This window comes from Mycobacterium sp. SMC-13 (assembly GCF_045311035.1).
Lineage (GTDB): Bacteria > Actinomycetota > Actinomycetes > Mycobacteriales > Mycobacteriaceae > Mycobacterium.
Genome location: NZ_JBJIAI010000002.1, coordinates 275856 through 332253, shown reverse-complemented (window position 1 = coordinate 332253; position 56398 = coordinate 275856). Strand labels below are relative to the sequence as shown.

55 protein-coding genes (2 of these 55 only partly in view) are annotated in these 56398 nt (G+C 66.5%); 31 read left to right on the top strand and 24 right to left on the bottom strand.

What is annotated here, in order from left to right; all coding sequences use genetic code 11:
* The 4 genes in view from ACJH6I_RS04815 to ACJH6I_RS04800 are tightly spaced (each overlapping or abutting the next) and all read left to right on the top strand, a layout consistent with a single transcriptional unit that may run on beyond the window.
* Window positions 1-38, top strand: partial view of an ABC transporter ATP-binding protein gene (locus tag ACJH6I_RS04815; protein WP_318984171.1) — the 3' portion only. 751 nt of this gene lie to the left of the window's left edge; 38 of the gene's 789 nt are visible here — the last part of the coding sequence; its start codon lies beyond the left edge, outside the window; it ends in the stop codon at window positions 36-38.
* On the top strand, window positions 35-1006 hold the full coding sequence (locus tag ACJH6I_RS04810; RefSeq protein WP_318984172.1) for an ABC transporter substrate-binding protein: 972 nt from the start codon (window positions 35-37) through the stop codon (window positions 1004-1006). Before ACJH6I_RS04815 ends, ACJH6I_RS04810 begins: the two co-directional genes overlap by 4 nt.
* Complete coding sequence (locus ACJH6I_RS04805) at window positions 1003-1959, top strand: asparaginase domain-containing protein (protein ID WP_318984173.1); 957 nt, start codon at window positions 1003-1005, stop codon at window positions 1957-1959. The genes ACJH6I_RS04810 and ACJH6I_RS04805 overlap by 4 nt, the downstream gene beginning before the upstream one ends.
* A complete protein-coding gene (locus tag ACJH6I_RS04800; RefSeq protein ID WP_318984174.1) occupies window positions 1956-3185 on the top strand; it encodes a M20 family metallopeptidase in 1230 nt (409 codons plus the stop codon). Before ACJH6I_RS04805 ends, ACJH6I_RS04800 begins: the two co-directional genes overlap by 4 nt.
* On the opposite strand, the gene ACJH6I_RS04795 is transcribed toward ACJH6I_RS04800, so the two are convergent.
* Window positions 3182-4078, bottom strand: coding sequence for a LysR family transcriptional regulator (locus tag ACJH6I_RS04795; RefSeq protein ID WP_318984175.1), 897 nt, complete (start codon window positions 4076-4078; stop codon window positions 3182-3184). The genes ACJH6I_RS04800 and ACJH6I_RS04795 overlap by 4 nt on opposite strands.
* A gap of 77 nt (window positions 4079-4155) precedes the next feature.
* On the opposite strand from ACJH6I_RS04795, the gene ACJH6I_RS04790 reads away from it, so the two are divergent.
* From ACJH6I_RS04790 to ACJH6I_RS04770, 5 genes are all read left to right on the top strand, one after another.
* The gene (locus ACJH6I_RS04790; protein WP_318984176.1) at window positions 4156-6492 is read left to right on the top strand and encodes a hypothetical protein; all 2337 of its coding nucleotides are present in this window, start codon (window positions 4156-4158) and stop codon (window positions 6490-6492) included.
* Between the two features lie 150 nt (window positions 6493-6642).
* Entirely contained in the window at window positions 6643-7560 is a 918-nt protein-coding gene (locus ACJH6I_RS04785) for an ABC transporter substrate-binding protein (protein ID WP_244872823.1), read from the top strand.
* A 68-nt stretch (window positions 7561-7628) separates the two neighbouring features.
* Window positions 7629-8360, top strand: coding sequence for an ABC transporter ATP-binding protein (locus ACJH6I_RS04780; protein ID WP_212814712.1), 732 nt, complete (start codon window positions 7629-7631; stop codon window positions 8358-8360).
* On the top strand, window positions 8350-9192 hold the full coding sequence (locus tag ACJH6I_RS04775) for an ABC transporter permease (RefSeq protein ID WP_244872825.1): 843 nt from the start codon (window positions 8350-8352) through the stop codon (window positions 9190-9192). The genes ACJH6I_RS04780 and ACJH6I_RS04775 overlap by 11 nt, the downstream gene beginning before the upstream one ends.
* Window positions 9189-10289 (top strand): hypothetical protein, encoded by a 1101-nt coding sequence (locus tag ACJH6I_RS04770; RefSeq protein ID WP_318984177.1) that lies wholly within the window; start codon window positions 9189-9191, stop codon window positions 10287-10289. The genes ACJH6I_RS04775 and ACJH6I_RS04770 overlap by 4 nt, the downstream gene beginning before the upstream one ends.
* Before the next feature lie 10 nt (window positions 10290-10299).
* On the opposite strand, the gene ACJH6I_RS04765 is transcribed toward ACJH6I_RS04770, so the two are convergent.
* Window positions 10300-11253: a helix-turn-helix transcriptional regulator gene (locus tag ACJH6I_RS04765; protein ID WP_318984178.1), complete on the bottom strand. Its 954-nt coding sequence runs from the start codon at window positions 11251-11253 to the stop codon at window positions 10300-10302.
* Window positions 11254-11588: 335 nt separating this feature from the next.
* On the opposite strand from ACJH6I_RS04765, the gene ACJH6I_RS04760 reads away from it, so the two are divergent.
* Window positions 11589-12170 (top strand): PAS and ANTAR domain-containing protein, encoded by a 582-nt coding sequence (locus ACJH6I_RS04760; RefSeq protein ID WP_318984301.1) that lies wholly within the window; start codon window positions 11589-11591, stop codon window positions 12168-12170.
* A 30-nt stretch (window positions 12171-12200) separates the two neighbouring features.
* Here the strand turns inward: ACJH6I_RS04760 and gap are convergent, their stop codons facing one another.
* The gene (gene gap, locus ACJH6I_RS04755) at window positions 12201-13220 is read right to left on the bottom strand and encodes a type I glyceraldehyde-3-phosphate dehydrogenase (protein WP_318984179.1); all 1020 of its coding nucleotides are present in this window, start codon (window positions 13218-13220) and stop codon (window positions 12201-12203) included.
* 142 nt (window positions 13221-13362) lie between these two features.
* Between gap and ACJH6I_RS04750 the strand changes: the two genes are divergently transcribed.
* Entirely contained in the window at window positions 13363-14562 is a 1200-nt protein-coding gene (locus ACJH6I_RS04750; protein WP_318984302.1) for an ROK family transcriptional regulator, read from the top strand.
* Here the strand turns inward: ACJH6I_RS04750 and ACJH6I_RS04745 are convergent.
* Window positions 14551-15576: a DNA topoisomerase IB gene (locus ACJH6I_RS04745; protein WP_318984180.1), complete on the bottom strand. Its 1026-nt coding sequence runs from the start codon at window positions 15574-15576 to the stop codon at window positions 14551-14553. The genes ACJH6I_RS04750 and ACJH6I_RS04745 overlap by 12 nt on opposite strands.
* Window positions 15577-15914: 338 nt before the next feature.
* On the opposite strand from ACJH6I_RS04745, the gene ACJH6I_RS04740 reads away from it, so the two are divergent.
* Window positions 15915-16145, top strand: a complete 231-nt coding sequence (locus ACJH6I_RS04740; protein ID WP_318984181.1) for a hypothetical protein — start codon at window positions 15915-15917, stop codon at window positions 16143-16145.
* A gap of 73 nt (window positions 16146-16218) precedes the next feature.
* Here the strand turns inward: ACJH6I_RS04740 and ACJH6I_RS04735 are convergent, their stop codons facing one another.
* The 3 genes from ACJH6I_RS04735 to ACJH6I_RS04725 form a co-directional block, all read right to left on the bottom strand.
* Window positions 16219-17100, bottom strand: coding sequence for a universal stress protein (locus tag ACJH6I_RS04735; RefSeq protein WP_318984182.1), 882 nt, complete (start codon window positions 17098-17100; stop codon window positions 16219-16221).
* On the bottom strand, window positions 17097-18923 hold the full coding sequence (locus ACJH6I_RS04730) for an amino acid permease (RefSeq protein WP_318984183.1): 1827 nt from the start codon (window positions 18921-18923) through the stop codon (window positions 17097-17099). Before ACJH6I_RS04730 ends, ACJH6I_RS04735 begins: the two co-directional genes overlap by 4 nt.
* 202 nt (window positions 18924-19125) lie before the next feature.
* On the bottom strand, window positions 19126-20358 hold the full coding sequence (locus ACJH6I_RS04725; RefSeq protein ID WP_318984184.1) for a helix-turn-helix domain-containing protein: 1233 nt from the start codon (window positions 20356-20358) through the stop codon (window positions 19126-19128).
* Window positions 20359-20474: 116 nt separating this feature from the next.
* On the opposite strand from ACJH6I_RS04725, the gene ACJH6I_RS04720 reads away from it, so the two are divergent.
* The gene (locus tag ACJH6I_RS04720; RefSeq protein WP_318984185.1) at window positions 20475-21224 is read left to right on the top strand and encodes a hypothetical protein; all 750 of its coding nucleotides are present in this window, start codon (window positions 20475-20477) and stop codon (window positions 21222-21224) included.
* 3 nt (window positions 21225-21227) lie between these two features.
* Here ACJH6I_RS04720 and ACJH6I_RS04715 read toward each other — a convergent pair whose 3' ends face one another.
* The 3 genes from ACJH6I_RS04715 to ACJH6I_RS04705 form a co-directional block, all read right to left on the bottom strand.
* Complete coding sequence (locus ACJH6I_RS04715; RefSeq protein WP_318984186.1) at window positions 21228-22067, bottom strand: cutinase family protein; 840 nt, start codon at window positions 22065-22067, stop codon at window positions 21228-21230.
* Window positions 22068-22249: 182 nt separating this feature from the next.
* A complete protein-coding gene (locus ACJH6I_RS04710; RefSeq protein ID WP_406783813.1) occupies window positions 22250-22984 on the bottom strand; it encodes a sulfite exporter TauE/SafE family protein in 735 nt (244 codons plus the stop codon).
* A 62-nt stretch (window positions 22985-23046) separates the two neighbouring features.
* On the bottom strand, window positions 23047-23706 hold the full coding sequence (locus ACJH6I_RS04705; protein ID WP_318984187.1) for an isochorismatase family cysteine hydrolase: 660 nt from the start codon (window positions 23704-23706) through the stop codon (window positions 23047-23049).
* Window positions 23707-23841: 135 nt separating this feature from the next.
* Between ACJH6I_RS04705 and ACJH6I_RS04700 the strand changes: the two genes are divergently transcribed.
* The 3 genes from ACJH6I_RS04700 (at window position 23842) to ACJH6I_RS04690 (ending at window position 29077) form a co-directional block, all read left to right on the top strand.
* Window positions 23842-25296, top strand: a complete 1455-nt coding sequence (locus ACJH6I_RS04700; protein WP_318984188.1) for an aldehyde dehydrogenase family protein — start codon at window positions 23842-23844, stop codon at window positions 25294-25296.
* Window positions 25297-25480: 184 nt separating this feature from the next.
* The gene (locus tag ACJH6I_RS04695; protein WP_318984189.1) at window positions 25481-27310 is read left to right on the top strand and encodes an acyl-CoA dehydrogenase; all 1830 of its coding nucleotides are present in this window, start codon (window positions 25481-25483) and stop codon (window positions 27308-27310) included.
* Between the two features lie 153 nt (window positions 27311-27463).
* Window positions 27464-29077 (top strand): CocE/NonD family hydrolase, encoded by a 1614-nt coding sequence (locus ACJH6I_RS04690; protein ID WP_406783812.1) that lies wholly within the window; start codon window positions 27464-27466, stop codon window positions 29075-29077.
* On the opposite strand, the gene ACJH6I_RS04685 is transcribed toward ACJH6I_RS04690, so the two are convergent.
* Both ACJH6I_RS04685 and ACJH6I_RS04680 read right to left on the bottom strand, forming a co-directional pair.
* On the bottom strand, window positions 29064-30035 hold the full coding sequence (locus ACJH6I_RS04685; protein WP_318984191.1) for an NADPH:quinone oxidoreductase family protein: 972 nt from the start codon (window positions 30033-30035) through the stop codon (window positions 29064-29066). The two genes, ACJH6I_RS04690 and ACJH6I_RS04685, sit on opposite strands and share 14 nt — an antisense overlap.
* A 57-nt stretch (window positions 30036-30092) precedes the next feature.
* A complete protein-coding gene (locus ACJH6I_RS04680) occupies window positions 30093-30947 on the bottom strand; it encodes an EamA family transporter (RefSeq protein WP_318984192.1) in 855 nt (284 codons plus the stop codon).
* A 69-nt stretch (window positions 30948-31016) separates the two neighbouring features.
* On the opposite strand from ACJH6I_RS04680, the gene ACJH6I_RS04675 reads away from it, so the two are divergent.
* Genes ACJH6I_RS04675 through ACJH6I_RS04665 form a run of 3 tightly spaced genes read left to right on the top strand, consistent with a single transcriptional unit; the run spans window position 31017 to window position 34649 of the window.
* Window positions 31017-32108, top strand: coding sequence for an NAD(P)-dependent alcohol dehydrogenase (locus ACJH6I_RS04675; RefSeq protein ID WP_318984193.1), 1092 nt, complete (start codon window positions 31017-31019; stop codon window positions 32106-32108).
* Window positions 32109-32167: 59 nt separating this feature from the next.
* Window positions 32168-33124: an alpha/beta hydrolase gene (locus tag ACJH6I_RS04670; RefSeq protein WP_318984194.1), complete on the top strand. Its 957-nt coding sequence runs from the start codon at window positions 32168-32170 to the stop codon at window positions 33122-33124.
* Window positions 33125-33179: 55 nt separating this feature from the next.
* Window positions 33180-34649 carry an NAD(P)/FAD-dependent oxidoreductase gene (locus ACJH6I_RS04665; protein ID WP_346416851.1) on the top strand — a complete coding sequence of 490 codons (1470 nt, stop codon included), beginning with the start codon at window positions 33180-33182 and terminating at the stop codon, window positions 34647-34649.
* 10 nt (window positions 34650-34659) lie between these two features.
* On the opposite strand, the gene ACJH6I_RS04660 is transcribed toward ACJH6I_RS04665, so the two are convergent.
* From ACJH6I_RS04660 to ACJH6I_RS04640, 5 genes are all read right to left on the bottom strand, one after another.
* Window positions 34660-34998: an MmcQ/YjbR family DNA-binding protein gene (locus tag ACJH6I_RS04660; protein ID WP_346416850.1), complete on the bottom strand. Its 339-nt coding sequence runs from the start codon at window positions 34996-34998 to the stop codon at window positions 34660-34662.
* 86 nt (window positions 34999-35084) lie between these two features.
* The gene (locus ACJH6I_RS04655) at window positions 35085-35996 is read right to left on the bottom strand and encodes a LysR family transcriptional regulator (RefSeq protein WP_346416849.1); all 912 of its coding nucleotides are present in this window, start codon (window positions 35994-35996) and stop codon (window positions 35085-35087) included.
* Window positions 35997-36008: 12 nt separating this feature from the next.
* Window positions 36009-38393, bottom strand: a complete 2385-nt coding sequence (locus tag ACJH6I_RS04650) for a CoA transferase (protein ID WP_346416848.1) — start codon at window positions 38391-38393, stop codon at window positions 36009-36011.
* 5 nt (window positions 38394-38398) lie between these two features.
* On the bottom strand, window positions 38399-39583 hold the full coding sequence (locus tag ACJH6I_RS04645; protein WP_346416847.1) for an acyl-CoA dehydrogenase family protein: 1185 nt from the start codon (window positions 39581-39583) through the stop codon (window positions 38399-38401).
* A gap of 1 nt (window position 39584) precedes the next feature.
* A complete protein-coding gene (locus ACJH6I_RS04640; protein ID WP_346416846.1) occupies window positions 39585-40688 on the bottom strand; it encodes an acyl-CoA dehydrogenase family protein in 1104 nt (367 codons plus the stop codon).
* A gap of 244 nt (window positions 40689-40932) precedes the next feature.
* Between ACJH6I_RS04640 and ACJH6I_RS04635 the strand changes: the two genes are divergently transcribed.
* The 4 genes from ACJH6I_RS04635 to ACJH6I_RS04620 all read left to right on the top strand — a co-directional run bounded on the left by ACJH6I_RS04635 (window position 40933) and on the right by ACJH6I_RS04620 (window position 43692).
* Entirely contained in the window at window positions 40933-42405 is a 1473-nt protein-coding gene (locus tag ACJH6I_RS04635; RefSeq protein ID WP_346416845.1) for an acetyl-CoA acetyltransferase, read from the top strand.
* 140 nt (window positions 42406-42545) lie between these two features.
* Entirely contained in the window at window positions 42546-42728 is a 183-nt protein-coding gene (locus tag ACJH6I_RS04630; RefSeq protein WP_212806465.1) for a hypothetical protein, read from the top strand.
* A gap of 77 nt (window positions 42729-42805) precedes the next feature.
* A complete protein-coding gene (locus ACJH6I_RS04625) occupies window positions 42806-43174 on the top strand; it encodes a DUF4345 domain-containing protein (protein WP_346416877.1) in 369 nt (122 codons plus the stop codon).
* Between the two features lie 179 nt (window positions 43175-43353).
* The gene (locus tag ACJH6I_RS04620; protein ID WP_406783845.1) at window positions 43354-43692 is read left to right on the top strand and encodes a DUF1589 domain-containing protein; all 339 of its coding nucleotides are present in this window, start codon (window positions 43354-43356) and stop codon (window positions 43690-43692) included.
* 671 nt (window positions 43693-44363) lie between these two features.
* On the opposite strand, the gene ACJH6I_RS04615 is transcribed toward ACJH6I_RS04620, so the two are convergent.
* Window positions 44364-45521: a phosphotransferase family protein gene (locus ACJH6I_RS04615; protein ID WP_212806464.1), complete on the bottom strand. Its 1158-nt coding sequence runs from the start codon at window positions 45519-45521 to the stop codon at window positions 44364-44366.
* 44 nt (window positions 45522-45565) lie between these two features.
* Between ACJH6I_RS04615 and ACJH6I_RS04610 the strand changes: the two genes are divergently transcribed.
* A complete protein-coding gene (locus tag ACJH6I_RS04610; RefSeq protein WP_212806463.1) occupies window positions 45566-46174 on the top strand; it encodes a TetR/AcrR family transcriptional regulator in 609 nt (202 codons plus the stop codon).
* A gap of 230 nt (window positions 46175-46404) precedes the next feature.
* Complete coding sequence (locus tag ACJH6I_RS04605) at window positions 46405-47280, top strand: glycoside hydrolase family 16 protein (protein WP_346416876.1); 876 nt, start codon at window positions 46405-46407, stop codon at window positions 47278-47280.
* Between the two features lie 94 nt (window positions 47281-47374).
* Here ACJH6I_RS04605 and ACJH6I_RS04600 read toward each other — a convergent pair whose 3' ends face one another.
* Together ACJH6I_RS04600 and ACJH6I_RS04595 are read right to left on the bottom strand one after the other, a co-directional pair.
* Entirely contained in the window at window positions 47375-48796 is a 1422-nt protein-coding gene (locus tag ACJH6I_RS04600; protein WP_346416844.1) for an APC family permease, read from the bottom strand.
* Entirely contained in the window at window positions 48793-49899 is a 1107-nt protein-coding gene (locus tag ACJH6I_RS04595) for a P1 family peptidase (protein ID WP_212806461.1), read from the bottom strand. The genes ACJH6I_RS04600 and ACJH6I_RS04595 overlap by 4 nt, the downstream gene beginning before the upstream one ends.
* A gap of 86 nt (window positions 49900-49985) precedes the next feature.
* On the opposite strand from ACJH6I_RS04595, the gene ACJH6I_RS04590 reads away from it, so the two are divergent.
* The gene (locus tag ACJH6I_RS04590) at window positions 49986-50597 is read left to right on the top strand and encodes a TetR/AcrR family transcriptional regulator (RefSeq protein WP_212806460.1); all 612 of its coding nucleotides are present in this window, start codon (window positions 49986-49988) and stop codon (window positions 50595-50597) included.
* A gap of 252 nt (window positions 50598-50849) precedes the next feature.
* Here ACJH6I_RS04590 and ACJH6I_RS04585 read toward each other — a convergent pair whose 3' ends face one another.
* From ACJH6I_RS04585 to ACJH6I_RS04575, 3 genes are all read right to left on the bottom strand, one after another.
* Entirely contained in the window at window positions 50850-51110 is a 261-nt protein-coding gene (locus ACJH6I_RS04585) for a hypothetical protein (RefSeq protein WP_406774189.1), read from the bottom strand.
* Between the two features lie 140 nt (window positions 51111-51250).
* The gene (locus ACJH6I_RS04580) at window positions 51251-51586 is read right to left on the bottom strand and encodes an Imm51 family immunity protein (protein WP_212806458.1); all 336 of its coding nucleotides are present in this window, start codon (window positions 51584-51586) and stop codon (window positions 51251-51253) included.
* 31 nt (window positions 51587-51617) lie between these two features.
* Window positions 51618-52559: a hypothetical protein gene (locus ACJH6I_RS04575; protein ID WP_212806457.1), complete on the bottom strand. Its 942-nt coding sequence runs from the start codon at window positions 52557-52559 to the stop codon at window positions 51618-51620.
* 462 nt (window positions 52560-53021) lie between these two features.
* On the opposite strand from ACJH6I_RS04575, the gene ACJH6I_RS04570 reads away from it, so the two are divergent.
* The 4 genes from ACJH6I_RS04570 to ACJH6I_RS04555 all read left to right on the top strand — a co-directional run bounded on the left by ACJH6I_RS04570 (window position 53022) and on the right by ACJH6I_RS04555 (window position 55416).
* A complete protein-coding gene (locus ACJH6I_RS04570) occupies window positions 53022-53600 on the top strand; it encodes a hypothetical protein (RefSeq protein ID WP_212806456.1) in 579 nt (192 codons plus the stop codon).
* Window positions 53593-54108, top strand: a complete 516-nt coding sequence (locus ACJH6I_RS04565) for a hypothetical protein (protein ID WP_212806455.1) — start codon at window positions 53593-53595, stop codon at window positions 54106-54108. Before ACJH6I_RS04570 ends, ACJH6I_RS04565 begins: the two co-directional genes overlap by 8 nt.
* A gap of 255 nt (window positions 54109-54363) precedes the next feature.
* Complete coding sequence (locus tag ACJH6I_RS04560) at window positions 54364-54888, top strand: hypothetical protein (protein WP_212806454.1); 525 nt, start codon at window positions 54364-54366, stop codon at window positions 54886-54888.
* Window positions 54889-54927: 39 nt separating this feature from the next.
* Complete coding sequence (locus ACJH6I_RS04555; RefSeq protein ID WP_212806453.1) at window positions 54928-55416, top strand: hypothetical protein; 489 nt, start codon at window positions 54928-54930, stop codon at window positions 55414-55416.
* Between the two features lie 14 nt (window positions 55417-55430).
* Here ACJH6I_RS04555 and ACJH6I_RS04550 read toward each other — a convergent pair whose 3' ends face one another.
* Entirely contained in the window at window positions 55431-56033 is a 603-nt protein-coding gene (locus ACJH6I_RS04550) for a PaaI family thioesterase (protein ID WP_020102778.1), read from the bottom strand.
* 204 nt (window positions 56034-56237) lie between these two features.
* Here ACJH6I_RS04550 and ACJH6I_RS04545 point away from each other — a divergent pair, with 204 nt between their 5' ends.
* A protein-coding gene (locus ACJH6I_RS04545) for a helix-turn-helix transcriptional regulator (RefSeq protein ID WP_212806452.1) crosses the window boundary here: on the top strand, window positions 56238-56398 show its 5' end (the start). It continues 508 nt past the right edge of the window; the window shows 161 of its 669 coding nt (coding positions 1-161); it begins with the start codon at window positions 56238-56240; the stop codon falls past the right edge of the window.

Below are 56398 nucleotides of genomic sequence, written 5' to 3'. Positions count from 1 at the left end.
GACAGCAACCGGCCCTCACCTCGGGAGACAATGCATGACCAAACATCGGAAGATCGCCGCGATATTCGTTGCCGCACTCGCGGTTCTGGGGGCCGTCGGCTGCAGCAGTTCGGGCGGCAAGGACAGCGCGTCCGACTCGCTCACCCTGGCGTGGGTGGTCGACCCATCGTGGGCCCAGGTGCCCGTCGCCAATGACCTCGGATACTTCAAACAGCATGGCGTCAACGTCAAGATCGTCCCGTTCCCGACGGGCGCCGCGGCGCTCGAGGCGCTGGCGGGCGGCGCCGTGGACGTCGCCAATGGCGGCGATGTCCCCACATCCGCTGCGGCACTGAAGAATCCGAATCTCCGGGTCTTCGCCGACGGCGCCATCTGGCCGGAGGGCCGATTCGTCGCGCGGCGGTCAGCCGGGATCAACTCGATCGCCGATTTGGCCGGCCGCAAGATCGCGGTGCCTCTGGGCAGCAGCGCCCATTACTTCGCAAGCCGGTTCCTGACCGAAGCGAACGTGAAGGCGGACCTGGTCCAGACCGGGCCGGCGGAGATCGTCACCGCGATCACCAATCACAACGTCGACGCGATCGCCGTTTTCCAGCCGGCACTGGCGAAAGCGGTTGCGGCACTGGGTGGCGACGCGATCGAGCTGCAGGGCCGGCAGAAGTACAACCAGCACAGCCTCTACCTGGCCAACCAGAACGTTCTCGACTCGAAGAAGCAGGCGGTCGGAAAGTTCGTCGGGGCGATCCGCAATGCCGATGGTCCGCTGTCCGGCAAGGACCCGGCCGCCCTGGCCGCGGTCGCGAAAGCAACAGGGCTGGACAACAACCTGATCAGCCAGGTCACGTCGGAATTCAGGTACCAGACGCACCTCGGGCCGGAACTCGCCGGTGACCTCGCCGACCGCGCCCGCTGGGCGCAGAGCATCGGTCGCATTCCCGCCGACCAGCGCATCCCTGACTACCAGAACATAATCGCCGGATCGTTTGTGACGGAGAGCAATTCATGAGTGGGGCATACCTGATCGGTTTGGGCGGCACCATCTCCATGCACCAGACCGCGCAGGGCGCGGTGCCCGTCACCGGAGCCCAGGAGCTCGCGGAGACGGTCGCCGGGTTTGCCGGTGCGGAGAGCCTCGCGTTGGTCGGTGGGTCCGAGGTCGACTTCGACCTGCTGGAACGCCTGGTGGTCCGGGCCCGCGAACTGGTCGCAGACGAAGCCGACGGCATCGTCGTGACGACGGGCACGGACTCCATCGAGGAGGTGGCGGCCTGGCTGGCCTACCGGGAGAACTGGTCGGTGCCGGTCGTGGTCACCGGTTCGATGATCCTCGGCACCCGCCATGACAGCGACGGCCGCGCCAACCTCGCGGACGCGCTCGCGGTGGCGTCGTCTGGAGCGGACATCGATCCGGTGGTCGTGTTCGCCGGCAAGATCTTCGACGGTCGTGAGGCCGTGAAGGTTTCGGGGGTCGTGCGCGACGCCTTCGATGCGCCGGGGCGAGGGCCCATCGGTTATGTCGTCGGCGGCCAGGTCCAATGGCATCGGGCGCAGGAGCGGCGCAAGGGACATGGTGATCCAACCGGTCCGATTCGGCCGGTGCCAGTTGTGCTGGCTGCGTTGAGTGATGACGGCGCGGTACTGCGCGCGGCCGGGGGCGGGCAACAGGCGATCGTGGTGGCGGCAAACGGCGCCGGCAATCTGCCTCCGAAACAGGCTGCGGCAGTGGAGGAACTCATCGACGGCGGCAGCTTTGTCGTACTCACCACCCGCGCCGCGGACGGTCGCGTCGCTCCGGTGTACGGATACCCCGGTGGCGTGGCCGGCCTCGTCCAACACGGCGCGCAGTTGGCCGCCGGCATTTCGCCACACCGCGCGCGCCTGTTGGTGACACTCGGGCTGGCACAGGGCCGGGACAACGACGGGCTGCGGGCGTTGATCGACAGCGAGGTTCGCGCATGACCCGCGCTGCCGTCGACTCCACCGTAGACCGGCGCGAACTCGTCGAACTCACCACTCGTCTGGTGGCTGCCGGCCAGCCGTGGTGTGAGAACAGCCTCGACGGCCCGAGTCGCCCGCCGGAGGAGGAACGCATCGCCCGGCCGGTGGGTGACCTGTTGCGCGAGTGGGGCTTCACCGTCGAGTTGGTGGGCCGCACCCCGCAGCGGCCGAATGTGGTGGCGACGAAGCGCTTCGGCGCCGGTCCGTCCCTCATGCTCAACGATCATCTCGACACCTACCCGTCCGGCCCGCCGAGCCGCTGGCGTGTATGCGCCGGAAACCCTTATTCGGCAGTCGAATTGGACGGCCGGATCTACGCGCGCGGCACCTCGGACACGCGCGCGAATCTCGCGGCGCTCTTGACCGCCGCCAAGCGCATCGTCGACGATCCGCCGGAGTACGGGACCCTGCTGGTGGTCCTGACCGTCGACGAGGAACGCAACGGCATCGAAGGATCCAAGTACCTGGTGGACGAACACGGTTTGCGTCCCGACGCCTCCATAACGGTCGAACCGACCGCGTGGACCGACAATGGCCACAGCGGTATCGCCCTCGCCGTCGCGCAGACCGGTCACGCGTTGCTGGACATCACTGCCCGGGGGCGGTCCAGTCATATCTGGCGGCCCGATACCGGTGTCAATCCCGCGCTGTTCCTCGCCGAGTTCCTGACGGACATTGCCGCCGATCCCGTTGGCGATTGGCCGGTTTCGGTGGTGGGTCTGCAAGCAGGGGAGACCGGCATGGCGCAATTCACGCCGCTGGAGGCGAGCGCGCGCGTAGCGGCCGTCAACATCGGCCCGGATGTCGTCGCCGGCCGGCTGCTCGAGGAGTTTCACCGTCGCCTGACCGCGGCCCGGCCCGAAGGCATCGAGGTCGACGTCGAGTTCGCGCCCGGCCCGACGTTCGTCGCGGGCACCGTCCCGCTGCCGGCCGGCGATCCTCTTGTCGCCGCGATCCAGAGCGCCTACCGCGGCGTCACGGGTGAGGACGTCCGCACCTACACAAAGCCGGCGTTCAACGACACCATCCGCTTCCGTCACGTCGGCATTCCGGCCGTCACGTTCGGCCCCGGTGACGACGGGTGGGCCGTGTACGACGAGAGCATCAGCATCGACAGAATGGCCACCGCCGTGCAGGTCCTCGAAGCTGCTGTGCGGGAGTATTTTTCGGCCGCCGGCCCTACCTAGGGTGTCGCCAGGTGGTCATGGACACAGGCGATGAACGCCTGGCAGGCCGCCGAACGCAGGTGGGGACGAGGGGCCACCAGATGCACCTGGCGGTGCATCTGGACACCGGTGACAGGGCGGAGCGCCAGGGTGCTGTCGCTGTCGGCGCGGGTTCGTGCAACCGATTCCGGCAGCAGCGCCACTCCGAGGTTCTGACGCACGAAGTGCACGACCTCGTCGACTCGGGTGACCTCGAAGGCCACCCGTCGCGGTACGCCGGCGAAGCCGCGGTCGGTTTCGTGTCGAAGGCCGTAGCCGAGCGGAAAGTCGATGAACGGCAACGCCGCGAGTTCGGTCAGCGACACCGCCCGCCGTCTGGTCAGCGGGTGGTCGCGCGGCATGACCGCGATCAACGACTCGGTGAACAAGTGGGTGAAATCCAACTGGTCGCTGGCCGGGGAGACATTGGAGCCGACAATGGCGGCATCGAGCTTGCGGTCGCGGGTCGCGGTCAGCAGGATGTCGCTGCCGCCGCTGCGCAGGGTCACGCTCACGTCCGGGTAGCGGGAGTGGAACGTCGCCATCAGCGTTGCGACATCAAGACTTTCGGACGGCACCTCCATCATCCCGACGGTCAGGCGTCCGGTCACCGTCCCACTGAGGGCCTGGGCGTCGATCTTGAGTTGGTCGATGCCGGCCACCACCTGGTGCACCAGCGGCAGGAGCGCCTCACCTGCCGGGGTGAGCGAGACGGCCCGGGTGGTGCGCTCGAAGAGCGTCACGCCGAGCTCTTCCTCGAACTTCCGTACCTGCTGGCTGAGCGCCGACTGCACGACGAACGAGGTCTCGGCCGCCTTGGTGAAGCTCTTCGCCTCGGCCAGTGCGACCACGTAATGGAGCTGCTGCAGGTTCATCGTTCTTCACTTTCAATGATGAATCGCATCATATCTATTAACTGGACTCCTAGGTGCATTGCGGAAAGGATGGGTTGATGTCTCGCGCGATTCCCCTCCGTCCGCAGCACTCGTTGAGCAGCAACGACTGCTCGGTGGCTGCCGTGCGCGACGCCATCACAGCGGAATTCGACGCGGTTCCCTTTCTCGGCGAGCTGCGGTGCTCACACACGTCGGTGGTCGCCGGAGCCGTGGAGGAGATCGTGTTCACCTACACGGTCGGCCGCTCGGGTATCGCGGACAGCGGCTGGCTCAAGTTGTGCTTCCGCTACTACTCCGACTGGGACCTGCAGACCGCTGATCCCGCCGGGCGCGACTACGCCGGCGCGCAGTTGGTCAGCCGGTCGCTCGTGGGACGCGCGTCCGAAGCCGGCGCGGCCACCGTGCAGCAACTGGCCGTCCGGTACGACGTCAAGGGCGGGGAGCGGCCGTTCCAGAAATCGCTGCTCATCCACGCGGTCGACGGCTACCTCCGGCCCGGCGACGTGATCGAAATCCGATTGGGGGACCGTCGATTCGGTGGTCCGGGCACCCGTGTGCAGACCTTTGTCGAGGACGCGTTCGAGGTGCATCTGTTCGTCGACCCGTTGGGTACGTCCCGGATGGCCCGGGCCGGCGTCAATCAACTCGCGATCGTGCCGGGGCCGCCTGATCAGGTGGTGGTCCGCGGACCGCGGCTGGTGCGCAGCGACGCCGGTACCGTCACGCTCCGCGCTCATCTGCAGGATCGGTGGGGCAACGCGTGCGCGGATACCGCGGCCACATTGCGCGCGCATATCGACGGCGCCGCCGTGGCCGAGGCGCAGACCCCGTCGGCCGGTTGGGCCAGTGTGTCGCTGGAAGTGCCGGCGTACGCCGCGCACATCCGGGTCGTCGACGAAACACACCCGGAGGTGCGGCCCGCCGAGACCATCGTCGACGTGATCGACGACCTGCCCGCCCCGCGGGCGTTCTTCACCGACCTGCACGTCCATTCCAACGACACGGTCGGCACGCAGGATACGGCCTGGAACCTGCGCTATGCCCGCGATATCGGCGCGCTCGACGTTGTCGGCTACACCGCCAACGACTTTCAGATCACCGACGAGGCCTGGATCGACGTCGTCGCCGCCTGCCGGGCCATCTCGGACGACGGGAGCCTGGTCTGCTACCCGGGTGTCGAATGGTGCGGCACCGCTGGTGTCGGTGGTGACCACAATGTCGTCTTTCTCGGCGACGACACCACGCTGGCGCGCTCACTGGAGTGGCACCAGGGGATGAGCAGCACCGTGCCCACACCGCAAACCTGGCCCATCACAGAGCTTTACGCCGCCTACGAAAAGGACCCGGACTCGTACCTGCTGATCCCGCACGTGGGTGGTCGGCGCGCGATCCTGGACTGGCACCATCCCGAGCTGGAACGGCTGATCGAAGTGCACTCGTCGTGGGGGAGCAGTCCCTGGTTCCTGGAAGATGCGCTGGCCCGCGGCCTTCGCCTGGGTGCCAGCGCCGCCAGTGACGAGCACCGTGGCCGACCCGGAGGCGGGGCGCCGGGAGCGAACATCTTCGGCGGATTCGGCGGTCTGACAGGCGTTCTCGCGCCCGAGCTCACGAAAGGCGACGTGGGACGCGCGCTGCGCGCACGCCGGACGTGGGCGACCACCGGAGCGCGTGCCGTCGCGCTGCTGCGCAGTGGCGACGCCTGGATGGGCGACGAAATCGACACCGACGAAACCGAATTGACCGCTGAATACGCGCTGTACGGCACATCCGGCTGGGACGAGATCGCCGTTCATGACAGCACCGGGCGGCTGTGGCAGCGCAACCTGCACATCGAAACGGGACTGTCCGACGAGTTGGTGCGCATCCGGTGGGGTGGCGCGCGGCACCGCGACCGATACCGGTGGGCGACGTGGTCGGGCGAAGTGCGGGTGTCGGGCACCGAGCTGCTCGACGTGACACCCTGGGCGGCAGCGCATCCGGAGCAACACTTCGACATTGCCGGCGAGTCCGTGCGCTGGCGGACCACAACCTACGGTTCGGACATCGGCGTCGTGGTGCGTTTGGCGGATCTCGCGGCGGCCGAATTCCACATCGAATCGTCGGTGCACGAGGACGGTCTGCGCGTGGAGCGCGACTTCTCGGGTGCCGAGTTGATCCGTACCGGTCACGTCGAGACCGCGGTGGGCGGACTGAATCTGCGCTTGCGTGCCGAACGGGTGGCCGAATTCTCCGCCCTGCCCACCACGGTGACCGGTGACCTCGTGCTCGGTCTGCCACAGGGCACCAGCGCCACGTACGTGCGCGCCACCCAGTCCGACGGCCATCAGGTGTGGACCAGCCCGCTGTTCGTCACGCGTTCGGGCGGCCGGACGCGATGTCCCGAGCCGGCCTGACCTCGCGTCTCACCCGCTCGATCGACATCAAGGAAAAACGTGTTCTCTCATCGTCATTTCACCAGGCTGCTCGCCCTGGGCGCGGCCGCCACTGCCGTCGTCGCGATTGCGGGATGCTCGTCGTCGACCAAACCGGCGTCGTCGTCGCCCGTGCCGCTGCGGCTGGGCTACCTGACTCGTGTCACCCACGCGCCGGCGCTCATCGGCGTCAATGACGGGCTGTTCGCAAAGCAGCTCGGTTCGGGGGTGACGTTCACCGCGCAACCGTTCAGCACTGGCACCGAAGAGATCACCGCGCTGTTGTCGGGCCATCTCGACGCCGCGTACGTGGGACCCAACCCCGCATTCAACGCCTGGCAGAAATCGAATGGCAAAGCCATCAAGGTCATTTCGGGCGCGGCCAGCGGCGGCACCTCGTTCGTCGTCCAACCGGGCATCACGTCTGCGCAGGACCTGAGGGGCAAGACGGTGGCCGACCCTGCCCTTGGCGGCACCCAGGACGTCAGCCTCCGTGACTGGCTCGCCAAGAATGGTTTGAAGACCGATACCCAAGGCGGCGGCGATGTTTCGGTCAAGCCGACCAACCCGGAATCGGCGATCGTCCAGCAGTTCGTGAGCAAGCAGATCGCCGGTGCCCTGGATTCCGCGCCGTTCGACGTGCAGATGATAAAAGCCGGCGGCGTGCGGTTGTGGTCGGACCCCAACACCATCACGGTGCTGGTCGTGCGCCAGGACTTCCTCGCCGCACATCCTGATGCCGTGGCCGGGCTGCTGCGCGGCCAGGTCCAGGCGAACGACAAGATCGGTGCCGATCCCGCTGCCGCGGCCCAGTCCGCCAACGCCGCCCTAGCGAAAACGCTTGGCAAGGGGCTGGATCCGGAGGTTCTCGCCGAGTCATTCAAGGAGACCACGTTCACCAACGATCCGGGGATCGCTTCGCTGCGCGACCAGGTCGGCAAGGCCGTGGCCATCGGCTTGTTGCAGCCGCTGAACATCGACGGCCTCTTCGATCCGGCGCCGCTCAATGCGGTGCTGGCGGCGTCGGGCAAACCGGCGGTTGCGGCGTGACCAGCTGTGCGCATGCCGGCGAGATCACCGTGACCGTGCCGGCGCCGCCTCCGGTACCGCGGCCGGCGTTGGAACTGGCTGAAGTGACCAAGCGCTATGGAAAGGGCCCGGGCGCGGTAGCGGCCTTGGACCCGATCAGCCTGACTGTCACAGCAGGTGAATTCGTCTGTCTGGTCGGTAGTTCCGGCTGCGGCAAGAGCACGCTGTTGTCGATCATCGCCGGGCTGGACGCGCCGACGAGCGGAACGGTCGACACGTTCGGCCGGCGGGTGGCACTGATGTTTCAGGAGCCGGCCCTGTTTCCCTGGCTGACCGCCGCCGCCAACGTCGATCTGGCACTGCGGGCGCGGGCGGTGCCGCGGGACGTGCGCCGAGAGCGGGTGGCGCGCCTGCTGGCCACCGTCGGACTGACCGATTTCGCCGGCAAGCGTCCACATCAGTTGTCCGGTGGCATGCGGCAGCGGGTTGCGCTGGCCCGCGCGCTCGCTCAGGACGCCGACGTGCTGTTGATGGACGAACCTTTTGGCGCACTGGATGCGTTGACCCGTGATCTGCTGCATGAGGAACTCGAGCGCATAGTCGAATCACGCGGACTGACAGTTGTTTTCGTCACGCACAACGTACGAGAAGCGGTTCGCCTGGCTGACCGGGTGATTCTCCTGGGGGCTCGACCGGGTCGCGTCGTCGAAGAGTTCCACGTGCCGGCATCCCGCCCCCGCCAGATCAATACCGCCGATGTCGCTGAGTTGGCGGCACACATCACGGCGCGACTGCACGAGGAAGGCAACCGTGGTCGGTAGTGGAGTCGCCGATCTGGCGCGGTCGTCACGGCAGCACGCAGGTCGGCTGCAGCCGGTGTTGGCATCGATGTGGGCGAAGGCACTGGCCTTGCTTGTGGTGTTGGGGGCGTGGCAGCTGGTTTGCCTGACCGGCTGGAAATCGTCGGTGATCCTGCCCAGTCCCGTGGCGGTCGGCACCACGCTGTGGCAGCAGCTGCACGAGGCGGTGTTGTGGCAGGCGGTTTCGACGACGATGGCGCGGGCCGTCGTCGGTTTCGGGCTGTCGCTGCTGATCGGCACGGTGATCGGCGCCGTCCTGTCCCGGAACACACTGCTGCGCAGTACTTTCGGTCCACTCATCACCGGTCTGCAGACGATGCCGGCGATCGCCTGGTTCCCCTTCGCGATCATCTTCTTCGGCCTCGACACCTCGGCCATCCTGTTCGTCATCGTCATCGGTGCCGCGCCGTCGGTGGCGCTCGGCGTCATCTCGGGGGCCGACCACATTCCGCCTCTGCAGTTGCGTGCGGCGAAGACCATGGGGCTGAGGCGGTTTGCGTTGTACCGGCACGTCATTCTCCCGGCGTCACTGCCGACATTCGTCAGCGGTTTGCGTCAGGGTTGGGCGTTCGCGTGGCGGAGCCTGATGGCCGGCGAACTGGTGGTGATGGTCGCCGGCACCGCATCGATCGGGGTGCTGCTGGAGAACGCGCAGAACATGAGTGACATGCCGCTGGCCATCGCCGTCATGATCGTCGTGCTGGTGATCGGCATCGTCGTCGACTCGGTGTTCGGCCTGGCGGACAGCCAGATCCGCCGGTACTGGGGACTGGTCGACGGTGACCGCGAATGACCGGTGGCGTGAACCCTTTTCGCCTCTGGGCGTTCGGCGACGCCCACGTCGGCACCGACCGCCGGTTCGGCAGAGACAGCCTGGCCGAGGCGATATCGCAGTCTGAATTCGGTGGGTCCGACGGCGGCCCGGCGTTCGACTGGGACATCGCGCTCGATGTCGGCGACATGTCAGGTGCCCACCACCACCTTCCCGACGATGCCGAGGGGCGAGAGCTGCGGCGGCAGTTCGACAGCCTGCGTCGCCATCGGCGCGAGGACATCTACAGCGTGTGCGGCAATCATGACCGCAGCGGTCTGGACGAACCCGAGGCCTGGTGGTGGCAGAAATGGGTCGACCCGCTCGGGCGGCACACGGCGTTTTCCGGCGTCGACAGCGCGCGCCGGCCCTTTCCGGTCGACGGCGTGTGGCAGCACTACTCGTTCCGGGTGGGGAACCTGTTGTTTCTCATGCTGAGCGACCGCAACGAACCCACGCAGTCTGTCGGTCGCGGCCCGTTGGGCGGTAACCCCGGGGGAGTCGTCAGCGGCGAGACGTTCCGATGGTGGAAAGCCATGGTGCTGGCCAACCCCGACGCGATCATCGTGACGGTGCACCACTACGTCCTCAAGGACACCACGGTCGCCTCGGGAGAGTGGGAAGGTGTGCGCCGCGATGCCGACGGGCGGTTGGTGGAGCACTATCACCGGCCGTTCGAGGCAGGCACACCGCAAGGGGCGTCATACCTGTACTGGGTGGACAGTCGGCCGGACTCGGGCGCTTTCGAACAGTTTCTGGCCGCGCATCCGGGCCGGGTTCAGCTGTGGATCGCGGGGCACACCCACACCCATCCCGACGACAATTTCGGCGGCAAGAGCCACATCGAACAACGCTGGGGCACATGGTTTCTCAACGTCGCCTCGCTGAGCCGGCACCACATGCCGATCACGACGCTGCCGCTGAGCCGGTTGTTGACGTTCACCCCGGGCAGCGCGGAAGTCCGGGTGCAGTGCTACCTGCACACCAGCCAGCACGGGCCGCAGGGTTGGTATGACAAGGCGGAGAAGGTGATTGCGCTGCAGGCGCCGTTTCGCTGGAGCGGCTCACCGGCGGACTGACGCGAGAACGTCAGCTGCGCAGCGTCTGGTGGGGACTGCAGCCGAAGGTCTGCCGGTAGGTCACCGCGAATCGCCCGGTGTGGGCGAAACCCCAGCGGAGGGCGACGGCGCTCACCGTGGTGGTCGCGACATCGCCGGCCAGCAGCTCGCTGTGGGCCCGGTGCAGCCGGGCCGTACGCAGGTACTGCATGGGCGTGGTGTCCAGATGCCGGCGGAACATGTACTGGACCGCTCGCGGTGTCACGTAGATGGCTTCGGCGATGTCACTGAGGGCGATATCGCGGTGGGCGTTCTCGTCGATGAACGCGATCGCGCGGCGCAGCAGTGGTTCGTTCGAATCCCGGCGATCGACGGGGGTCGGTTCGGTTGTCGCCGTATTGGGCAGTGCGGCAAGCATACTGGCGGCCAGATGCTGGGCGGCGGTGGCGGCCACCAGTTCCGACGTACGTGCCTCCGGTGACGGCAGCACGTGATCCCGCAGGTAACCGATCAGCGCTCCGAGTTGGCGCCCCGCCGCGGCCGAGACGGGCCGGTGTCCGAGGAGCCGCACGGGTTGTGACCGCCGACCAGGGCCGGTGTTCGCAACGCGGTTCAGTAATGCGGGATCGAACATCGTGAGGTCGTAGTGCGCGTGCGACAGCCGGCCTGTGTAGGGGAGCTCCGGTGGCGCCAGGAGCGTCACGTCGCCGGCGGTGAAGGCGTCGGACGGTTCGCCGATGATGTCCTGTTCGAGCACGCCCGAATGCATGCGGCAGATGCAGACGCGCTCCAGGGGGTTGACGGCATAGCCGACGCTGTAGGTGAAGTGGAGTTCGTCGATGCTGACCGTGCCGGCTCGTTGCCGTTCGTGGCGCAGCAACGTCTGGTCGTCGTCATCGGTTTGCAGGCGCATCTTCGCGTACCTGCGGCCCAGGAACTCCTCGGTGGCACCGAGATCTTCGCTTTCGAATATTCCCGTGTCCACATGACTCCCATCCGCTGCACGTACCGGCGGCCGAGCAGCAGGTTATGAACGCTGCCTGCGATGTCAATCGTAGGACTATCCAACAAACGCAAGGTCACGTTCGCAAACGCTTCGCTTGATGGCCTTAACACCGGCGGGGAACGCGGCTATCGTCAGCTATCGCTTCACCGGAACTGAGGGGTTGCACTTGTCGAGGTATCGGCCCGGCCATCGCCTGATTGCGTCGACAAGTGCGCACCGCGGTGTCTGAGACACCGATTGACGAGCCCGGGACGGAGACCACCGCCGCCCAGTGGGACGCGGTCACGGTCCTGTCCGGCGGTCACGCGCACGACATCGGCAGGTTCCAGTTCTTCGTCGCCGAGCAGCGCTGGGTGTGGTCCGACGAGGTGGCCCGTATGCACGGCTACCGGCCGGGACAGGTGCAACCCACCACCGAACTGCTGTTGAGTCACAAGCATCCCGACGACCGTGCCAAGGTCGCCGACATCCTCCAGCGGGTGCAGGCGGGCGGTTTGTTCAGCAGCCGGCATCGGATCGTCGATGTGCACGGGCAGACGCATTGGATGGTGGTGGTGAGCGATCATCTGACCGACTCGGCGGGGAAGGTGATCGGAACCCAGGGCTACTACATCGACGTCACTGCCGGCCTGCAGTCGGACCTGACGGCGGCCATGGGCCACGTCGTCGAATCTCGCGCGGCCATCGAGCAGGCCAAGGGCATCTTGATGATCGCTTATGACGTCGACGACGCCCGGGCCTTCGAGATTCTCAAGTGGCGTTCGCAGGCGACCAAACAAAAGCTCAAAGACGTTGCGGCACAGTTGGTCGGTTCCTTGCGGCGCACCGGTCTGTCGGCCGAGAGCATCAGCACCATCGACCAGCTGCTCTTGGCCGACGAGCGATCCGCGGAGTAGGCGCGAATCGCATCGCCGGCGTCCGTGCGGCTACAGCGACTTCGCGACCAGTGCGGCGAGATCTCCGATGCGGTTGGAGTAGCCCCATTCGTTGTCATACCAGGACACGACCTTGGCTTGGTTGTCGATGACCTTGGTCAGTCCCGCATCGAACAGCGAACTGTGCGGGTCGGTGACGATATCGGACGACACGATCGGCGCGTCGTAGTACTTCAAAATCCCCTGCAGCGGACCCTCGGCCGCCGCCCGCATCGCCGCGTTGATGTCCGCCGCACTCGCGGATTTCCCCAGCTCCGCGGTCAGATCGGTCACCGACCCCGTGGGCACCGGCACCCGCAACGCATACCCGTCCAACTTGCCCTTGAGCTCGGGCAACACCAACCCGATCGCCTTGGCCGCCCCCGTCGAGGTCGGCACGATGTTGATCGCCGCCGCCCGCGCCCGCCGCAAATCCTTGTGCGGCCCATCCTGCAGATTCTGATCCTGCGTATAGGCGTGAATCGTCGTCATCAACCCGCTCACGATCCCGAACTCATCGTTCAACACCTTGGCGATCGGGCCCAGACAATTCGTCGTGCACGACGCATTCGAGATGATGTCCTGACTACCGTCGTACTTGTCATCATTGACACCCATCACGATCGTGATGTCCTCACCGGTCGCCGGTGCGGAGATGATCACCTTCTTGGCCCCGGCCTCCAGATGCCCGCGCGCCTTGGCCGCATCGGTGAAAATGCCGGTCGATTCCACCACGATGTCCACACCCAGATCGCCCCACGGCAGCGCCGCCGGACCGTCCTTGACCGCCAGCGCCTTGATCTTGGTGTCCCCGACGATCAGGGTGTCCCCGTCCGCGCGCACCTCATAGGGCAACCGGCCCAGGATCGAATCGAACTTCAACAGATGCGCCAACGCATCCGTGGAAGTCAAGTCGTTGACCGCGACGATCTCCAGATCGGCGTTCTTCCCCGCTGCCTTTTGCGCATCCAGGGCCCGAAAGAAGTTACGCCCGATACGCCCGAAACCGTTGACGCCGATCCGAATAGTCACTGCCGATACTCCTCGCTTGATCGTTTCAGGACGAACCATACACTCATTAGGATTTTCTGCAAGCTAATTATGTATTTCAAATACCTAACTAGCCCTGACTTACGCTTGCGCCGGCATGTGTCGCCTTGCTTCAATGGCAGCCATGGCGCTCAGCGGCACGTCGGTGTCACCTACTGCCGGCGAAGTGTTCGCCGTGATCAGGGATCACCGGGCTATTACCCGTAGCGAGATCGGCCGAATCACCGGTCTGTCGCGCACCGCGGTGACTGCGCGAATCGCGGCGCTGGAAGCCGACAATCTGGTGATCGAGCCCGAGCACGTCGCAACTACGGGCGGACGTCCGGCGGCGCAGCTCATGTTCAACGTGGATGCCGGCATCGTCTTCGCGGTGGCCATCGGGCGGAGCCGCACGCAACTGGCGTTGTGCAATCTCGCCGGCGACATCCTTGCGACCGCCGACATCGATCAGGAGCCCGGTATGGGCCCGGGCGATCTGATGCCCGATCTGGTGAAGCGGCTCGGCGAACTCCTGGACGACTCCGGGCGCCGCGGCGACCGCATATTCGGCATCGGTCTGAGTCTTCCCGGCACGGTCGATCAGCAGCTCGGGGCGAGCCTGGACTCGCCGAACATGAGTGGTTGGGACGGTGTGCCGTTGGCGCCGTACTTCCGGCACCTCGCCGACGCGCCGGTGGTCATGGACAACGATGCCAATGTGATCGCACTGGCCGAACGCCGCTTCGGATTCGCCGATGTGCAGGACATGCTGGTCGTCAAGGCGTCCACCGGGTTGGGCGCCGGCATCGTGATGGGGGGCCAACTCCGGCGCGGCGCGGTGCAGGCAGCGGGGGACTTCGGGCACAGCAAGATCGCGGCGGCTGCCGGTATCTCGTGCCGCTGCGGTGACACGGGTTGCGTCGAGGCGGTCGCCGGCGGCTGGGCGATCGTGCGCGATCTGCGGCGTGAAGGGTATGCCGTGGGCCACCTGCGTGACGTCGTGGCGTTGGCGCACAGTGGGGATGCCAAGGCCCGCAGCAAGATTCGTGACAGTGGTCGACATGTCGGCGAAGTGCTCGCGGCCGCGGTCAACCTGATCAACCCCGCCGTGTTGGTCGTGGCCGGTGACATGGTCGGTGCTTACGACGTGTTCGTGGCCGGTCTGCGAGAAACCTTGTACGGCAACGCCAGCACGCTGGCCACCCGCACGCTGCAGGTCGTCCCGTCGGTGCTTCAGGAGCGCGTCGGCATCATCGGCTGCGCGACCACGGCGCTCGATCACATCTTGAGTCCGCAGATGGTCGATACCTCTCTGCAGACCAGGCTGGCCCACTCACGTACCTGATGCTCGCGCCATGCGGCGGATGAGTTTCCGGGTGGCTCTTTCCAGGATCTCCTGAGCCGCAGCGTCATTCCGCTGCTTCTCGGCACGCCTGACGGCCGCGGAAATCGTCAGACCTTGTTCGTACGCCGTCACCACCCGGGGGTCGACATACGAACTCCGCGCCACTGCAGGGGTGTTGCCGAGTTCGTCGGCGACCTCGCGGAAGACCGAAGTCCGGGCGCGGCGGATGGCTGCCTTCGTATCCGCCGGCGCGACGGAGGCGAAGCCCGCGGCGGCCAATACGGTGCCGTGCCATGTTCTCAGGTCCTTGACGCTGTACTCCTCGCCGACAAGCTCTTTGAATCGGGCATTGAGGTCGTCGGCATGGAGCTCTACGCACCCCGAACCGGTGCGGCAGTAGAAGAGTCGATCGGTTGGGTCTCGTCCGCGGCGTAGCGCTCGGACCGCTCGGACCACTTGTTGGTCTGCCAGTTCCAGATGGCGCTGTACGCCGCTCTTCGCCGGGTAGTCGAATATCACTGTGCCGCTGCGCACCTCGACGTGTTCGCAACGCAGCGTGGCCAGTCCGCGCGAGTCGTTCTCCTGGGCGTACTCCTCGCCGCCGGCGCGGAAATACCCGAGGTCGATCAGATGCAGGGCCACCGCGAGCACGCGCTCGCGGTGCAGTCCGCGGCCGGTGAGGTCGGCTGCGATCCGGTTTCGCCACTCGGGCAGCGCCGTGGAGAGCTGGAGCACGCGGTCGAACTTCTCCTCGGTGCGTTCCTGCTGCCACACGGCGTGATAGAGGTACTGGCGGCGTCCCGCGGCGTCGGTGCCCACCGCCTGGATGTGTCCGTTGCGGTGGGGGCTGATCCAGACTTTCCGCCACGCCGGTGGTATCACCAGTTCGCGAATCCGTTGTAGCGTCGCTTCGTCGGTGACGGGAGTGCCGTCGGCGTCGTAGTAGGAGAAGCCGTTGCCGCGCCGCCTGCGCGTGATCCCGGGCGATGCGATGTCGCTATGTCGCAGCCTCATGGCTCACCTGCCCGGTGTCTGTGTCGCACCGTCCGTCCTTACCCCGGATCGCCTGCGGCGACACCTCGTCGACGCGTGCGTCAACCCCGGCGGTACCGGGCAAAATGATGCGTAGATCACAGTGTCCTACGTCACACCCTGAGCAGTCTGCTCAACATTTCCGCTGGCTGTTGACGTGCTCATCGCGACACGGCAGATTTCGCTGCACCGATTGCTTGTGGTTGGCTTTGCCGCTCCCGATCTGCTTTGGAGATTGCGGGACACGAGGGTCGGAGGTGCGAGCGGCTCGGGGCTGCGGGCACCAATCCTGCACAGGCAACAACACACTGAGGAAATTGATGTCTCGTTCACGTCTGACCAACGCCGTCACCATCCGTCGTCTGGCTGCCGCAATCGGCGCCGGCGCTCTCGTGGCCATGGGGGCCGCCACCGTCGCGGTTGCCGAGCCGGCGCGGGAGAACCCGGTGGGCGCCAATGGCTCGACGACCACCAAGGAGGCGCCTCCCACCGCGCCGCTGACCCCGTCGGCCAGCCCCGTCGTCAAGGCCGCGCCCTACGGTAAGAGCTAGATAGAAGCTCAAAGGCCAACTGTCGCAAGCTGTTCAATACGGCAAGCGATAGTTGGCCTTTCGGCCGACGAACTCAGGCGCGCGGCATGATCATCACCGGGACCGGTGAATGACGCAGGATTTTCGCCGCTGCCGATCCGAGAAACACCCGGGCGGACTGCCCGGCCGCGCCCGATCCGAGCAGCAGCACATCACCTGATGCCCAGCCCGTGTTCTCCACGGCCTGCTGCCAATCCCGCCCGCTGCTGACGACCATGTCCACATCGGGCACGGCCAGATCTTCGCGAATTCTGTTGAGCTGCTTGGTGACATCGTCGGCGGTGCGTTTCGACCACTGCGCGACCACCATGTCCTCGGCACCCGCCTCGAGCGAGGGCCCGCCGAATGCCCACGCGGGCCGGACGGTGTACGCCACGATCCGCAGCTGGGCGTTCCAGTCCTTCGACAGCTCCGCGGCCGCCCGGATCAATCCGTTGGTGTCGGCCTCGCCGCCGTAGGCCGCGGTGAGGCGGCGGATCGGCTCGTGACTGAAGGCGTATCCGCGCGGCGCGATCGCCACCGGCACCTGCGCGGTGTGCACCAGCCGCTCCGTCACGCTGCCGAGAGCAACGCGTCCCAGCAGGCCGGACGACGACGATCCGAGCACCACGGCGCGGGCCTCGAACTCCTGCGCGAGCTCGAGCAAACCGGTTGGGATGGAGCCGGATTCGTGAACCAGCGTGGGTACGTCCGGTCGCCCGGGGAGGCCGTTGACGACGGCCTGCAAGGACTGGGCCGTCTGCGCCTTAACGTGGCGCAGGTATTCCTCCTCGACGGGGTCGTTGCGCGGCGGCCACGAGCGCTCGAGAACCGCTGCCGCGATGACCTTCTCGCCCGTGGTCCTCGCGATCTGCACAGCGAGGTTGATCGGGGCGCTGCCCTGCCGGGAGGCGCTGAACCCGGCGATGATCGTCACGCGACAGGCTCCTCGGCGGGAGTCATCGCGATCACGTTGGTCACCGGGATGTTGTAGTCGGACCGGGCGCGGTCGACCACATCGAAGCGGTGCCAGATCGACTGTTCCGGTGGCTCTGTCGCGATGACGATCTGATCCGGGTGGAATTCGTCCACGCCGGCGGCCAGCGCGCGCAGCGGGCGGTAGTCGCCCAGCTTGCCGTCGGCCTCCAGGTTCGCCGAGTGCAGCGCCGCCAGCGTCTGGTCGAGACGTTGCTGGGCAAGGACTTTGGTGGCCTCCCAGACATCGAGGGGGCTGTGCGAGGCGGCGGCGCCGGTCTCGATCGGGCTGACCGGCACCACCACGTGATAGGTCGTGGCGTTGTCGGCGCCGATGGCGCGCAGTTCGTCGAGCAGCTCCTCGGAGCCGACGGTTTCGTTGGCCAGCACCAGTACCCGGTGCGGCCGCTCGGTCGCGATGACGGGCTCCGGGACCGGCCGGCGGGAGTTGAACCAGCGGTTGGCGAAGAACAGCCCGATCACCACGGCCCAGGACAGCAGGCTCAGCGTCAGGGCCCTTCGGTTGTCTCCGCCCTGGACGTACATCTGAACCAGGATGGCGGTCATCGCCAGCGCCGTGATGATCGACAACACGGGGAACAGCCACATTTTGACCTTGAGCTTGTCGCCGCCGTTGCGGTACCGCAGCACGATCTGGGAGATGGCGATCAAGAGGTAGACGAAGAGGATGACGGCGCCGCTGGAATCCAGCAGGAACTTGAAGATGAAATCGGGCGAGAAGGCCGAGGCGATGACACCCAGGAAACCGATGACCGACGATGTGAGAATGGCGGCCGCCGGAACGCCGCGACGGGTGACGGAGACGAGCTGGGCGGGCGCCTCTCGGCGGGCGGCCAGCACGAACAGCATGCGCGAGGCGGTGTACATGCCCGAGTTCAGGCAGCTCAAGACTGCGGTCAGGACAACCGCGTTCATGATGTGGTCGGCGTAGGGGATACCCATCGCGGTGAAGGCCGAGACGAACGGCGACGCGGCGAGCTGCTTGCCGTTCCACGGCAGGATGGTCACCAGCAGGAACGCCGAGCCGACGAAGAAGACGGCGATGCGCATGATGACCGAGTTGGCGGCCTTGGCGACAGCGCGCTCAGGGTCGGTGGACTCGGCGGCGGCGATGGTCGCGATCTCGGCGCCCACCATCGAGAAGATCACGGTGACGACACCGACGGTGACCGCGGACGAGCCCAGCGGGAAGAAACCGCCGTGCGCGGTCAGGTTGGAGAAATCCATGGATTTGTGCGGCCACAGACCGAGCACGAAACAGGAGCCCAGTCCGATGAACACGATGATGGCCGCGACCTTGATGCTGGCGAACCAGAACTCGAACTCGCCGAACGACGACACAGAGAACAGATTCGTCGCCGTCATCGCGATCAACAGCAGTAGGGCTGTGAGCCATATCGGTGCCGCGGGCAGCCAGTACCGAATGATCTTCGCGCCGGCGATCGCCTCGAATCCGACGACGATCACCCAGAAGTACCAGTACAGCCAGCCGATCGAGAAGCCGGCCCAGTTGCCCAAGGCATTGCGGGCGTAATCGGCGAACGAGCCGGTCGACGGATTGGCCACCGCCATCTCGGCGAGCATCCGCATGATCATGATGATCAGCACGCCGGCGAGCGCATACGTGATGAACGTGCCGGGACCGGTGTCTTTGATGACGACACCGGAGCCGACGAACAGCCCGGCGCCGATCACGCCCCCGATCGCGATCATGGACAGTTGGCGTTGGCTCAGTGCCTTGTTGAGGGTCGGTGTCCCGCTCACGTCGTCTCCTTCGCGCTGCCCCGACGGCGTTGTCAGGGCGTTTTCAGCCCACGCCCAGCGACAGATGTGAGCTGCACCACTATTTGGTGTGTGCGAATACTAAGCCGGTCAGCACGGCATGCGGGGGCCGAAGGAGGCGCCATCTTGTCGGAACATCCGGCCGTTTTTCCGACAGGAGTCGGAAGGCCGCCGGCGCCTGGTATCAGCGGCGGCGCAGTCGGGCCAGCCGGATGCTGAGCATGAGATCGAAGCGGGCTTCGCCGTCGGTGAGGTCGGTGACGTCGTCACCGAGAGCCTGGGTGATCTTCTCCAGGCGGTAGTACAGCGTCGAGCGATGCAGGTGCATGGTGTCGGCCGCGCGCCGGGCATCGCCGCCGGAGGACAGATAGGCCTCGAGCGTCTGGATGAGGTCGTCGCGTCCCTCGGCCAAGAGCGCCGCGACGCCCGGATGGATCAGCGCGTCGAGTTCGTCTGGAGCGTCGGCGAGGCTGTCGGCGACCAGCGCGACCGCCCGCCACGACCCGGCCGCGGTCCAGTCGAGCGCCGCCTCGCCCGGGCCGGCGCCCGCGGCGGCCAGGGTGCAGGCCAGCCGGGCATCCCGAAATGACTGGGCGGCCTGGGCCAGGGGCAGCCGGCTACCGGACCAGCCGATGACCGGCGCGTCATCGAAGGTGGCCCGGATCGACGAGGTCACGGTCTCGGCGAGTCGCTGCGGCGAGACCCGCACGTGCGCGGGGCAGAAGGCGAAGACGCTCACGGGATTGCCGGGCAGGATGAACCAGTTGTGCGTTCGCTCGACGGCGGACAGCCGCAGGCGTAGTGCGGTGAGACGCTGCTCGGTCTCCGCGGCGTCCCCGGACGGGACGAACGCGAAGACGGTGAGCAGGCTGTCCGGCTGTGCCATGCCCTGGGCGCTGAGCTCGAGGAGCACCGCGTTCAGCGGCTCGCCCGCACCGGCCGCCAACAGGCGGGTGAGCACGGCCTGACGCGCGGACTCGACGGCCCGCTCGGCGGTTTGGCGCCGATCCAGGACCGCCACCAGATCCGCGCCGGCCTGGTTCGCCAGGGCACGCTCGGCCGCGCTCAGTGACTGCTCCGGGTCGATCACCCACAGGTAGCCGAAATGGTTCGCGGCCGATCGAACCGGCACGCAGTACCGCGCCACCATGGCGTACTGGGGCAGCGGCGGAATCGCGACGCCCGGGTCGGCGTCATCGATTCCTAGGGCCTGAAGCTCTGCTATGACTTCGGGTTTCGTGGTGCGCTCGAGGAGGCTGTGCATTCGCACGTCGTCGACGGTCCCGAGCTGGCGGCTGAAGGTCATGGGCGTCATCGCCGTGTCGTCCAGCAGGACCGCGCGATTCAGCGATCGGGCCAGCAGGTCGACGATCAGCTGAATGTGGGCACTGGGATCGGTGCCGTGCGGTTCCGCCATACGCTCCCATTCGGATCTGTGTCGGCGGCACTGCGCTCACAGGAACCGCAACGTTTGTTGCCGGTATCGTCGCACGCGCTCCGCGGCGGACGGGGCGTTGACGGTGGAGATGGACGATGTTGCCCGCAATGTGGTCGGAAGTGCGTTGGGCCTTCACGCCGCCGCGCACCTGGCTGCTGGGCGTGGCGGCCAACGTCGTGCTCGCCCTGCTGTGGCTTGCCGTGGAGCCGCTGACCTCCGGGGGACGCCATCACCACGATTGGGTGATCCTGGTCGGCACGTACTTCTCGTCGTTCGTGCTGGCCGACACCACGACAACCAATGTGCTTGGCGCCGACCATGATCGGGTCCGGCAGCGGCTGGCCGAATCGGTGTCGCCATGGCGGATATTGCTGCAGAAGAACCTGGCGCTGCTGATTCTCGTCGGACTTCCGACGCTCGTGGTTGCCGCGGTGCTCACCGTCTGGTTGGAGACTCCGGCCCGGCTCGGTGTGACGATCCCGAATGTCGCGGTGCCGATCGTGTCCTGGCTGGGCGTCGGCAACGCGGTGTCGGTATTGCTGCCGGTTGCTGAAGTGCGGTTGGTGCAGCGGTGGGGCCAGCGTCACGACCGGCGCCGTATCGCATTCTGGCTGTCGTCGCTGGTGCTGCCGTACGTTCTGTATTTCGTCGCCGACCCGGTCGGCGGGGTGGAGCACCGGGAATTGTGGCGGAAGCTACCGAACGCCGTCGCCCATGTTTTCGGTCCCGTCCTCGGCCGCGACACCAAAAGCGCTGTGCACCTTGCTATCGCGGTCGGCGTGTGGATCGCCGGGACACTGTTTGCCGATTGGTGGGTGCGGCGCCGTGGCGTGCAGTTCCGGTAGCGGCTACGGGGCCGGCGCTGCGTCCGGTGCCGTCGCGGCCTGCTCCGGTCCCGGGAGCCACGGTGCGCTCGCCGGCATATGGGCCGGCGCCGCGGTGGACGGCGGAGTCCCGGCGGGCGCGGGCCGACCGCGCCCGGCCTGATCGGCGGCCTGGATCGTCGTCGATGACCACGGCGCGGGTCCGGCCAGTGCGTCGGCCGCCCACCCCGCCTGCAGTTGCCTCACGGCGAAGTTCACGCCCTGGTTGACCAATCCGCTGTCCACGTAACTGTTGTGGGCGTCGAAGCTCGATCCGTGTGCATCGCACACCAGGTCGTTGGGGGCACAGAGATCGGTGGTTTTGGGTTGGTAGACCGGGCCGACCGTGACAGCGGGAGAGCCGATGGCGCGCATGAACCGTGGCGAGGGCTTGCCGAACAAGGCTACGGCGGCAACGTGATCCGCGACGTCGGGTGGCATGGGAGTCGGCACTTCGGCGGCGGAGACGCCGTCGGGAATGGTGCCTGCGGTGACGAAGCCCGCAACGGCGGCGCCCTGTGAGAACCCGCCGAGCACCATCTTGGTCCGGGGACAGGCCGCCGCGGTCGTCACGATTTGCCTACGCGCGTCACGGATTCCGTCGACGGCGGTGGGGAAGTCGGTGGTCGCGGGATAGTCGACCGCGTACACATCAAGGGTTTTCGGGCTGATGGCGGTGCGCAGCGAATCGATGAACGCCGTCCCCACCCCGCCGGGTCCGGGCGCTTCGTCGGTGCCGCGGGCGAATATGACCTGGGCGTCGGGGCATTCGGCCGCGTGTGCTGTCTGCGGTAGGGCCGCGGAGATCAATCCTGGCGGTACCACCAGGATTGCGGCCGTAGTCAGGCTTCTGATGCGGCTTCTGCTTCTGCTTGGCCTCACGGGTTCATGCTGACACACCGGCACCCCATCCGCTCGTTAGCTGGGCCCGGCGCGTTCGAATCGTGACATACCAAAAGTCGGTTATTGCGTGTTAGCGGTGACGAATTCGGCCGATGGCGCGCCGGCTACCGCAGCATCATGACGGTGAACGCGACGACACTGACGACGACGATGCAGGCGCGTAAGGCGTTGGGCGGCAGGCGGCGTCCGATCCTGGCTCCGATGTAGCCGCCGATGGTCGAGCCGACGGCCAGCAGCAGCGCCGGTAGCCAGGCCACCTGGCCGACGATGATGAAGATGATGGCCGCGACCGAATTGACCAGTCCCACAGAGATGTTCTTGACGCCGTTGAGGCGCTGCAGATCTTCTGACACGAACAGCCCGAACAGGGCCATCATGATGATGCCTTGCGCCGCACCGAAATAGCCGCCGTAGACCGCGCACCCGAACACGCCCGCGTAGAGCGGCGCGGCATGGTCGGTGGACCGCGGCGCGCCGCGCCGGGCATCCAGCGCCCGGCGCAACAGGGGTTGCACCAGCACGAGCGCGCCGGCCAGCAGGATCAGCCATGGCACGACCGCGGTGAAGGCGCCGGGTGGCAGTTTGAGTAGCAGCACGGCGCCGACGATCGCGCCGGCCAGCGACACCACCCCGAGCCGGAGGATGCGGGCGCCCTGGCCGCCGAGCTCGTGCCGGTAGCCGTAGGCACCGGTGAAGTTCCCCGGCACCAGGCCGACCGAGTTGGACATGTTGGCCACCAGTGGCGGGTAACCGACGGCCATCAGCACGGGGAAGGTGATCAGGCTGCCGGAGCCCACCACGGCGTTGATCACTCCTGCGGCGACGCCGGCCAGCAGCACCGCCGTGATCGCGAGGGCGGTCAGGATCGCGTCTTACTGTGCGGTCTCACCCCGTGAATTGTTCACTGGCGTTCCTGTGTGGTTGCAGTGGCCCGGAAGAACTGCTCGACGTCCGCGGTCGTGAGCGTCTCGACGCCGATGAGTGCCAGGTCGGCGAGCCGCTCGGGTGTCACCTGGGACGTGGCGTCGGTGACCAGCGCGGCGCGGAAGTCCCGCTCGGAGGCGTCGAACAGGGTGGCGCGGGGACAATTCGGCAGGTTGCAGCCGGCCACCACGACGGTGTTCACCGCGAGGTCGCGCAGATGCACTTCCAATGCCGTGCGGTAGAACGCCGACCACCGTGGTTTGAACATGACGACCTCACCCGGCGCCACCTGCTGGACGCCGCCGGCCAGTAGCGAGTCGTAGTCCAGGGGGTGCGCCAGCAGTTCCCCGGGTACCGCGGCGCCGTCGGTGTGCGGTGCGGCGATCTGCTTGCCGGACTCGATGGCGGCCCGGCGCGGCGGGTCGGCGTCGCTGCCGCCGGGGACGTACAGCCGCACGATGTGCACGATCGGCCGGTGCGCCGCGCGGAACGCCGCGAGCAGCCGGGCCATCGCGGGCACCCGTTCGGCGGTGCCGTCGACCTGCGACGGACCCGAGACGAAATCGTTCTGCACGTCGATCAGCACCAGGGCGCTGCGTGCCAGGTCAGGGGAGGTGTAGTCGTGGCCGGCAGACACGGACCCGATCTTTCCAGACAACCCGCCGGCGTGAGCCACTCTTGACGACCTGATCGCGGCAATGCTAAGCAACTGCACAGCATTTGTTGCGCGCCCACCCCGGGGCGCGGGCTCGCTGACGATGAGAGGCACGCGATGACGCTGCAGTCGGTCTTGGAGGACATCCAGAAGCGCCCGGGTACGGGTGAGCTCATCCCGATCATCGATCCGGTGAGCGAGGAGCAGATCGGCGAGTTCACCGATTGCGGCCCTGAGTTCGTCGACGAGGCCGTCGCCCGCGCCAAGTCGTCCTTCGAATCCGGTGTCTGGTCCGGTCTGCCGGGCCGGGAACGCGCCAAGATCCTGTGGCGCATCGCCGACCTGATCGACGAGCACGCCGCCGAGTTCGCGGCCATCGACTCGGCCAACACGGGCATGATGAAGATGCAGTCCGAGCTCGTCGTGCCGACGTGCGCCGAGTTCTTCCGCTATTACGCCGGCTGGTGTTCGAAGATCAACGGCACCGCCTACGACATCCGCACCAGCGGCATCGCGTCGGACGCCTACGTCGACCAGCACGGCTACACGCTGCGTGAGCCCTACGGCGTCGTCGGCCTGATCTTCCCGTGGAACGGCCCCATCTTCAACGCCTGCGCCAAGGTCGCCCCTGCGCTGGCCGCGGGCTGCAGCAGCCTGGTGAAACCCGCTGAGGAGACCCCGCTTTCGGCGCTGCTGCTGGACCGGTTGATCCACGAGGCGGGCGTGCCCGAGGGGGTCGTCAACCTGATCACCGGGTACGGCCACACCGCGGGCGCCGCCATCACCGCGCACCCCGACGTCGAGAAGGTCGCGTTCACGGGTTCGACGGAAGTGGGCAAGGAGATCGTCAAGGCTTCGGCGGGCAACCTCAAGAAGGTCATGCTGGAACTCGGCGGCAAGTCGCCGGTGCTGATCTTCGACGACGCCGACCTGGACAAGGCCATCTTCGGTGCGGCCATGGGCATCTTCATCCACTCCGGCCAGGGATGTGTGTGCGGCTCAAGGATTTTCGTGCAGCGCGGCGTCTATGACCAGGTGGTCGAGGGTATCGCGAACGTCGCCAACTTCATGAAGTACGGCGGACCGGAGGAAGAGGGCGTGATGAGCGGCCCGCTGATCAGTGCCAAGCAGCTGAATCGGGTTCTGGGCTTCATCGACGAGGGCAAGAACGACGGCGTCGAGATCGTCGCGGGCGGGTACCGGCTGGACCGCAAGGGCTACTTCGTGCACCCGACGGTGCTGACCAACGTCGATCCAGGCATGCGCCTGTACCAGCAGGAGATCTTCGGGCCGGTGGTCAGCATCCTGCCGTTCGACACCGAGGACGAGGCCGTCGCCATGGCCAACGACACGAGCTACGGACTGGCGGCCACCGCGTGGACCACCAACGTCAGCCGGGCGCACCGCATCGTCAAGCGCCTGCAGGCCGGCAGCGTTCAGGTCAACTGCCAGTTGGTCTTTGACCACGACCTGCCGTTCGGTGGCTACAAGCAGTCCGGCTGGGGCCAGGAGTTCGGTCGCGAAGGCCTCGAGGCCTACCTGAAGAACAAGAGCGTGATCGTCCAGTTGTAGCCGGCCCTGGGATTTGTGCACGTTTTTCCGCGCAGACCGCGAAGAATCGTGCACAAATCCCCGGGGGGACGCGGTGTGGTGGAGGTCACATGTGGGTGTGACCTCAGAACCTTCGGGTCCGTAACCGTAGGTTGGCGAGACTTACGGTTGCGTACCTCGTGGCGCGACGCGGATCCTGAGCTGCGTGAGCCACTACATCGCCAATCTGCGCGATATCGAATTCAATCTGTTCGAAGTGCTGCCGCTCCGCGCGGCCCTGGATGCGGGTGGCTACGGCGACCTCGATGCCGATACGGCGCGATCCATCCTCGACGAGATCTCGAAGCTCGCCGAAGGCGTTGTCGCCGAGACGTTTGTCGAAGCCGACCGCAACCCGCCGGTGTTCCTGCCCGACGAGCACCGCATCACGGTGTCCGAGGAGCTGGCCAAGACCGTGCGGGTGGTCAAGGAGGCCGAATGGTGGCGCCTGGGCCTCGATGAGCGCGCCGGTGGTACGCCGGCGCCGGCGGCGCTGGTGTGGGCGACGCAGGAGATGCTCATCAGCGCGAACCCGTCGGCGACGTTCCTGTACGGCCTGGGGCCGGCGATGGCGCACACGCTGGCCGAGGTGGGTACCGAGGAGCAGCAGCTCTGGGCGCGGACGGCCATGGACAAGGGCTGGGCGGGCACCATGGTGCTGACCGAGCCGGACGCCGGCTCCGATGTCGGGGCGGGACGGGCCAAGGCCATCGAACAGCCTGACGGCACCTGGCACATCGAGGGCGTCAAGCGCTTCATCTCCGGTGGCGACGTCGGTGACACCGCGGAGAACGTCTTCCACCTGGTGCTGGCCCGGCCCGAGGGCGCGGGCCCGGGTACCAAAGGGCTGAGCTTGTTCTTCGTGCCCAACTTCCTGTTCGACCCCGAGACCCTCGAGCTGGGCGAGCGTAACGGCGTGTACGTCACCGGCCTGGAACACAAGATGGGCATCAAGTCGTCACCGACGTGTGAGTTGACGTTCGGCGCCCACGGAAAGCCCGCGATCGGCTACCTCGTCGGCGGCGTGCACAACGGCATCGCGCAGATGTTCAAGGTCATCGAGAACGCCCGGATGACGGTGGGTGTCAAGGCCGCCGGCACCCTGTCCACCGGCTACCTCAACGCGCTGGCCTACGCCAAGGAACGCATCCAGGGTGCCGATCTCACCCAGATGGCGGACAAGACCGCGCCGCGCGTGGCGATCATCGAGCACCCCGATGTGCGACGCAGTCTGATGACGCAGAAGGCCTACGCCGAAGGTCTGCGCGCGGTCTACCTGTACACCGCGGCCTACCAGAATGCTGATGTCGCGCAACTCGTTTCGGGTGCCGACGCCGATCTGGCGCACCGGGTGAACGACCTGCTGCTGCCCATCGTGAAGGGCGTCGGCTCCGAGCGCGCCTACGAGATGCTCTCCGAATCGCTGCAGACACTCGGCGGGTCCGGCTTCCTGCAGGATTACCCGATCGAGCAGTACATCCGCGACGCTCGCATCGACGCGCTGTACGAGGGCACGACGGCCATCCAGTCGCTGGACTTCTTCTTCCGCAAGATCATCCGCGACCAGGGCGCGGCGCTGGCCCACGTGTCGAGCCAGATCACCGCAACCATCGATGGTGCCGGGCCGGAGCTCAAGGCCGAAACCGACCGGCTGGCAACGGCTCTCGCCGACGTCCAGGCGATGGCCGCCGCGCTGACCGGCTACCTGATGGCGGCCCAGGGGGATCCCGAGCAGCTGTACAAGGTGGGTCTGGGCTCGGTGCGCTTCCTGCTCGCGGTCGGCGACCTGGTGATCGGTTGGCGGTTGATCCTGGCCGCCCAGATCGCCCTGGCGGCGCTCGACGGCGCCTCCGAACGCGACCACGCGTTCTATACCGGCAAGGTGGCGGTGGCGAAGTTCTTCGCCAAGAACATGCTGCCGCTGTTGACCTCGGTGCGCGGGGTGATCGAGACGCTCGATACCGACGTCATGGAGCTGGAGACCTCGGCCTTCTAGGGATTTGTGCACGATTTTCCGCGTCTGCCGCGAAAAATCGTGCACAAATCGCCAGTAGTCGAACAGATCACAGTTCCGGCCGTCGATTGCCGTGGATCTGGTGCCGCCGTGGAAAATGGTCCAAGGCCCACGACCGGACGAGGAGAGTGTGACGTGCGACGCGACACCCTGGCGTGGCTCGGTGCCCGCGCACTGACCCGCCGGCTGGGTTTGCCGCGGGCCACGAGCTTCCGGGTGGAGCGGTCGCTTCCGGTGCCGATGCGCGACGGCGCCGTCCTGTTGGCCGATCACTACGCGCCGCAGCGCCGCAAGCCCGCCGGCACGCTGCTGATGCGGGGGCCCTACGGCCGCGACGGCCTGCCCAACCGCGTGTTCGCCGGGCTGTACGCGGGGCAGGGCTTCCACGTCGTGCTGCAGAGCACGCGCGGCACCTTCGGGTCCGACGGTGCGTTCGAGCCCGGCCGTCACGAGGTCGACGACGGTGCCGACACGGTCCGGTGGCTGCGTGAACAGCCTTGGTACGGGGGAGAATTCGCCACTGTCGGGGCGTCATACCTGGGCTTCACCCAGCTGGCGCTCCTCGTCGACCAACCCGACGACCTGACCACCTCCGTGATCACCATGGCGCCGCACGATTTCGGACACTCGGTATGGAGCACAGGGTCGTTCGCGCTCGGCGATTTCCTGGGCTGGAGTTATCAAGTGGCCTGGCAGCACCGTGGTGGCTGGATTCGCCAGATTCTCCGCGGCATGGCGACGCCGCGCACCCTCAAGCCGGTGCTGGAGACGCTGCCGCTCGATCCGGCCGCCGCCGAACTCCTGGGCGGACGCACCCCGTGGTTCAACGCGTGGCTCGAACAGCCGGATCCGTCGTCGCCGTACTGGGCCGAGAACGGTGTGGCGGCCGCACTCGACAACCTGCGCGGCCCGGTGCTGCTGATCACCGGTTGGCAGGACGTTTTCGTGGACCAGACCCTCGAGCAATACCGGCGGCTACGGGCCCGCGGTGTCGAGGTGGCGTTGACCGTGGGGCCGTGGACGCACGGGTCCGGTGGTACCGAGGCCATTAAGGAATCCGTGCTGTGGCTGGACGGCTCCCGCCGCGCCGCGGCCCCCGTGCGGATCTGCGTTGCCGGCGGTGACTGGCTCGACATGCAGGAGTGGCCACCGCCGGCTGCCGAACAGGTGTGGCACCTGCACCCTGGCGCGGCGCTGGCCGAGACCCCGCCCGACAGCGGGGCGCCGTCCACGTTCGTCTACGACCCGGCCGACCCGACACCGAGTATCGGTGGGCGCCTTCTGGTTTCCGGCAAGTCGGGTTACATCGACGACACCGCGCTCGCCGAGCGATCGGACGTGCTGACCTTCACCAGCCCGGTGTTGCCTGCTGACCTCGACGTCATCGGAACGTCGTACGTCGAACTGGACCACCGGACCGACAACGCGCACGCCGACGTGTTCGTGCGCATCAGTGACGTTGGGCCCGACGGACATTCGACCAACGTCACCGACGGCTATCTGCGGCTCACCGCGGCCGACGCCCCCGCGGCGCTGCTGCGCCTGGAACTCGACGCGACCGCCTACCGATTCGCGGCCGGCCACCGGATCCGCCTGCTGGTCGCGGGCGGCTGTTTCCCGCGGTTCGCGCGCAATCTGGGCACCGGCGATCCGCTCGGGACCGCCACCGAGATGGTGCCCTCGGTGCACACCATCGCGCACGGCGACGGCGGCCAGTCCCGGCTGGTGTTGCCGGTCAGCGCAACGTGACGACCACTTTGCCCTTGGCGGAACGGTTTTCCAGCGAGGCGATGGCGTCCGCGGCCCGCTCCAACGGATAGACCTCGGGCGCCGGCGGGGTCACCGCACCGGAGGCCAGCAGCGGCTCCAGCTCCTCCCACTGCTCGGCGAGATAACCCGGGTGGGTCATGGCCCACGCACCCCAGCCGACACCCACCGCATCCACATTGTTGAGCAGCAGGCGGTTCACCTTGACCGTCGGAATATCGCCGCCGGTGAATCCCACCACCAGCAGCCGGCCGCCGGGTGCCAGGGACCGAAGAGAGTCGGTGAACCGGTCACCACCGACCGGGTCGAGGATCAGGTCGACGCCGCGGCCGCCGGTCAGCTCTCGCACCGCGTCCTTGAAGCCGTCGGCCAACACGACGTCGGAAGCCCCAGCGGCACGGGCGATCTCGGCCTTGTCCGGCGAGCTCACCACCGCGATGGTGCGGGCGGCGCCGAACGCCGGGGCCAGGCGCAGCGTGGACGTGCCGATGCCGCCCGCGGCGCCGTGCACCAGCACCGTCTCGCCGGGCGTCAGCCGACCGCGGGTACGCAGCGCGCAGTGCACCGTCAGATCGTTGAACAGCAGTCCGGCGCCGGCCTCGAACGACACCGAGTCCGGCAGCTTGAAGACCCGATCAGCCGGTAGTGCAACGACTTCCGCCATCGCGCCCGACAACATGGTCAACGCCGCCACCCTGTCGCCGGCCGCCACGTGCGCGCCCTCGGGTGCGCTGCGGACCACGCCCGCGAGCTCGGCGCCGGGGGTGTACGGCAGTTCCGGCTTGTGCTGGTACAGGCCGCGCGACTGCAGCGCGTCGGGGAAGGCGACACCGGCGGCGTGCACCTCGATCACCACAAGGCCGGCGCCGTCAGGCTCGGGGATGTCGTTCAGTTCGGCCGCCGAGGGGCCTTCCAACCGGGCGATCTGAATGGCGCGCATGGTGCTCTTCTCCTGTAGGCATTGCCGGTGGGTCCCTGTCACTGTCGCATGTCCACGTCACGCTCCGCCGCGGGCACCGAGTAAGAGGCCGGTCACCACCAGTCCGATGCCGGCGATCTCGCCGATCGTCGGAATCTGATGCAGCACGGTGAGCCCGATGAGGCTGGCCGTCACGGGCAACAGTGCCAGCAGGATCGCGAACCTCGCCTGGCCGACCTGACGGAGGACGATCTGGTCGAGCGCATAGGGGATGGCCGTCGACAACAGGCCGACGCCGAGGCCGAGCAGCCAGGTGCGCGGATCGACGAACACCGCCGAGTTCGTGTGGGCCTGGAGGCCGATGATCACCGGGCCCAAAATGGCTGCGGCGGTCGACATTCCGAGGGCGAGCGTGTCGAGACCGCCGTGTGCGTCCGCCACCCGTTTGCCGACCATGATGTAACCGGCCCAGAGCGCCGCGGCAGCCAGTGCCCACGCCACGCCGGCGAGCTCTGAGGTGAATTCGATGCCGGCCAACAGAGCAACCCCGCCAGCCGCGAGGGTGGCAGCCAAAAGATCACGCGGTCTGCGTGACCCGAGCGTGGCCACCAGCGTCGGGCCGATGAATTCGATCGCGACGGCGGTGCCCAACGGGATACGGGCCAGCGCTTCGTAGAACGCGATGTTCATGCCGACGGTGATCAATCCGAACAGGGTCGCGATCGCGACACGGCGGCGCGTCAACGGCATTCGCCACGGCCGGCGCCAGGCCATCAGCACCAGCGCACCGGCCGCGGCCCGGAGCCACGCGACGGTGGCCGGTTGGGTGGTCGAGAAGAGGAACACGCCGATCGCGGCACCCAGGTACTGCGACGCCGCACCGGTGACAAAGACGAACGGGACCGACCATCGGGGCAACTGGCGGTGCGTCATCCGCGCGGCACCCGGCAGTTGTCGATCCCGGTCACCCGGCGCAGATTACCGTCGACCTACCATCCGTGAATGATCGACGCACGTGCCGCCGTGTTGCTCCGCCCGGGTTCGGCCCCTGAACTGACCGATGTCCAGATTCGCGAACCGCAGGGCGGCGAGGTGCTGGTCGGCATCGATGCCGTCGGCATCTGCCACACCGATATCAGCACGGCCGCCCGCTGGCCGGAGAAGCGTCTGCCGATGGTGTTCGGCCATGAAGGCGCGGGCACGGTCCTGGCGGCTGGACCGGACGCTCGCATCGACGTCGGCCGGCGCGTCGTCCTGACGTTCGCCAGCTGCGCACAGTGCGCAGCGTGCGCAGCCGACACGCCCGCCTATTGCGACAATGCCAGTCGCCTGAACATGGCCGGTGACCGCGGTGACGAGTCGAGCGCGCTCCGGCTCGACGGTCAGCCCGTTCGCGGCGGATTCTTCGGGCAGTCCAGCTTCGCCACCCACGCGCTGGCCAACACGTCGAATGCCGTGGTGCTGCCCGACGGCATCGATGCCCAGCTGGCGGCACCGCTGGCCTGCAGTGTGCAGACCGGGGTCGGCGCGGTGCTGAACACACTGGCCGCTGGACCCGGCGATGTGCTGGTGGTGTGGGGCGCCGGCGCGGTCGGTCTCTCGGCGGTGATGGGGGCCCGCATCGCCGGGTGCCGCACGGTCATCGCGGTCGACCCGATCGCCGAACGACGTTCGCTGGCAATCGAATTGGGCGCCACCAGGGCCGTCGACTCGGCCTCCGAGACCCTGCCGGCCGAGATCATGGAGCTCACCGGCGGTGGTGCGACGCTGGCTGTCGACACGACCGCGCGCGGCGACGTCATCAGCACCGCGCTGACGCTGCTGCGCAAGTGCGGCACGCTCGCGCTCGTCGGGCTGGGCGCGCTGACCGCGGAACTACCCGTCGGGCTGATCCTGGCCAACGGGCTGCGGATACAGGGGGTCATCGAAGGCGACAGCGAGCCGCACAGCTTCATCCCGCGGTTGGCCGAACACGTCCTCCGGGGCGAGCTGCCCGTCGACAAACTGGTACGGACCTACCCGTTCGACCGCTTCGCCGACGCCTGGTCGGACGCCGCCGCCGGTTTTGCCGTCAAACCAGTGCTGGTTATTTAGGTAGGCTCGCTGGTACGGGATGTCCCGCCGGCAACGTCGCCGAACCCGAACGGAGCAGCATGACCGCTTTCACTCATTCGCAGCTGGTCAAACCCGGGCGTCCCGCGGCGCTGCCACGAGGCCGTTCCATGGAAATCAAGGCCGTCGACGGTACCCGGCTGCACGCCGAGGTGTTCGGTCCCGAACACGGGCAGCCGATCGTGTTCGCCCACGGCATCACCTGCGCCATCGGCGTATGGGGCAACCAGATCGCGGATCTGGCGAGCGACTACCGGGTCATCGCCTACGACCACCGCGGTCACGGCAAGAGTGAAGCTCCCCGCGGCCGCCACAAGTACAACCTGGACTTTCTCGCGGCCGACCTCGACGCGGTGCTGAGCGCGACGCTCAGGCCGGGGGAGCGGGCCGTCCTCGCGGGGCACTCGATGGGCGGCATTGCCATCACGTCATGGGCGCAGCGCTACCCGCAGCGGGTCACCGAGTGCGCGGACGCCGTCGCCCTGATCAACACCACGACTGGTGACCTGCTGAAGCTGGTCCAGCTGGCGCAGGTCCCGAACTCGCTGGCGAAGTCCCGGGCCTACGCCGCCGGCCGCATCCTCAAGACGTTCGGCGGAGCCCCGCTGGTGCCGGGTTCGCGTAGGGCGGCGCGCCAGTTCGTCGCCATGATCGCTGTCGGACGTGACGCCGACCCCGCAGTGGCCGACTACGTCTACGAACTGTTCATGGGCACCTCCGCAGCCGGCCGCAGCGGATGGGTGAACGCGCTGGTGGACAACCTCGATGCTCATCACATCGGACTCGACAACCTGACGGTGCCGACGCTCGTCATCGGCAGCACGAAAGACCGGTTGCTGCCCATCGCGGCGTCCCGCCGGATCGCCAGGAACGTGCCGAATCTGTGGTCGTTCGTCGAACTGGGCGGCGGTCACTGCGCGAACCTGGAGCGTCCCGAGCAGGTCAATCAGCATTTGCGGGCGCTGCTCGCGGGAGTGGCCCACAGCTCGACGGCCTAGGATCGCCATGTCCTAAGGTGAAACCGGCGGTACCGGATTTGATCAAGGGAGATTCATGACGGCCAGCGACGGCGAGTTCTTCGATGTGCTGATCATCGGTGCCGGTATCTCCGGCATCGGAGCCGCGTACCGGCTGCATCAACGCAACCCGCAGGTGACCTACCGGATCCTGGAGCGGCGGACGCGCATCGGTGGCACCTGGGACCTGTTCCGCTACCCGGGTATTCGATCCGACAGCGACATTTTCACGCTCAGTTTCCCGTACCAGCCGTGGGAGCGGCCGGAGAACATCGCCGACGGCGATCACATCCGCGAGTACCTGACCACCGCGGCACACACGCACGGCATCGACCGTCACATCACCTTCAACACCCATGTGCAGTCGGCCGACTGGGATTCGGCGACCGACACCTGGACGGTGCACGCCGTGGAGAACGGCGAGGCCAGGTCCTACCGCGCCCGATTCCTGTTCTGCGGCACCGGCTACTACAACTACGACAAGGGCTACACGCCCGACTTTCCGGGCATCGACACCTTCGCCGGCGACGTCGTCCATCCGCAGTTCTGGCCGGAGTCACTGGATTACGCCGGCAAGAAGGTCGTGGTGATCGGCAGTGGTGCCACCGCGGTCAGCCTGGTGCCCGCCATGGCGAAGACCGCCGGGAAGGTGACCATGCTGCAGCGGTCACCCACCTACCTGATGTCGCAGTGGCAGATCGACCCGATGGTCAGCTTCATCCGGAAGCTGTTGCCGGACAAGATCGCTCATCGCATCGTGTGGTTCCGCAACGTGCTCATCAGCGTGCTCAGCTACAACCTGCTCCGGAAGTTCCCCAAGGGCGGCCGCCGCCTCATCCGCAACCGGGCCATGGCCGCGTTGCCGCCGGGCTACCCCGTGGACGTGCACTTCAACCCGAAATACGACCCGTGGGATCAACGCCTCTGCGCGGTGCTCGACCGCGACATCTTCACCGCCATCGGTGACGGCCGCGCCGAGGTCGTCACCGACCACATCTCCCACTTCGACGCCAACGGCATCGTGCTGAAATCCGGTGCGCGCATTGACGCCGACATCGTCGTCACCGCGACCGGGCTGGAGTTGCAGGCCCTCGGCGGCATCTCCCTGTCGGTCGACGGGGTCGCGATCACCCCGTCCGACCGCTACGTCTACAAGGAATTCCTGCTCGAGGACGTGCCGAACATGGCATGGTGCCTGGGCTACACCAACGCATCGTGGACCCTGCGCGCCGACATGACTGCCCGTGCGTTCGCGAAACTGGTGGCGTACATGGACTCTCACGGCTACACCCACGCCTATCCGCATCTGGGTGACGTCCCGATGGACGAGAAGAAGACCTTCGACCTCGACGCCGGCTACATCAACCGCAACCCCCACGCGTTGCCCAAATCCGGTACCCATCGCCCGTGGCACGTCCGGCACAACTACGTGCTCGACGTGATCGACCACCGCTTCGACCGCATCGAAGAGTCCATGGTGTTCGGACGGGTGCGGCAGCGGGTCTGAGCCTTCCGGATCAGGATTCCGGCTGCTCGGTGAGTCTGGGCGGGGCAGCCAGTCGCCACGAGTCGGCGAGGATGTCGGTCAGTTCCTGCTCATCGTCGAGCGCCTCCAGCCTGACCCGCACCCACGACGACGCCGCCTCATGTCGCGGCACCCAGAACTTGTGCGGTTCGGCCGCGATCAGCTCTTCGCGGTCGAACCTCGGACAGCGCACCGCAAACGAGGTCTGATCGTCGGGCACCGTGACGAACATCTTGCGCGCCACGTCGAAAGTCGGGTGGCCCCAACGCTCCTTCTCTGTGGTCTCCGGGAGGGACAGCGCGATGCGGCGCACGTCATCGGCATCGAGCACGGTGTGAACCTTCCGGAGCTGCGTTGGTGGAGTTTGTCCGTCGAGGCAGCCTACCGGCGGGCGGTGACAGGTATTTCGCGCGCGACTCAGCGCAGGACAGTGGCGAGCTGTTCGACGAGGGCCTCGATCGCGGCTGGATCGCGCAGCCGGTCCGGCGCCCACGCCAGCGCGATCTTGGCCGGCGCCCAGGTGCTTTCATCGATCGGGATCAGCTTGAATTCGGGCGGCGAGAAGATTCGGCCCAGCGTCGAGGCGGGCGCGTAGCTGACCAGTGCGACGAGATACCGGTTGAACACATGGCTGGCCATCTCCAGCTCACCGCCCAGCTGACTGACGGCGCGCACGATGCGCGTGACGCCGCGTTCGTTGAGGCCCCGCGTCATCTGCGCCAGCACCACGGGATTGGGCCGGGCGAAGTCGATCACGACATCGCGGTCCCGCAGGTCTTCGATGGCGATGGTGTCGTTGGCGGCGAGTGGGTCGTCGAACCGCACCGCCGCCGCGCCCGGATAGGTGGCCACGACCCGGTGCCGGATGCGCTTGTCGGCGGCCGGCAGGTGGATCAGACCGAGATCCGTGTGCCCGGAAACGAGTTTGGCGATGACCTCGGCCGCCGACCCGGGCACGCTGAACTCGGCGGGTATCGCGAGGCCTGCCACCGCTTGCTCGAATCTCGCCAGGAAATCCGATGGCGCGTAGGCGGTCGCATCGATGCGAACGGGGTTGCTCGCCTGCGTGATTCGTGACGCGGTGGCCTTCAGTTCCTCCACCCGCCGCAGGATGTCGCGCGCCGGCTCCAGCAGCTGCATACCCAGCGGTGTCAGGCGGACGTCGTGGTAGGTGCGCTCGAAGAGTTCCCCACCCACTTCGCGCTCGAGTAACTTGATCTGCTTGCTCAGCGGCGGCGGCGTGATCATCAGCCGATCGGCGGCGCGCTTGAAGTGCAGCTCTTCGGCGACCGCGACGAAGTAGCGAAGGCGGGTGAAATCGATTTCCATGGGACGGGGTGGTTACCGTCCCGAATGTGCTGCTGCCGCAGGTACTTCGAGGACGGCGCGGGCAATCAGATCATCGATTGTCTGATCGTCCAGGCCGAGCAGTTCGGCCGCGATCTCACGGGTCTGCTCGCCGAGCAGTGGCGCTTGCCCCAGCGGGGGATCGGGGATCAGGTCAGCGTGGATTTGCACGTTCTCCATCATGAACGGTGCGGTCCCGTGCGGATGTAGTTCCTCCCGGAAAGCCCGTCGCTCGACGTAGTAGTCCCAGGCGGGGACCTCCACCGCATGCAGGACAGCCCCGGCCGGGACGCCCGCCGCCTGCAACCGCGCCATGGCCTCTGCCGGTTTATGCCGGGATGTCCAGGCGCTGAGCGCCTCGTCGAGCCGCCCGCGCTGACGATCCCGCCCGGATCGCGAACCCAGCTCCGCATCGGCAGCGAGATCGGGCCGGTCGATCGCCGCGCACAGCGCTGACCAGTCGGCGTCGTCGCGGACGGTGACCGCGATCCACGTGTCATCACCAGCGCCGGGAAACAGGCCCCACGGTGCGTCATGAGCCGGCTGGTCGTCGCGAGCATGACCGCGCCGGGTGAGCACCTCCCCGGCGATGTCGTCGGCCAGGTGACTGAGCATCACCTCGGCTTGGGCGATACTCGCCGATCCGCCGCCACCGCTGCGTTCGCGGCGCAGCAGGAGCGCGACGGCACTCAATGCCCCGATCCGCGCCGCCACGTGGTCGGGGTACACCGTGACGGTGTCGCAGAACGCATCTGGGTCATCTGGGTAGGTCCACAGCTCGGTGAAGCCCGCCGCGGCGCGGACCAACGGCCCGTAGCCGAGTCGTTTCGCCCATGGCCCGGTGGCTCCGTACGCCGAGCTGTCGACGACGACGATGCCCGGGTTCACCTGCTGCAGTGTCGCGTGATCCATGCCGAGCGCTGCTGCCACACCGGGTTTGAAGTTGCTCAGCACGACGTCGGACTGCTCTACCAGTTGGTGTGCCAGCGCGCGGCCTTCCGCGGACCGGAGGTCGATCCCGATCGACCGCTTGTTGCGGTGACCGGCGGCGTAGGCCTGCGTCATCCGGGTGAGGCTGATGCGGAGCCCGTCAGGGAAGGCGGAGTTCTCGATCTTGACGACGTCGGCGCCGAGGTCGGCGAACAGGCGGCCGGTGTCGCTGCCGACGACGATGACGCCGAGGTCCAGCACGCGCAGCCCCTCCAGGGGCAGTCCGAGGCCGCTGCGGGGGCGCGCGGTGAGCGTGGGGGCGTCGCGGAGTCGTCGCTCACTCGGTGCCTTGATGTTCAGGCTGCTCGCCCGGTGCCCGTCGATCTCGACGACACCGACCGGCACGGGTGCGGTCAGACCGGGGGAGAGCTCCGTCTCGCGGAAGAAACCGCGCGCGGCCACCTGTTCGGTGGACAGCGCCTCGGCCAGGCTCAGCACCGCGGCCGTCGGCACGCCGTGCCGTTGTCCGGCCAGTTCGAGCTCCGCGCGGGTCTTGTCGGCACAGAACTGCTCGATGGCGCCGAAGAGGGTGGCGGACGCGAAACGCTCACGGAGGCTGTTGAACTTGGGGTCGGCGAATTCCGCCGGGCGCCCCATCCACTCGAACATGCCCTGCCACTGGCGTTTTGCCAACACACACATGCGGACGTGGCCGTCCTTGCATTTGAAGATCGGATAGCGCTGCTGCTCGGCGATCCAGTCGCGCTGCTGTTCGCTGATGGGTACGCCGGCCGCCGCGCTGCCTGCCGTGCCGAATGGCGGATCGAGGGTCTGCATCGCACCTTCGAGCACCGAGAAATCGATGAGATCGCCTGTGCCCGTGCGCAGCCGATCCAGGAACACACAGAGGGCGAAGAACGCGGCCTGGGCCGCGGCGACGTGGTACGGCAGGTCCGCGCTCGGTGGCACCAGCGGTGGCTGTCCCGGGATGCCAGAGCGGGACAGCTCGCTGGTCAACGCGTGCAGCACCGGAGTGGTGGCCTGCCAGTCGTGATATCGCGTATCACGACCGAAGTCACTGATGGACAGGATGACCAGTGCCGGATGATCAGCGTGAATCTGGTTGACCGCCAAGGATTCCTCGGCCGCCGATCCCGGACGCGTGTTCTCGATGAGGATGTCGGCGGTCGCCACCAAGTCGGCCCACGCCTGCCGCCCGGCCGGGGTCGACGGATCGATCTCGACCGAAGGGATCCCGTGTCGGTTGATGGCGGTGCCGATGGGCACTCCGTCGATGCGTGGTCCGGTGGTGTCGGTCGCGGTCACACCGGCCAGGTGCACCGACGTGACGTGGGCACCGAGATCGGCCAGAAGCCGGCCGACGGCTGTGATGGGTCCGGCTGTCAGATCGAGTATCTCGATGCCCGACAGCGGCGGGTCGTAGGCCATGGTCGTCAACTGCGTCGCGCCTGGCGGAACGGGATGTCACGGTCGGTCTCGGGTTCCTTCGCCAGCCCCAGCACGCGTTCGCCGATGATGGTGCGCTGAATCTGGTCGGTGCCGCCGCCGATGGAGGTGAAGAACGCGTTGAGGGACAGGAAGTTCACGTCGTCGGCCTCGGGGTTGTCGGGACCCGCCAACAGTGATTCGGTACCGATGATCTCGGTCTTCAGCGCGGCCTCCGAGTGCAGGATTCGCGACATCGCGAGCTTGCCCAGCGACATGATCGAACTCGACGTGCCTTGACTGGTGGACGCCTTGGCGCGAAGGTTGTTGAGCCGGTTGAGTTCCCGCAACGCCAGCACGTCCGCGAGGCGCTCGCGCAGGGCGGCGTCGTCGAGGCGGCCGTGCGCGCGAGCCAGTTCCACGAGGCTGTCGGCCTTGGACTTGTTGCGTGAGCCGCGGCCGCCGTCGCCCATGATGGAGCGTTCGTACGCCAGGGCGGTCTGCAGGACGCGCCAGCCGTTCCCTTCTCCGCCGATGAGATTCGCATGCGGCACGGTGGCATCGGAGATGAACACCTCGTTGAAATGCGCCTCACCGGTGATCTGGACCAGAGGCCGCACCTCGATGCCGGGCTGCCGCATCGGGATGATGAAGTAGCTCATGCCCTTGTGTTTGGGCGCATCCCAGTCGGTGCGTGCGATCAGCAGACCGTATTCGGACGTCGCCGCTCCGGAGGTCCACACCTTTTGGCCGTTGACCACCCAGCGGTCGCCGTCGCGCACCGCTGTGGTGCTCACCCCAGCCAGGTCCGATCCGGCGCCGGGCTCGCTGTAGAGCAGACAGGTACGGGCTGCGCCGGTCAGAAAGTCCCGTAGCAGTTCATGTTTCAGCTCGTCCGAGCCGAACGCGAACAAGGTGTTGGCGGGAATATTGTGCTTGTCCTGGCAGGCGCCGGGGGCCTTGACGGCGCGAAACTCCTGCTGGATCACCGCGGCGAGCTTGCTCGGGTAGCCGCGGCCGAACCAATCGGGTGGATAGGTGGGCACGGCGTAGCCTGCGTCGAGAACCTTTTCACGCCAGGCGATTTCCTCGGGTGAGCTCACCCAGGGATCGTCCGACGGAGGCAACGTGGTCCAGTTCTGCGCGAGCCAGTCACGAACCTCGGTGCGCAGCTCGTCTGCGGTGGTCGTCATCTCAGGCCCCCTTGGATGCCAGGTAGCGCTCACGATGGTCACGTGAACTGCCGAACAGTTGACGGCCGGTGCGTGCCCGGCGCAGGAACAGATGCGCGGGGTGCTCCCAGGTGAAGCCGATGCCGCCGTGCATCTGGATCGATTGCATGGCGGTGGTGTGATAGGCCTCCGCACAGGCGAATCCGGCCAGGGCGACGGGACCGTCGGCGCCCACCGGGTCGGCATCGAATTGCGCAGCGGCATGCTGTGCCGCCGAAGTGGCGGATTCGACTTCCAGCAGCAGGTCGGCCGCCATGTGCTTGATCGCCTGGAAGCTGCCGATGGGCCGCCCGAATTGGATCCGGGTCTTGAGGTATTCGACGGTGAGATCGAACAGGTGGCGGGCCCCGCCGACCTGCTCACCTGCGAGGGCGATCACCGTGAGGGACAACGCATTTTCGACAGCCGCCCAGCCGCCGGTGCCGATGCGACGGGCCGGGGTCTGGTCGAACGTATACGTCGACAGCCGGACTGTGGGGTCGAAAACCGTTGCGGCGGTGCGGTCGAAGCCGGGTGCGTTCGGGGCGACCTCGAAGATCGCGATGCCCTCGCCGGTCTTCGCGACGGCGAGGACGACATCGGCGATCTGCCCGTCGAGCACGTAGTGCGCCGAGCCTGTGAGTTGGTACCCGTCGCCGTGCCGGTCTCCCTGAATCGCAACACCATCTGGTGCCCACGTACCACGGGGCCCGGTGGCTGCCACGGTTGCGATCGAGGAACCTTCGGCCAACCCCGGCAAGAGCCGTGCCTTGTCGTTGTCGGTGCCGGCGGCCTGGATCAAGGCCGTGGCGAAGACCGCACTCGACAGGAACGGGGCGGGTAGCAACGCTGCACCCGTGACCTCGGCGACCGCCTCGAGCTCCTGTGCGCCCAGGCCGACGCCCCCGTGGTCCGGCTCTACGAGCAGGCCCGCCACACCCTGGGCGGCCAGCTTGTTCCAGAGGTCGCGATCGAATCCGGTGTCTGTGCTCATCACGCGGCGGACGTCGGCTTCGGTGCAATGTTCACTGAGCAGGTCCTTGACGGCCGCAGCGAGTTCGGCTCGTTCGGCCACGCTCATCGTCATGTGTTCACCCTTCTGCAGGTCCATGCACCGTCTCGGCTCCATGCAATGCTGTCGGCGCCCGCCTGTAAATCGCATTGTGCGACACCTATACGTTTCCTCATGCGACATCTGCGAGTCTTGAGGGCGGGCAGATGTCGCGAACGCTCATGTGCGGATTTCCGCGCTGGTCGTTTACAGTGCCGCCCGCATGCCGCCAAGGTGGAGGTATTCCGGAGCAGGTCCGGCGCCAGAAGAGGAAACGTCAGTGTCACTTGATCCCAGAACCCCGGTGCTCGTCGGCTACGGCCAGGTCAACCAGTACGACGAGAACCCGGCGGGCGAGCCTGTCGACCTGATGGAGGCCGCGGCCCGGGCAGCCGCTGACGCCCACGTCCTCGAGGCGGTCGACGCCGTCCGGATCGTCAACCTGCTGTCGGTGCGGTACCGGGACCCCGGCTTGCTGCTGGCGCAGCGCATCGGTGCGGCCGACGCCGTCACCCGGTACACCCCGATCGGTGGCAACGTGCCGCAGTCGCTGGTGAACCAGGCGTGCCTGGACATTCAGCAGGGCCGCAACGACGTGGTGCTGATCGCCGGCGGGGAAACCTGGCGTACCCGAATACGGTTGAAGGCGCGCGGCGAACGACTCACCGGCACCGAGCAGGACGAGTCGGTGCCACTCGCACCCAGTGACCCCGAATTCACCATGGCCGGGCCCGCAGAACTGCGGATCGGGCTGGTGGCGCCGTCGCACGTGTACCCGATGTTCGAGCAGGCGTTGCGGATCGCGGCGGGGGAGGGGATCGAGGAGCATCGGCGCCGGATCGGCGAGCTGTGGGCACGGTTCAGTCAAGTGGCAGAAGGCAATCCGCACGCCTGGAGTCGGGACGCGGTGTCTGCCGAGCAGATCTGGCAGCCCGGTCCGGACAACCGGATGATCAGCTGGCCGTACACCAAGCTGATGAACTCCAACAACATGGTCGACCAGGGTGCGGCGCTGATCCTGACCTCGGTGGGCAAGGCCGAAGAATTGCAGATTCCCAGGGACCGGTGGGTTTTCCCGCACGCCGGCACCGACGCCCACGACACCTATCTGATCGGGGAGCGGGCGAGCTTCTCCGGGTCGCCGGCGATCCGCATCGCGGGCCGTCGGGTGCTGGAGCTCACCGGGCTCGGCATCGATGACATCGATGCGGTCGACGTGTATTCCTGCTTCCCGTCGGCGGTGCAGGTCGCCGCCCGTGAATTGGGACTGGCCCTCGATGATCCGGCGCGTCCGTTGACGGTGACCGGTGGCCTGACCTTCGCCGGTGGGCCGTGGAACAACTATGTGTCGCATTCGATCGCCGCCATGGCGGAGCGGCTGGTGGCCAATCCTGGCCAGATCGGGCTCATCACCGCCAATGGTGGTTACCTGACCAAGCACAGTTTCGGCGTCTACAGCACCGAGCCGCCGGCACATGAATTCCGTTGGGAAGATGTGCAATCCGAGGTCGACGCCGAACCGACCGTGGTGGCCGAGGATGAATGGTCCGGAACCGGCACCGTGGAAACCTGGACCACGCCGGTCACCCGCGAGGGCGTTCCCGAAAAGGCCTTCGTGGCTGTCCGGACACCCAGCGGCAGCCGGGCGCTCGCCGTGATCACCGACCCGTCGCAGGCCGAGGCCAGCATCCGCGAGGACCTCGCGGGTGCAAAGGTCACCGTCGGCGCGGACGGCACCGCCGGGCTGGAGTAAGCCGACAGCGAACAACGGCCTGCCGCAGGGAATAGATCGGGTACCTCTGTCGCTGAACCTGTTCACTAGTGCCGACGGTGCCCGTCGCCGAGGTTGTGCGATCCCAAAAGCATTGTCGGAGTTCGTGAAGGGACACCGCGATGGCCACCAACTCTGCGTCAGTTGGCTTCCACCCCGCCGCGGCCGCGATGCACTGGTGGTCGGACAAGACCACCGCGTTCGTGACCCGGTTGCATCTCGCTGCGAAAGTCCGCCAGCCGGAGACTTTCCGTCACAAGGCATTCGAGCAGGCCGCCACCGAGCGCGAAATGTGGCGACTCTGAGTCGTTTCGCGTGACGACATGGCCCACATAGGTCATGCTGATTGCCGGTCCGTCGTCGTCGGGAGGTAACGGTGTCAGTGGCGTCGAACGTCGTCGTCGGCGTCAACGCGGTGTTCTTTGCGGGCATGGGCCTGCGGGCCCTGACCGCCCCGGCGGAGATGTTGCGGCCCTTCGGAATCACGTTGGGCGGCCCCGCATCTCGGGCAGAGGTACGGGCGGTCTACGGCGGTTTCGGGTTGGCCATCGCGGCGATCCTCGGATACGCCATCGCAGCTCCCGAGCAGGTCCGTACCGGCATCGTGGTCACCGTGAGCGTGGCGTTGCTCGGGATGGCATTCGGGCGCATCGTGTCCGCGGTCGCCGGTGACCGAACATCGTTCTACCCCAATTGGTTCTACGGCTTTGTCGAAGTTCTGCTCGCTGCATCGCTGTGGTGGGTCGGCTAGCGCCACCAAAGACAAATGTTCCCCGATACGCCGTTGTATCGGGGAACATTCCTGTTTGCTCCTGAAGAGCAAAACTAGGGGGCCATCGTCAGCCAGTCCGGGAAGCCCGACGGATCGTGGCGGCCGAGCGCGCCGTGCTCGAACAGGCCCCAGCCTTCGGCAGGCGGCTTGTTGCCCTCATGACACACCGCACGTCCGACGTGGTCGATGACGCCGAAGCCGGAGCGAGCGATGATCGCCGGATCGGTCATGTCGTAGGTGAGGCGCTCGGTGAACTTCTCGCCCTTCCACGTGCCGTGCAGCCAGTCGGCGTCACCGCCGTAGCCGCCGCCCACGTGGATCGGCACGGGCAGCTTGGATTCCACATCGAAGCGGACGGGCGTGCCGTCCAGCGCCGTCGCCTCGATGGTGGCCCCGGTGGGAATGCGGGTACCGGAGACGTAGTGGATCTTCACGCGCGGCCAGCCGAGCTGCTCGACGCGGCCGTCCTTCCAGACGCGGCTGCAGTCGTTGAGTGACCGGAAGCCGTCGGGGGCCTCTTGGATGATCATCACGAGCGAGAATTCCTCGAACGCCAGCGGTACGTACAGCCACCACATGCCCTCGAAAGGCGGGTCTGCCGGCCGGCCGGCGGGCTCGGCCTCGCCGACGGGACGGATGCCCCAGGACCGGTCACGCGAACCGATCCACGTGTCCGGGCTGACCTTGATGTCCTCGCCGTCGATGGCGAGGGTGCCGCTCCAGGAACCCAATTGCGCGAAGCGCTGCGCGTTCAGCGTGACGCGGTTGCCCTGGCGCATGATGTGCGGCTGCTCCTGCACGACGTCGAACAGGCCGTTCCATGTCAGGTCGGCGGCGATGCCCTCGGTCTCGTCGAGCACGATGCGCACCTGGTGCAGTGGGTCGGTGACCTCGATGCGGTAGCCGACGACGTGCTGATTCAGTCGGTCCTGGTCGATGGCATCGGAAAGGTGCACGGCGGTCTGGGTATCACCGCGGCGCACCAGGAAGTAGGCGTCCTTCACCCCGAGGTTGGGGTAGTAGCCCATGCCGGTGATGACGAAGATGTCGCCGGTGCGGTCGTGGGCGTTGAAGTAGCAGCGGTCGTAGAAGTTCCGGTCGCTGGACCCGGGCCACGCGATGGGCTGCGGGACCTGGTGGATCGGGTATTCGTCCATGGGGCCGAGCATCAGGCTGTTCCTTCCAGGAGCTTCTCCAGCAGCGACTTGTGGTAGAAGAGCGACTCGAGGTCGTCGGGCTGTTCCATCTCGCCGAAGTGCACGCGGCGGGCGCCGGTGCGCATGAACACGCAACACCACACGACGCCGGAGTAGATGTAGAACCAGCGCAGGTCACCGACCTCGACGCCGGTGAAGTTCTTGTAGGTTGCGCGAACGTCCTCTTCGCGCAGCACATCCGGCAGGCCGGGCAGCCCGGCCAGGCCACCGAGCTCTTGGAACACCTTGTGCGCGAAGATGATCCACGAGACGTCGAACTCACGCGGGCCGACAGTGGCCATCTCCCAGTCCAGGACCGCGGAGGGGCGGAAGTCCTGGTACATCACGTTGCCGATGCGCGAATCACCCCACACGAGAACCGATTCGGATGCCGCGACGTCCTCGGGGAAGTTCTCCTCCAGCCAGACGAGGGCACGCTCGACCAGCGGTGAGCGGCCCAGGCCCGACGCTGCGAACTGGTACCACTCCTTGAGCCAGCCGAAGTGCCGGCGCAGCGCAGTGTCGCCCGGCGGGTCGATTTCCTGGAGAAAGCCGAAGGTCTTTTCCGCGTCGGGGATCGAGTGCAGCTTGGCGATGGCCTCCACGGTGCTGTCCTGCAGCGTGCGTTGCTGCTCCGGGGTGGCGTCGGCGAACCAGTTGCCGCCGAATGTATACGGCATGACGTCCGGCGGCACCACGCCGTCGACGCAGTCCATCAGGAAGAACGGCGAGCCGAGCACCTCGCCGGTGTTCTCCAGCCAGCGGACGCGGGGGACCGGGACGTCGGTGAGTTCGGCGGCCAGGCGCATGACGTCGAACTGGTGGTCCAGTCGGTAGGACGAGAAGACGGGGACGTCCTCGGTGGTCGGCGCGACCCGGACGACCCACTTCTGCTCCACCGGCGTGCCGCCCTCGGTCCACCGGCCGGTGATGATGATTGTCTCGGAAGACATTCCGTTCGAGTCGACGCCGCTCTCGACGGTGATCTCGGGCTTGATGCCGCCTTCCATCACGGTGGACAGCCACTGTGACAGGATGTCCGGAACTGTTGTCACGTCACGGCTGGAGCGCTGAATATGGTCGACGTTCGTCTCGACCGTGACGGAGCTGTCCGCCGGTTGGTTCGGCACTGAACCTTCCTTCCCGAGATAATTACGATACGATGCGTAGCGTTATGAAATCAGACCTGCAAGCGGTTGACAAGCCCTCTGGCGCCGGTCGGCCACGCGATCCCCGGATCGACGCCGCGGTGTTGACCGCTGCCGCCGAACTGCTGCCCGAAGTCGGCTACGCCAATCTGACGATGGCGGCCATCGCCGAACGTGCGGGAACGACGAAGACGGCGCTGTACCGCCGCTGGTCGAGCAAGGCCGAGTTGGTGCATGAAGCGGCGTTCCCCACGACGCCGACCGCGCTGTCGACCCCGGAAGGGGACATCGTCGGCGACATCCGCGCCATGATCGCCGCAGCGCGCGACGTGTTCACCAGCCCGGCCGTGCGGGCTGCGCTTCCGGGACTCATGGCGGACATGAGCGCCGACGAGGAGCTCAACGCGCGGGTCGTCGCACGCTTCCATGGGCTGTTCGACGTGGTGCGGGTGCGGCTCGAGCATGGCATCGAGCGCGGCGAGGTCCAGGCCGACGTCAAGCCTGAACGGCTCATCGAGATCATCGGTGGCGCAACGATGCTGCGGATGTTGCTGCATCCCGAGAGTGAACTCGACGAGCTGTGGGTCGACGAGACGGCGACCATTGTCACGCATGGAGTGATCAGCGGGGCTTGACGGTCTCGCCGGAAGCTCTTGGGCGCCAGCGCCTTTGAATCAGCATGGGACCTGATCACGGTGTTGCCGAGTGCGGTTCTGAACCTCGTCATCCGCGTGCTCTCGGGCTGGCGCGAGCGAATGGCCGTTGGGCATCCGCCACGGCGACGAGCTCGAACACTTCCGCAACCAGGCTACTTGGTTAGCCGTGTCGCGACGGTGCGTCGCCTACGATTGCTGATGTGCCGGATATGGATCGTCGCAAGATCATGATGATGGTTGGCCTCGGCGCGGTTACCACCGTGCTGGGATCCCCGAGGGCTGACGCCGACCCGTTGCCCGTTGCCCCAGGTCCGGGGACTGGCCCGGGGGCCGCGCCTGCTGCGCCTGCCGGCTCAGCGGCAGGCCCGGCAATGCTGTTCCGGGACGAATTCAACGGCCCCGCGGGTGCCCCGCCGGACCCGGCGTGGTGGTTCATCGTGCCTGAGCGCGAGGTCATCCGAAACCCCGTCGAATGGGACCAGCCGTACAACATGGGCCGGTACGTGACCGATCAGGAGCACGTGTTCCAGGACGGCAAGGGCAACCTCGTCATCCGGGCCACCCGTGGTCCCGGCGCGAACATCCGGGAGCGTTACGCGAGCGCCAAGGTCGTCGGCAACTGGCGCGGAGGGGTCGGCACCACCTGGGAGGCGCGGATCAAACTGAACTGCCTCACGGACGGCGCCTGGCCGGCCTTCTGGCTGCTCAATGACGATCCGGTCCGCGGCGGCGAGGTCGACCTGGTCGAGTGGTACGGCAACCGGGACTGGCCATCGGGGACGACGGTGCACGCCCGGTTGGACGGCACGTCGTTCGCCACCGACCCGCATCCGATCGACAGCGGGTGGCATACCTGGCGGATGACCTGGCAGCCGACCGGAATGTACTTCTGGAAGGACTACGCGCCGGGGCAAGAGCCGTTCTTCGCGGTGCCGGCCAATTCGTTGGACGACTGGCCCTTCAACGATCCGGGGTACACCTTGGCCCCGGTGTTCAACCTGGCCATCGGTGGGTCCGGCGGTCGCGAGCCTGCCGGCGGCAATTACCCCGCCGAGATGCTGATCGACTGGATCCGCGTCTTCTGATCAACGGTCCGGCGGTGGCCGGGGTCCGGACCGTGCGCCGTCGGCGTGATCGGCTCGATCCGGGTGCCTTGGTGATGCCGAGCGGTGCTGCCGCCTAGTTGGTCGACAGCGCCCGCGACGGACGCCAGGCCGCAAATCCGACGACGAGCCCGAGGAACGGGATCGCGGCCAGAACCGTGCTGAGCGTCGCGCTGCCACCGGTGACGAGCGTGAAGTTCGACAGCACCAGCCACAGGCTGCCCAGCAGACCGAGCACGGCCAACGCCGGAGCGATGCGCGTCGTCCACAACCCGTCCATCCCCAGCTCTCGGTTACGCAGGAAGAACACCAGCACTGCCACCGAAGTGGTCAGCATCAGTAGGACCATGCCGACCGTTGCGACCCCGGCCATCGAGCCGAACACCCCGACCAGCGGATCGATGCCGAGGATCGCCAGTACGGCGACAATCATTGCGGCGGTGGCGGTTTGCACCAGCGAAGAGAACGACGGTGATTCGTGGTCGTCGTGCACCGTGGCCAGCCGAGCGGGCAGCAGGCCCTTGCCGGCCAACACGAACTGATAGCGCGCGATCACGTTGTGGAAGGACAGCACGCAGGCGAAAAGGCTGCTCAGCAGGAGGACGTTGACGATGTCGCGGCCCACGATGCCCAGCATGTCGCCAGTGGTGTCCAGCAGCATATTGCCCTCGCCGGCAAGGGTTTTCCGCGCCACAGTCGCGACCTGATCCGGACCGACGGCCACCACGAACGCCCACACCGTGATGGCGTAGAACGCGCCGATAATGATCACCGCGGCGTAGGTGGCGCGCGGGATGGTCTGCTCGGGATCACGGGCTTCATCGCGGAACACGGCGGTGGCCTCGAACCCGATGAACCCGGTGAGGGCGAACAGAATGGCGATGCCAATGGTGCCCTGAGTGAAGGTGGCGGGTGCGAAGGAGGTGAAGGTGACACCGGCCGGGCCGGGTTTGGCGACCATCACCGCGTCCAGCACGACGACGATGCCGATCTCAAGGGCCAACGCCACGCCCAGGACCTTGGCGCTCAGCTCGATGTGCCGGTAGCCGAGCACTGCGACGATTGCCGGCACGATGAATGAGTAGACGGGCCAAGGGATTACCGGGCCGTGGTAGTGGGCGACGGTGTCGGAGATCGCCCATCCGATGTAGCCGTAGATGCCGATCTGGATGGCGGTGTAGGCGATCAGTGCGACGACCGCGATGCCCTTGCCCATGCGCTCGCCCAGGCCGACGGTCACATAGGAGAAGAACGCCCCGGCCTCGGGAACGTGTGGCGTCATGGTCACGAAGCCGACGCTGAAGACCAGTAGCACCAGGGCGGCGATCACGAATCCCACCGGGGCGCCGGCGCCGTTGCCCAGGCCCATAGCCAACGGCATGTTGCCGCCGATCACGGTCAGCGGGGCGGCAGCCGCGACCACCATGAAGACGATGCCGACGGGGCCCAGGCGCCCGGAAAGCCGCCGCCCCTGCGTCTCGGCCGATGCAGTGGTCATGAAATCTCCTCGGGTGCAGGGGTATTGGGGTCCAACGCGTGGCGCAGCAGATCGTGGTCGATGGCGTGGGCAGTGAAACCGTTGTGTCCGGTCAGGGTGGTGGCGGCGACCATCGCGTTGACGATCGCCTCCTCAGTCGCCTCGATGGTGAGGTCGAACAGCCGGGTCATCAGTTGCGGTGCGACCATCCGCAGGGCCACTTCCGGGTGTGCGGTGGAGGCGTCCTCATCCCATGCATATGGTGGGATGCCGCGGTTACCTGTCGAGAATGCGAGCATCAGGTCACCGCTGTACTGCTCGCCGGTGCCGCCGAGACGGCCCACCGCCAGCGCCGAGCGCTGCGCCAGTCGGGTGCACTGATGGGGGAGTAGCGGGGCATCGGTGGCGATGATGACGATGATCGAGCCCGATCCCGGGGCGTACTGCTTGGGCAGGTCCGGCAGCGGCACCTGGCTGGGTCCGATGAGTTCGCCGACCGGCACGCCGTTGATCCGGAGTCGTTCCCGCCGGCCGTGATTGGCCTGGACGAGTACGCCGACGGTGTACTGCCCGACGGCTGTCTCGGTGCGGCGCGATGCGGTACCGATGCCACCTTTGAAGCCGTGACAGATCATCCCGGTGCCGCCGCCCACGTTGCCCTCGGCGGGCGGTGCCGTGGACGCCGCCTCGAGCGCTTGGCGGGCGTGCTCGGGACGGACGTGAAAGCCGTTGATGTCGTTGAGGAGTCCATCGTATGTTTCGCCCACGACTGGCAGTGACCAGTAGAGGCCGGCGCCGCGGGCGCGGACCTGGGCGGCCACCAGTTCGTCGCGCACGACGCCGACGCTGTGGGTGTTGGTCAGTCCGATCGCGCTCGTGAGCTCGCCGGATTCGCGGATCCACTCCAGCCCGGTGAGTTCGCCGCTGCCGTTGAGGCGGTGTGAACCGGCGAACACCGGCTCGGTCCAGATGCCGTCATGCGGAACGACGACCGTGACGCCGGTGTTGACGCCGCCGTCCTGCAGCGTGGTGTGCCCGACCCGCACGCCCTCGACGTCGGTGATGGCGTTGGCCGGGCCAGTGGGGTGCTCCCCGATGACCACGCCGAGATCTCTGGCACGCATTGCTTCTCCCGAGTTTTTTTCCAGATTGGAAAAGAACTATGCGCCCGCGTGCCACGTCTCGCAAGAGAACGGGCAAGATTGGTGCCATGGCCCGGCCCAACAAGCAGGAGGAGCGGCGTCGCGAGATCATGGACGCCGCGATCGCACTGATCGAGCGACACGACTTGGCCACCCTCAAGCTGGCCGACGTCGCCGAGGAACTGGGGCTCACCACCAACGCGGTGCGGTACTACTTCAAGGACATGACGCAGTTGCTCTCCGAGCTGGCGCTGCGTTCCGACGTGCGGTTCTACGATGCGCGGCTTGAGTTGCAGCGGTCATCGGCCGACGCCCGCGAGCAGCTGGTGATGACGATGGCTGCCGGCCTGCCCACCGGGCCCGAGGACGCCGAGTGGCGTGCGATCTGGCGGGCCGTGCTGTCGGCCGGCTTCGAGCTTGACCAGCGCAGCGACGTGCAGGGCATTTATCACCGGCAGGTCGGCCTGTACGCCGATCTGCTGTCGGGCGGCCAGGAGAGCGGCGTGTTCCGGTTGCTGCACCCGGCGCGCGATATCGCCATGACCTTGATGTCGATGGAGGACTACTTCGGCTACCGGATCGCCGCACGCGATCCGGACCTGAGCCGGCCGACGGCGCTGCGGCTGATGCGCCAGTATGCGGAGCTTGTGGTCGGAGTGCCGCTTCCTGAGATCGACTGAGCTGCAGGCGGATTACTGATTGGCGAACTGCTCATCCGGCCGGCTCCTTCGTTACCACGACGGGTTCAAGGCAACCGATTCGCCGGGATTCCATCCGCTTAGTTTCAACCGCTTAGGGAGGCCAGGGGTGGTCAGGATCATCGTCTTCGGCAGGCAGTGCGAATGCCGTTCGCCGGTAATGGTTTTCCAGGCTGCGCCATTCGCTCGTGCTGTGCGTTTTGCCGATCTATCAACAGTCACTCCTGTCCACGGCTAGGAGTCAAGGAGCCCGCAGGTGTAGACGATCGCGACGGAGGAAGGGTCGAGCAGGTCCTGCCCAAGCAGCCCGGTGAATCCGTCGTCAATAACACGCTGGGCCAGCGCGGCGCGGGTGGCGTACCAGCATGTGGGGCACAGCCGGCCCAGCACAGCCTCAGTGGGGCCGTCGCCGTTGACGAGGGTGTCACGGTCTGCGGCCACAGTCACCGAGTTGGCAACCAGAACAGCCAATTTCGCGCAGAGCAGTTCGCGCATTGCCGCCGCTGTCCGGGAGAGATCAGCAACGGCGGGTGGGCCGAGATCGTTTCATTCGCCGCGCGCGATGCGCGCCAGACAGTTCTGGCCGCCGCTGAGGGTGGCGCTGCGGCCTAGGGGTAGGGCGATCCATCCGGTTGCTAGTCATCGAATTCGTACCCTGCTGCCGTGGCGGTGGTGATGAGCGCGGCGATGGCATCGGAGTCGGTCACCGCGGGACGCATCAGGTCGGCCAGTGCCAGCAGCTGGTCACGGTCACCGTAGGCGGCGAATGTTCCTGCCTCTGGGTCGAATTCGAACGCATCTGACAGATCTGGGCGGTGGCTGCTGATCAGGTATTCGGCCACTCCAGTCCAGAAGTCGCCGTTGGGTGTATGGCCGTGCTCTTCCACGGCCGCGTCGACGGTCAGATCGCCCGTGCTCAGCAGCAGCGCGACGGATGCAGGGTCTTCGTCGTCGAGGAAGAATGGGTTCACCTGTGAAACCTCTGATTCTCGTTGTGTGGGTTTACGGTTCGCCGCTGATGCGGGCGGCGAGTTCGCGCTTGAACGCTCTCTGGTAGTACGGGTTCACGTCGTCGCGGTCCAGCTGGAGCATCTGGTTGACCTGGTAGCCGAGCTTGTCGGTGCGCAGATCCGCATCGATCACCTCCAAAGTGGGGTGCCCCGCCAACACGGTGAAATCGTCGGGTTGCAGGGCGTCGCTTTGTACCCGCAGGTACCGCAGGGCAGGGGCGTGTGCGATCGGGGTGAGGTCATCGAGGCCTTTGAGTTTGGCGACTTCCACGACCATCAGATCATTGAGTGCGCCCAGATCGGGCAGTGCCCCAACGGGCAGGCTTTCCAGCCACAGGGTCACCAGGGACGTGCAGCCCCCGATCGGGGTCAAGTCGGTGACCTTCGTGCGATACATGTCCAGCGAGATGAGATGCGGCAGCCGGGTCAGGGCAGACAGGTCGTTGAGCCGCCCCATGGTGAAGTACACCAATCTTAACTGTGTTGACCCGGTGAGGAATTCAAGGTCGTCGCGCTTGGCGCTGGTCAAGCTCGCTGAGCGCAGACCAGGAATCTGGCCGAGGACATCAAGCTCCCGTGAGTGATCAGTGATCGACACACTCCGAAGCGCAGGTAGTTCGGTCAGCACCTCCAGCGATACCCGCCGCTTCGTCGGTCCCAGGTCCAGCGATTCCAACTGTCGTAGATGTCGCAAGCCCTCCACCGACTGGAGCGACATGCACTCCACCGTCAGATCGGTGAGCCATCCGAACTCGGCGAGAAAATCCAGGTCACGCAAGCCTTCGCCGAAGATATTGACGAATAACCCCAGATGCGGGTGCCGGGACATGTACTGCGCCAACAGCTGCCAGTCAGCGGCCGACGAGGCGTCGCCGGTATCTCGGATGATGATCCTGCGGAAATCCGGACGTTCGGGCAACTGATCCGTGGTCACCGGGCTCCACACAGTATGGGCAACCGGCGGCCGCGCCTTCGGGACTGCCGGACGTTGATCGGTACTCATCTCATTTCCCCGTCGTCGTGAGTTTCCCCGGTCGGCGATGCTACCGCCGACCGGGGAACGATCGCCGCTCTCGTTTGCCCTACGGATGGTTATGGTGCGACTTGCTCTTACGCCGTTTCGGCTTCTGTCTGCCCTTCGAGCTGCCTTCCTTATGGCCGGATGCCGACGAGCCGCTCGGGGAGCCCCGGTGGGATTCGTTGGCTTCGCGCGTTGTGAGCTAGATCACCGTTCGGTTCTGCCTCTGATTCCCGACTACACCTTGCACAGGCTCGTCATCGGCGACGGGTCCAACGGGTCGGTCTGCTGGACAGGGGATGTGGTCATGGGTGGTCTCTCACCGATGAAGGTGGTACCCGCACTGCGGGTGTTGTCCCCATCCGGGAACTGATGTCGATGACCGAACTATCACCCGGCCGACCCGGCGGGCCGGATACTCACCAGGACTGGGCGCCCTACTCCGACTTGGCGCAAGCGGCGGAGGCATATCTGCGCGATCCCGCGATCGCGTTGGAGGCGCTGTACCGGGTAATGGACCCGGCCGCGATCAAGGCATTCGTCATGGAACGCACACTCGAAGAAAAGGATTCGCGCGAATCGTTGTACCAAGAGGTCGCGGTGACCGACGGTCGGACGTTACTGCTGTGGATGGGTGACGACGAACTCACCGACGACGACGATCCTGAGCCCGGCGAACCCTTGCTGACGTCCACGCTGCGCTCGATTCCGTTGTCTGCGTTGACCGACCGCAATCTCAAGGTCGGGTATCGCGTCGATCACCGCGGTGGACGGTCACTGCACAGTGTCGAACTGCGGCTCGTGACCACGACGGCCGATTACACGCTGGCCAAGACCCCAGCGAGAACCGAGGCGTTCAGCGAGGAACTGGTGTTCAGCAAGTCTGTCACCGACGGCGGGCGAGCACAGATGGAACGGTTGATTCAATTCGGAAGGGTGCTGGCCGCGCATGGCTGACTGGGCATCACACAGGCATCTTCAGCAGGCGGTCATGCTCGGCATTCGCAATCCCGAAGCAGCGCTGAACAATCTGCGCCCTTTCCTCGACTTCGACGGCGCCTACTCATTCGTGCTCACGGAGCGCCCGACGTGGCAGGAGGTTGCGATCACTGACGGCCGGCGGCTGATCCTGTGGCACGGCTCGGACACTGAATGCGCCGGTCACGATGATCGATTGCCGCACCCGATGTTCCAGTCCTCGGTGCGGACCGTTCTGCTGTCGCGGCTCAGTGATCAGGCTTTGCACACCGATTACGACGTGCTACCTGACGGTTCTCACGAGCTGGTGTCGGTGCGCCTCCGCCTGTATACGCCGATAGTCAACAGCACAACCCGAACCACTCCTGAGGACAGCCAGCACTACGTCGAGTGCTACCTCTTCGACAAGAACGCAGACGATGGTCAGGAAGAAATGGGACGACTTCTCGAATTTGCGGCCGCACTGTCGATTTCGACCAGTGTGTAACGGACCGCCGGGCGCGACGGGGACCGACGCTGCCGATATCACCCGAGGAGCACAGGGGGTCAATGTGTTTCGTGACGTACCGAGGATTATCCGATGTTTCGCATCAGTGCCGGCACTGTTCTGGACCGCGATCACGGCTGCCGCCCGCAAGCCGGGAGAGCCGGCTGACCGGAGAAATCCAAATGATCCGGGACAGTACTTCGCGGACGATCCGTGGGTGGATTGAAACAGTTTTTGGCCACGGAAAGAGGAGACATGGCGGCACGAACGGCAACGAACAAGCTGCTGTGCGACATGATGATCGCACCCGACCGCGGCATCGTGGTAATTGAAGATGCTGGGGCGCAAGGGATTACTGGCATCTACATCCAGTCCGGCATCGACCCTGAACCTGCGCCGGTGCAACAGGCACTGCGGGTACAGACCATGAGCGCCGACGAGTGCGACGCCGTCGGACGGCAGCTTCGGGTTCGCGTGCTCTCCGGCTCGGACACTGGCGGATTGGGCGTCCGGGCCTTTGATGGCCACCTCAACATCGCCAGCGGACTGCTGGCCATCGGTGATCGCAGTAACCCCGACCGTCAATTGCTCGTCGGCCCATCGGGTGTGATCGGCGTCAGCGTGTTCGTGGGTAACGACATCGACGCCTCTTGTTGCAACGCTTCCGGTATCGGTTACCCACCATCAGGTCCCAGCGAGGTCACCTTGTTGCTGCACGGAGATTCCTGGCACACCTACACAGTGCGCAACACGGTTGACCGTTGGCAATTGCGATGTTAGATCGCCCCCGAAGCTCCGGGCAGTGTGCTATTCAAAGTCATGCTGCCGAAAATCTGTGCATTGCCCGCATCGGTACTGCTGGTGACGGCTCCGCTGGCGCACGCTGATCGTGCGGAACCGGTCCCGCTGTACGGGAGCTACGACACGTTTCTCGATCATTCGCGGCAGACGTTCAACGGCCGTCCCGACACCTCGGACCCGTCGACCCAGGCGGCCCTGTTCCGGACCGTGTGCGACGCCGGTGGTTGTATTGCGCACTGGCTGAGAATGACTGAGCTCAAAGAGAATCCGAACGCACCGGTGCTGTTCGACTACCGCTGGACGGGCGACCGCTGGGAGTCATCGGGAGACTATCCGTTCCACTGCGGCCCGAATGGTGCTGCGGTGACGGCATTCCGGTCCGATTTCCTGAAACCCGACGGCGACGGCAGTTTCTCCGGGGAGCGGACGTTCACCGTGGCCGCACCGGGCTGTCCGGGTGACGGGGCCGGGACCTACTGGCTGCCGTTCACGTTGACGCCGACGTAGCTGACCGTGCCGTCTCACGTGGTGGACCTACGGGGATGGATGAAAACCCCTTCTGCACGCACCGTCACGCCGTCAGACGTAGCGATATGGCCCACGGCAAAGGTTTTCACACCCTCGATGCGGTCGATATGGGCTGCGATCCGGACAGGTCCCAGCGCGGTGCCCTTCTCGTAGCGGATCGTCAGCGTTCCCGTGACTGCGGGTTGGCCGGGTTTGTGTGCTGTCGCACCCAAGACATGGTCGAGCAGCAAAGCGCAGATACCCCCATGAACCTGGCCACTGGGTCCTTCGTACGCCGCACCCAATGTGGTTTCGGCCCAAGCCGTTCCGTCATCGTCGTGATGAACGTCGAGCGGGGGAGCGAGCGCGTTACGCAATCCGATGACCGCGTTGCCCCAAGCGATGGACGACCCGCTGACCTCCTGTTGGACACCGAATGAGCCCGGCATCAGCGCACGGCCGAGTTCGTCTGTGGCAGCGTCGATTTTGGCGCGGACTGATTCGATGGTCGCGGCGTCACATTCGCTGCGAATCGTGAAGTCGACGAGTCGACGGACCGAGTCTGTGAGGGACGCGTAGAGCGCTTCGGGGACCTGAGGTGCGTTCGTCTCCCTCATGCGGGGTCCGCTCGCCGGTTCCCTCCGCGCACCGTGTGCCGCGAAGGCTGCGTGCACCCCTTGGTTCCTGAGTCCCATGTCGCTCCTTGTCTACTGATGACCTGGCAATCACTGTCGGTCGGCGTGGCGTCGTCGAGCAAGGCAAAATCCCGGTTGGCGGTCGAGGTGCGACGTCTTCAGAGGCCCGATTGTTAACCTGAGAGTGTGGGAGAACCCGAGACGTCAGACATACCTTCGCTGCCCGCGATCAACTGGGCCTTGCTGGGGATGCTGTCGTACGAGCGCGAGCTGTCGGGCTATGACATCCGCAAGTGGATCCACTGGAGCATGCGCTTCTTTTTCGGAAGTCCCGCCTACAGCCAGAT

Coding starts and splice junctions, on each gene's coding strand:
- ACJH6I_RS04810 (WP_318984172.1), top strand. CDS start 35: ATGACCAAACATCGGAAGATCGCCGCGATATTCGTTGCCGCACTCGCG.
- ACJH6I_RS04805 (WP_318984173.1), top strand. CDS start 1,003: ATGAGTGGGGCATACCTGATCGGTTTGGGCGGCACCATCTCCATGCAC.
- ACJH6I_RS04800 (WP_318984174.1), top strand. CDS start 1,956: ATGACCCGCGCTGCCGTCGACTCCACCGTAGACCGGCGCGAACTCGTC.
- ACJH6I_RS04795 (WP_318984175.1), bottom strand. CDS start 4,078: ATGAACCTGCAGCAGCTCCATTACGTGGTCGCACTGGCCGAGGCGAAG.
- ACJH6I_RS04790 (WP_318984176.1), top strand. CDS start 4,156: ATGTCTCGCGCGATTCCCCTCCGTCCGCAGCACTCGTTGAGCAGCAAC.
- ACJH6I_RS04770 (WP_318984177.1), top strand. CDS start 9,189: ATGACCGGTGGCGTGAACCCTTTTCGCCTCTGGGCGTTCGGCGACGCC.
- ACJH6I_RS04750 (WP_318984302.1), top strand. CDS start 13,363: ATGGCGCTCAGCGGCACGTCGGTGTCACCTACTGCCGGCGAAGTGTTC.
- ACJH6I_RS04745 (WP_318984180.1), bottom strand. CDS start 15,576: ATGAGGCTGCGACATAGCGACATCGCATCGCCCGGGATCACGCGCAGG.
- ACJH6I_RS04740 (WP_318984181.1), top strand. CDS start 15,915: ATGTCTCGTTCACGTCTGACCAACGCCGTCACCATCCGTCGTCTGGCT.
- ACJH6I_RS04725 (WP_318984184.1), bottom strand. CDS start 20,358: ATGGCGGAACCGCACGGCACCGATCCCAGTGCCCACATTCAGCTGATC.
- ACJH6I_RS04720 (WP_318984185.1), top strand. CDS start 20,475: ATGTTGCCCGCAATGTGGTCGGAAGTGCGTTGGGCCTTCACGCCGCCG.
- ACJH6I_RS04700 (WP_318984188.1), top strand. CDS start 23,842: ATGACGCTGCAGTCGGTCTTGGAGGACATCCAGAAGCGCCCGGGTACG.
- ACJH6I_RS04685 (WP_318984191.1), bottom strand. CDS start 30,035: ATGCGCGCCATTCAGATCGCCCGGTTGGAAGGCCCCTCGGCGGCCGAA.
- ACJH6I_RS04680 (WP_318984192.1), bottom strand. CDS start 30,947: ATGACGCACCGCCAGTTGCCCCGATGGTCGGTCCCGTTCGTCTTTGTC.
- ACJH6I_RS04675 (WP_318984193.1), top strand. CDS start 31,017: ATGATCGACGCACGTGCCGCCGTGTTGCTCCGCCCGGGTTCGGCCCCT.
- ACJH6I_RS04670 (WP_318984194.1), top strand. CDS start 32,168: ATGACCGCTTTCACTCATTCGCAGCTGGTCAAACCCGGGCGTCCCGCG.
- ACJH6I_RS04665 (WP_346416851.1), top strand. CDS start 33,180: ATGACGGCCAGCGACGGCGAGTTCTTCGATGTGCTGATCATCGGTGCC.
- ACJH6I_RS04655 (WP_346416849.1), bottom strand. CDS start 35,996: ATGGAAATCGATTTCACCCGCCTTCGCTACTTCGTCGCGGTCGCCGAA.
- ACJH6I_RS04650 (WP_346416848.1), bottom strand. CDS start 38,393: ATGGCCTACGACCCGCCGCTGTCGGGCATCGAGATACTCGATCTGACA.
- ACJH6I_RS04645 (WP_346416847.1), bottom strand. CDS start 39,583: ATGACGACCACCGCAGACGAGCTGCGCACCGAGGTTCGTGACTGGCTC.
- ACJH6I_RS04640 (WP_346416846.1), bottom strand. CDS start 40,688: ATGACGATGAGCGTGGCCGAACGAGCCGAACTCGCTGCGGCCGTCAAG.
- ACJH6I_RS04630 (WP_212806465.1), top strand. CDS start 42,546: ATGGCCACCAACTCTGCGTCAGTTGGCTTCCACCCCGCCGCGGCCGCG.
- ACJH6I_RS04620 (WP_406783845.1), top strand. CDS start 43,354: ATGACACACCGCACGTCCGACGTGGTCGATGACGCCGAAGCCGGAGCG.
- ACJH6I_RS04610 (WP_212806463.1), top strand. CDS start 45,566: ATGAAATCAGACCTGCAAGCGGTTGACAAGCCCTCTGGCGCCGGTCGG.
- ACJH6I_RS04605 (WP_346416876.1), top strand. CDS start 46,405: ATGGATCGTCGCAAGATCATGATGATGGTTGGCCTCGGCGCGGTTACC.
- ACJH6I_RS04600 (WP_346416844.1), bottom strand. CDS start 48,796: ATGACCACTGCATCGGCCGAGACGCAGGGGCGGCGGCTTTCCGGGCGC.
- ACJH6I_RS04595 (WP_212806461.1), bottom strand. CDS start 49,899: ATGCGTGCCAGAGATCTCGGCGTGGTCATCGGGGAGCACCCCACTGGC.
- ACJH6I_RS04590 (WP_212806460.1), top strand. CDS start 49,986: ATGGCCCGGCCCAACAAGCAGGAGGAGCGGCGTCGCGAGATCATGGAC.
- ACJH6I_RS04585 (WP_406774189.1), bottom strand. CDS start 51,110: ATGCGCGAACTGCTCTGCGCGAAATTGGCTGTTCTGGTTGCCAACTCG.
- ACJH6I_RS04570 (WP_212806456.1), top strand. CDS start 53,022: ATGACCGAACTATCACCCGGCCGACCCGGCGGGCCGGATACTCACCAG.
- ACJH6I_RS04565 (WP_212806455.1), top strand. CDS start 53,593: ATGGCTGACTGGGCATCACACAGGCATCTTCAGCAGGCGGTCATGCTC.
- ACJH6I_RS04560 (WP_212806454.1), top strand. CDS start 54,364: ATGGCGGCACGAACGGCAACGAACAAGCTGCTGTGCGACATGATGATC.
- ACJH6I_RS04555 (WP_212806453.1), top strand. CDS start 54,928: ATGCTGCCGAAAATCTGTGCATTGCCCGCATCGGTACTGCTGGTGACG.
- ACJH6I_RS04550 (WP_020102778.1), bottom strand. CDS start 56,033: ATGAGGGAGACGAACGCACCTCAGGTCCCCGAAGCGCTCTACGCGTCC.